The organism is Myxococcus sp. AM010 (assembly GCF_013372585.1).
Classification (GTDB): Bacteria; Myxococcota; Myxococcia; order Myxococcales; family Myxococcaceae; genus Myxococcus; species Myxococcus vastator.
Window position 1 is genome coordinate 57672 of sequence record NZ_JABXEO010000013.1, and the last position, 57671, is coordinate 115342.

27 protein-coding genes (2 of these 27 cut by a window edge) are annotated in these 57671 nt (G+C 71.1%); 6 read left to right on the top strand and 21 right to left on the bottom strand.

What is annotated here, in order from left to right; all coding sequences use genetic code 11:
* The 6 genes from HV826_RS09640 to HV826_RS09665 all read left to right on the top strand — a co-directional run.
* Positions 1-14341 carry the 3' portion of a type I polyketide synthase gene (locus HV826_RS09640; RefSeq protein WP_176416708.1) on the top strand. The gene continues 1205 nt to the left of window position 1, outside the view, so 14341 of the gene's 15546 nt are visible here — the last part of the coding sequence; its start codon lies off the left edge, out of view; its stop codon occupies positions 14339-14341.
* Positions 14338-20787 (top strand): type I polyketide synthase, encoded by a 6450-nt coding sequence (locus tag HV826_RS09645; RefSeq protein ID WP_176416709.1) that lies wholly within the window; start codon positions 14338-14340, stop codon positions 20785-20787. The genes HV826_RS09640 and HV826_RS09645 overlap by 4 nt, the downstream gene beginning before the upstream one ends.
* Complete coding sequence (locus HV826_RS09650) at positions 20784-25331, top strand: non-ribosomal peptide synthetase (RefSeq protein WP_176416710.1); 4548 nt, start codon at positions 20784-20786, stop codon at positions 25329-25331. Before HV826_RS09645 ends, HV826_RS09650 begins: the two co-directional genes overlap by 4 nt.
* Before the next feature lie 157 nt (positions 25332-25488).
* Positions 25489-26688 (top strand): extracellular solute-binding protein, encoded by a 1200-nt coding sequence (locus HV826_RS09655; RefSeq protein WP_176416711.1) that lies wholly within the window; start codon positions 25489-25491, stop codon positions 26686-26688.
* 74 nt (positions 26689-26762) lie between these two features.
* Positions 26763-28454 carry a sulfatase-like hydrolase/transferase gene (locus HV826_RS09660; protein WP_176416712.1) on the top strand — a complete coding sequence of 564 codons (1692 nt, stop codon included), beginning with the start codon at positions 26763-26765 and terminating at the stop codon, positions 28452-28454.
* Positions 28455-28543: 89 nt separating this feature from the next.
* On the top strand, positions 28544-29206 hold the full coding sequence (locus tag HV826_RS09665) for a glutathione S-transferase family protein (protein ID WP_176416713.1): 663 nt from the start codon (positions 28544-28546) through the stop codon (positions 29204-29206).
* Here HV826_RS09665 and HV826_RS09670 read toward each other — a convergent pair.
* The 21 genes from HV826_RS09670 to HV826_RS09770 form a co-directional block, all read right to left on the bottom strand.
* Entirely contained in the window at positions 29203-31176 is a 1974-nt protein-coding gene (locus HV826_RS09670) for an ATP-binding protein (RefSeq protein WP_176416714.1), read from the bottom strand. The genes HV826_RS09665 and HV826_RS09670 overlap by 4 nt on opposite strands.
* The gene (locus HV826_RS09675; RefSeq protein WP_255217130.1) at positions 31173-32354 is read right to left on the bottom strand and encodes a hypothetical protein; all 1182 of its coding nucleotides are present in this window, start codon (positions 32352-32354) and stop codon (positions 31173-31175) included. The genes HV826_RS09670 and HV826_RS09675 overlap by 4 nt, the downstream gene beginning before the upstream one ends.
* 603 nt (positions 32355-32957) lie before the next feature.
* On the bottom strand, positions 32958-37409 hold the full coding sequence (locus HV826_RS09680; protein WP_255217131.1) for a hypothetical protein: 4452 nt from the start codon (positions 37407-37409) through the stop codon (positions 32958-32960).
* Positions 37410-37475: 66 nt separating this feature from the next.
* Positions 37476-39329 carry a hypothetical protein gene (locus HV826_RS09685; RefSeq protein ID WP_176416716.1) on the bottom strand — a complete coding sequence of 618 codons (1854 nt, stop codon included), beginning with the start codon at positions 39327-39329 and terminating at the stop codon, positions 37476-37478.
* Positions 39330-39356: 27 nt separating this feature from the next.
* A complete protein-coding gene (locus HV826_RS09690) occupies positions 39357-40277 on the bottom strand; it encodes a hypothetical protein (protein WP_255207709.1) in 921 nt (306 codons plus the stop codon).
* Positions 40278-40282: 5 nt separating this feature from the next.
* Entirely contained in the window at positions 40283-42703 is a 2421-nt protein-coding gene (locus HV826_RS37850; RefSeq protein ID WP_176416718.1) for a phage tail protein, read from the bottom strand.
* Positions 42703-45045 (bottom strand): putative baseplate assembly protein, encoded by a 2343-nt coding sequence (locus tag HV826_RS09700; RefSeq protein ID WP_176416719.1) that lies wholly within the window; start codon positions 45043-45045, stop codon positions 42703-42705. Before HV826_RS09700 ends, HV826_RS37850 begins: the two co-directional genes overlap by 1 nt.
* A complete protein-coding gene (locus HV826_RS09705) occupies positions 45046-45447 on the bottom strand; it encodes a GPW/gp25 family protein (protein ID WP_176416720.1) in 402 nt (133 codons plus the stop codon). It abuts the gene before it with no gap.
* Between the two features lie 7 nt (positions 45448-45454).
* Positions 45455-46999 carry a hypothetical protein gene (locus tag HV826_RS09710; protein WP_217918557.1) on the bottom strand — a complete coding sequence of 515 codons (1545 nt, stop codon included), beginning with the start codon at positions 46997-46999 and terminating at the stop codon, positions 45455-45457.
* On the bottom strand, positions 46993-47691 hold the full coding sequence (locus tag HV826_RS09715; RefSeq protein WP_176416722.1) for a phage baseplate assembly protein V: 699 nt from the start codon (positions 47689-47691) through the stop codon (positions 46993-46995). The genes HV826_RS09710 and HV826_RS09715 overlap by 7 nt, the downstream gene beginning before the upstream one ends.
* The gene (locus tag HV826_RS09720; protein ID WP_176416723.1) at positions 47688-48764 is read right to left on the bottom strand and encodes a phage late control D family protein; all 1077 of its coding nucleotides are present in this window, start codon (positions 48762-48764) and stop codon (positions 47688-47690) included. The genes HV826_RS09715 and HV826_RS09720 overlap by 4 nt, the downstream gene beginning before the upstream one ends.
* A gap of 18 nt (positions 48765-48782) precedes the next feature.
* Positions 48783-48956: a hypothetical protein gene (locus tag HV826_RS09725; RefSeq protein ID WP_176416724.1), complete on the bottom strand. Its 174-nt coding sequence runs from the start codon at positions 48954-48956 to the stop codon at positions 48783-48785.
* Between the two features lie 3 nt (positions 48957-48959).
* Entirely contained in the window at positions 48960-50099 is a 1140-nt protein-coding gene (locus tag HV826_RS09730) for a hypothetical protein (RefSeq protein ID WP_176416725.1), read from the bottom strand.
* A 6-nt stretch (positions 50100-50105) separates the two neighbouring features.
* A complete protein-coding gene (locus HV826_RS09735; RefSeq protein ID WP_163778289.1) occupies positions 50106-50585 on the bottom strand; it encodes a phage tail protein in 480 nt (159 codons plus the stop codon).
* Positions 50582-52153, bottom strand: coding sequence for a phage tail sheath protein (locus HV826_RS09740; RefSeq protein WP_176416726.1), 1572 nt, complete (start codon positions 52151-52153; stop codon positions 50582-50584). Before HV826_RS09740 ends, HV826_RS09735 begins: the two co-directional genes overlap by 4 nt.
* A gap of 28 nt (positions 52154-52181) precedes the next feature.
* A complete protein-coding gene (locus HV826_RS09745; RefSeq protein ID WP_163786693.1) occupies positions 52182-52637 on the bottom strand; it encodes a phage tail protein in 456 nt (151 codons plus the stop codon).
* Positions 52638-52655: 18 nt separating this feature from the next.
* A complete protein-coding gene (locus HV826_RS38050; protein WP_368670885.1) occupies positions 52656-55028 on the bottom strand; it encodes a phage tail sheath family protein in 2373 nt (790 codons plus the stop codon).
* Positions 55029-55053: 25 nt separating this feature from the next.
* A complete protein-coding gene (locus tag HV826_RS09755) occupies positions 55054-55785 on the bottom strand; it encodes a hypothetical protein (RefSeq protein WP_176416728.1) in 732 nt (243 codons plus the stop codon).
* Complete coding sequence (locus tag HV826_RS09760) at positions 55782-56375, bottom strand: DUF4255 domain-containing protein (RefSeq protein WP_176416729.1); 594 nt, start codon at positions 56373-56375, stop codon at positions 55782-55784. The genes HV826_RS09755 and HV826_RS09760 overlap by 4 nt, the downstream gene beginning before the upstream one ends.
* A 150-nt stretch (positions 56376-56525) precedes the next feature.
* On the bottom strand, positions 56526-57515 hold the full coding sequence (locus HV826_RS09765; protein WP_176416730.1) for a pentapeptide repeat-containing protein: 990 nt from the start codon (positions 57513-57515) through the stop codon (positions 56526-56528).
* On the bottom strand, positions 57512-57671 hold the end of the coding sequence (locus HV826_RS09770; protein WP_176416731.1) for a hypothetical protein. 590 nt of this gene lie beyond the right edge of the window; only the last 160 of its 750 coding nucleotides appear in the window; the start codon falls outside the window, past its right edge — the gene reads right to left on this strand; its stop codon occupies positions 57512-57514. Before HV826_RS09770 ends, HV826_RS09765 begins: the two co-directional genes overlap by 4 nt.

The window sequence follows — 57671 nt, forward strand, 5'->3', positions numbered from 1 at the left end:
CCTGCACCTCAAGCAGGTGAACCCGCGCATCCAGATGGAGGGCAGCGCGCTCACCATCCCCACGCGGCTCACCCCGTGGGAGACGTCCGGACAGCCCCGCCGCGCGGGCGTCAGCTCGTTCGGCATCAGCGGCACCAACGCCCACGTCATCCTCGAAGAGGCACCCGCTCCGACGGCGAAGGAGGCGCTGCCACCCCGGCCGGAGCTGTTGCCCCTGTCCGCGCGCAGCCGTGAAGCCCTCCAGGCCCTCGCGGAGCGTCATGCGGAGCGCCTGGGCCGGGGTGGGGCGGTGCGCCTCTCCGACGTCTGCTACACGGCGTCGTCCCACCGCACCCATCACACCCACCGGCTGGCGGTACTGGCGGACGCTCCCGAGCGCACCGCGGAGCGGCTCCGGGCCTTCGCGCGAGGCGAGCTGCCCGAGGGCACCTGGACGGGCCGCAAGGCGTTCGGCGCGCGCCGGAAGGTCGTCTTCGTCTACCCGGGGCAGGGCGCGCAGCGGGCAGGCATGGGCCGGGCACTGATGGCGCAGGAGCCGGTGTTCCGGGACGCGCTCGTCCAGGTGGACCAGGCGCTGCGGCCCCATCTGGGCTGGAGTGTGCTCGACGAAATCGCCGCGGACGAGCAGCGCTCGCGCCTGGCGGAGATCGACATCAACCAGCCAGTCCTCTTCGCCGTCGAGGTGGCGCTGACGGCGCTGTGGCGCTCCTGGGGCATCGAGCCCGACGCGGTGATGGGCCACAGCATGGGCGAGGTCGTCGCCGCGCACGTGGCTGGCGCGCTGAGCCTGGAGGATGCCTGCCTCATCATCTGCCACCGCAGCAAGCTGATGCGGAGCCTGGGCGGCCGCGGCGCGACCATGGCGCTGGTCGAGCTGTCGGCGGAGGAGGCCGAGGAGGCCATCCGTCCCTGGAGCGGCAAGCTCTGGCTGGGCGGCCTGAATGGCCCCCGCGCGCAGGTGCTGTCGGGGGAGCCGGAGGCGGTCCAGGAGGCAGTCGCGGCCCTGGGGCAGCGCGGCGTCTTCACCCGCTGGGTGAAGATGGACGTGCCGTCGCATACGCCGTTGGTGGAGGTCATCAGCCGCGAGCTGGAGGGCCGCGTGGCGCGCATCTCCCCGCGTGCCGCGCAGGTGCCCGTCTGCTCCACCGTGACGGGTGGGTTCCTGGAGGGCGCGAAGCTGGACGCCGCCCACTGGGGCAACAACCTCCGCCTCCCGGTTCGCTTCGAGGCGGCTACACGGCAGCTTTTGGCGAGCGAGCACACCGTGTTCATCGAGGTGAGCCCGCACCCCGTGCTGCTCCCGGCCGTCGAGCAGACGCTGGGCGCCGTGGACACGGAGGGCGTGGTGCTGGCTTCCCTGCGGCGTGGAGAGGACGAGCGGCACTCACTCCTGTCCTCGTTGGGCGCCCTCTACGCTGTGGGCCACCGTGTCGCGTGGAGCCGGCTGTACCCGGGCAAGGGGCTGCTCGTGCCGCTGCCTGCGTACCCCTGGCAGCGCGAGCGCTTCTGGATGGAGCCGGTGTCCCGCGCGGCGCGGACGTCGAGGTCCACCACCGGGCATCCGCTCATCGGTGAGCGCATCGACCTGTCCGCGCAGGGGGATGTCACCCGGCTGTGGCAGGTGCAGCTGGGCCCGAAGCACTTCCCGCTGCTGTCGGAGCACCGCGTCCAGGGCGTGCCCGCCTTGCCCGCGGCGGCCATGGCCGACATGGCGCTGAGCGCGGCCAGCCAGACGCTGGGGGCACCCGTCTCCCTGGAAGAAGTGAGCTTCAGCGCGCTCATGGCCTTCCCGGAGGACGCGGAGCGGGTGCTCCAGTTGTGGCTCTCCGCGGAGCGTTCGGGGACCCACACGTTCCGGCTCTTCAGCGCGCCCGTGCTGCGGGAGGCGCCGACGGATGAGTTGAACTGGACGCTCCATGCGGAAGGCACCCTGCGCCCGGGCGACTCGACGTCTACGGAGCCCGCGGGCCTGGAGGCGCTGCGCGCGCGGCTGAGTACCCCGGTGTCCGTGGAGGCGCACTACCAGGGGCTGCGCGACATCGGCCTGGACTACGGCCCCAGCTACCGCGTCGTCACGGAGCTCTACCGCGCGGACGGTGAGGCGCTGGGCCGCGTGCAGCTCGCGGGCGAGCGGACAGCGGAAGACGCCCGGTACAACCTGCACCCCGCGTTGCTCGACGGTTGCTTCCAGGTCCTCGCGGCGGCGCTGGGCGGGGTGGACGGCGAAGGCGGCGTGTATGTCCCGTCGTCCTTCTCCCGGCTGCGCGCCCTGGCTCCGGCGGAGGCCGCGCTCTGGAGTCACGTTCGCATCGTCAACGGGGCTGCTCCGGGGGCGAGCGCCATCGAGTGCGATGTCACCCTCCTGGATGACGTGGGCCGGGTGGTGGCGGAGGTGCAGCGGCTGGTCTGCAAGAAGATCTCCGCGGCCAGTACGCCTGTCGATGAAGTGGACCGGTGGATGTACTCCGTCCAGTGGCAGCCGCAGCAGCGCGTGGCCCGGCAGGACGCTGGCGCCGCGCGTGGTGCGGGCCGGTGGCTCGTCTTCGCGGACGCGCGTGGCGTCGGACAGTCCCTGGTCCGGGGGCTCGCGGAGTACGCCGAGGCCTGCGTCGTGGTGGAGGCGGGGCCTGCCTACGCGCGGCTGTCCGAAGACCACTACCGCGTCAACCCGTCGCGCCTGGAGGACTTCCAGGCGCTCCTCCGAGACGCCTTCAGCGAGCAGTCGCCGTGCAAGGGCATGGTGCACCTGTACGGGCTCGACGTGGCGTCCAGCGTGGCGGAGCCAGACGACTTCGCGCAGGCCGTGACGCTGAGCGGGACCAGCGTGGTGTCCCTGCTCCAGGCGTGGGCCCAGCGGGGCTGGCGCGACGCACCGCGCCTGTGGCTGGTGACGTCGGGCTTGCACGTCCTCGCCCAGGACTCTGCGCCGGGCGCTCCGGGGGCCGCGCCGCTCGCGGGCCTCGCGGCCGTCATCACGCATGAGCATCCGGAGCTTCGCTGCGCCCATGTGGACCTGAGCGCGCAGCCGTCCCCCGAGGAAGTCACGTCGCTGGCCGGGGAGCTCCTGGCGGACGGCGCGGAGGACCGGGTCGCGCTGCGCGGGAGTCAGCGCCACGTCGCCCGGCTGGGGCGGAGTGTCGCGGGTGGCAAGGCGACCGAGCCACGTGAGCTCTCGGCGGAGGGCGCGTATCTCATCACCGGCGGTCTGGGCGGGCTCGGGCTGGAAGTGGCGAAGTGGCTCGTCCAGCGAGGCGCCCGGCACCTGGCGCTCACCGGACGGAGCGCGCCCAGCGACGAGGCGAACCGGACGCTGGAGGACCTCCGTGCAAGCGGCGCCGACGTGCGCGTCTACACGGCGGACGTCACCCGCGCCGATGAGGTGACGCGTCTTCTGGCTTCAATGGATGCGGAGCTGCCGCCGCTATGCGGCCTTGTCCACGCGGCGGGTGTCATCGCCGACGGGGTGCTGGCGCAGCTCGACGCCGAGCGGCTCCGCGCGGTGCTGGCTCCGAAGGTCCAGGGCGCCTGGAATCTGCATGCCCAGACGCTGGGCCGCCCGTTGGACTTCTTCGTGATGTTCTCCTCCGCGGCGTCGATGCTCGGCTCGCCAGGGCAGGGCAACTACGCGGCGGCCAACGCCTTCATGGACGTGCTCGCGCACCACCGGCGTGCGGCGGGGCTCCCCGCGTTGAGCGTCAACTGGGGCCCCTGGGCCGAGGTGGGCCTCGCCGCGGTGGCGACGAACCGGGGCGACCGCCTGGCCCTGCGCGGCGTGGGCAACATGCCACCCGCGCAAGCCCTGGACGCGCTGGGGCGCCTGTTGGCGAAGGACGCCGCCCAGGTGGCCGTGGTGCCGCTCGACCTGCGGCAATGGCGTGAGTTCTACCTGAGCGCGGCGCAGTCTCCCTTCCTCTCCGGGCTGATGCAGGAGCGGGTGAGCCCGCCGGCGTCACGCAGGGGCAGCGCGATGCAGCTGCTCGCGGCGGCGGAGCCTTCCCTGCGGCGGGGAGTGCTGGAGGGCTACCTGCGCGAGCAGCTCGGGCGCATCCTCCGCATGGAGCCGGCGCGCATCGACCCCGAGCAGCCGTTTGGAGACCTCGGGATGGACAGCCTCACGGGGCTGGAGCTGCGCAACCGGCTCGAGTCCGGGCTGAAGCTCACGCTGTCCGCGACGCTGGCCTATGCCTATCCCACGGTGCGGACGCTGACGGCGCACCTGTTGGGAAAGCTGGAGCCTGTCCTCGACGAGGGAGCCCGCGTCCCGGTGCGCCCGGTGGCGAAGGAGGCGCAGGCCGTTCCGGTGGCGGGCGCGACGGCGCAGGGCCCCGAGCTGCTCGCCATCGTCGGCATGGGCTGCCGCTTCCCGGGCGGCGCCAACGACCCGGAGGCGTACTGGCGGCTGCTGAGTGAAGGCGTGGACGCAGTCCGCGAGGTCCCCGCTGACCGCTGGAAGAGCAGCGCGGACGCGGCGGAGCACAAGGGCACGCGCTGGGGCGGCTTCCTGGACCGCGTGGATGGCTTCGACCCGGAGTTCTTCGGAATCGCGCCACGCGAGGCCGTGGCGATGGACCCGCAGCAGCGCCTGCTCCTCGAGGTCGCATGGGAGGCGCTGGAGGATGCGGGCCTGCCGAAGGCGCGCCTGTCGGGAACTCGGACAGGTGTCTTCGTCGGTGTCTGCGGCAATGACTACGCGATGCTCCAGGCGGAGCGCGACGTGGAGGGTGACGTCTACTCCGTCATCGGCTGCTCCAACAGCGTGATTGCCGGGCGGCTCTCGTACCTGCTGGACCTGCGGGGGCCGGCCCTGTCGGTGGACACGGCGTGCTCGTCTTCACTGGTGGCGCTGCACCTGGCTGGCCAGAGTCTGCGCAACCGCGAGTGCGACGCGGCGCTCGTGGGCGGCGTCAATCTGCTCCTGTCCCAGCGGCCCAGCTCCTGGCTCTCCAAGCTGACGGCGCTGTCTCCGGATGGGCGCTGCCGGACCTTCGACTCACGGGCGAATGGCTTCGTCCGGGGTGAAGGCTGCGGCGTCGTGGTGCTGAAGCGGCTCTCGGATGCGCTGGCCAGCGGTGACAACGTCCTGGGCGTGATTCGCGCCTCGGCGGTGAACCAGGACGGTGGCTCCACCGGCCTGACGACGCCCAACGTGCTGTCGCAGCAGGCCCTGATTCGCGAGGCCCTGACGGCGGCCCAGGTGTCGCCCAGGGACATTGGCTACATCGAAGCCCACGGAACCGGGACGCCACTCGGCGACCCGATAGAGGTGGAGGCGCTTCGGGAGACCTACGGCCACCGGCGCGAGGATGACTCGCGCTGCTTCCTCGGCTCCGCGAAGACGAACATCGGTCACCTGGAGGCGGCGGCCGGCATGGCGGGCCTCATCAAGGTGCTCCTCGCGCTCCGTCACGAGGCCATCCCGAAGCACCTGCACTTCAAGGCGCTCAACCCTCGCATCTCCATCGAGGACACGCCCTTCGCCATTCCGACGCAGCAACAGCCCTGGCCGGCCTCCCAGCGGCGCCGTTACGCGGCGGTGAGTTCCTTCGGCATCAGCGGGACGAACGCGCACGTGATTGTCGAAGAGGCGCCGGCGTCTTCGCCCGTGTCCGAGGCCACCCAGACGGCCGCGCGCCTGCTCACGCTGTCCGCGAGGAGCGATGGCGCCCTGCGCGCATTGGCCCGCTCGTACCACGCACTCCTGGCTCAACCCCGGGACGTGGCGCCGCGGCTCGAAGACCTCGCCTACACCGCGGCGCTGCGGCGCAATCCCCACGAACACCGGCTCGCGGTGGCTGGCCGCACGGCGGCGGAGTGGGGCGAACAGCTCCAGGCGTTCCTCGAAGACGGGGCGCCGCCGTACCTGACGACGGGCGTCGCGGAGGGGCGCCGGGAGCAGGTCGTCTTCATCTTCGGTGGCCAGGGCTCGCAGTGGCGGGGCATGGGGCGCGACCTCTTCGCGAGCAACGAAGCCTTCGCCGCCGCGCTGCGCGAGGTGGATGCGGCGCTGGCTCCGCACACCCAGAACTCCATCATCGACGCGCTGATGGCGGACGGCCCCGAGTCCCGTCTGGGGGAGACGGAGGTGGCCCAGCCCGCCATCTTCGCCATCCAGGTCGCGCTCGCGGCCGCATGGCGTGAGCTGGGCGTCGGCCCGGCCGCGGTCGTGGGGCACAGCGTGGGCGAGGTGGCCGCTGCGCACGTCGCCGGCGCGCTGAGCCTGGCCGAGGCCGCTCGGCTGGTGGCGCACCGCAGCCGCATCATGCAGAAGGCGACGGGCCAGGGTCGCATGGCCTCCGTCGAACTGTCGCCCCAAGAGGCCGAGCGCGAGCTGGCGCCCTACGTGGACCGGCTGTCGGTGGGGGCCATCAACGACGCCCGGAGTGTCGTTGTGTCGGGTGAGCCGGCGGCGCTCGGCGCGCTGCTCGAAAGCTTGCGTGCGCGAGGTGTCGCCACACGGGACCTGGGCGTCAACTACGCCTTCCACAGCCACCAGATGGCACCGCTCCAGGCCGAGCTGACCCAGGTCCTGAGTCACGTCGAGACGCGGCCGACGTCCATCCCGATGTTCTCGACGGTGAGCGGCGAGGCCGTCGACGGCACGTCCCTCGACGCGGCGTACTGGGCGAGCAACGTCCGCGAGCCGGTGCGGTTCTCGGCGGCGGTGGAAGCGTTGCTGGCGGACGGGCAGCGGCTCTTCGTCGAGCTGGGGCCCCAGCCCGCGCTCGGCCGGTACGTGTCGCAGGCGCTGGGACGCCGCGAGCTGGAAGGCGCTGTGGTGCCGTCGCTGCGCAAGGGGCGGGACGGCCAGACGGTGATGCTGGGCGCGCTGGGCGGGCTCTATGTGAAGGGCTACCCCGTGGAGTGGAGCCGGCTCTTCCCGGAGGGAGGCCGGGTCGCGGCGCTGCCGCTCTACCCATGGCAGCGCTTGCGGTACTGGATTGACGACGCTCCCGTGACGACGTTGACCCGGACCTCCGTGGCCCGGGGCGTGGACACGTCGAGCGCCCCGCGTCCGGATGACTGGGTCTACGACATCACCTGGCATGCGCGTGAGCGCGAGGCACCGTCGTCGCGCGCGCCCATGAACGAAGGGACCTGGCTCGTCTTCGGGGACCGCGAGGGCACAGGTGCCGCGCTGACGGCCCACCTGGAAGCCCAGGGCGAGTCGTGCTGGCTGGTCGTCCCCGGTGAGGTCGCGGTCGTCGAAGGCCAGAAGGTGCGGTCCATCCACCCGGACAACGCCGAGCACTACGCGCGGTTGCTCCAGGACGTGGGCCTGGTGAAGGCCGTGGTGCACCTGTGGGGCGCGGACAGCGTGTCCGGCGCGGAGCCCACGCTCGCGGAGGTGGAGTCCGCACAGAAGCGAGGCGTCCACACGGCGCTGCGGCTGGTGCAGGCACTGGTGAAGGCACCGTCCGCGAGCGGCGCCCGTTTGTGGCTGTGCACGCGGGGGGCCCAGCCGGTGGGCGACGTCACGAGCGGCTCGCCCATACACGCGCCGCTGTGGGGCCTGGGCCGTGTCCTGGCGCTGGAGCACCCGGAGGTCTGGGGCGGGCTGCTGGACCTGGACCCCGCCGCGCCGGAGGGCGAGGTGGAGGCGCTGTGGCGTGAGCTGTCCGGAGCGGATGGCGAGGACCAGGCGGCCTTCCGCGGTGGCACCCGCTACGTTGCTCGGCTGGTTCCCGCGGCGCCTGCCGCAGGCGGTGCCCGCCTCACGCTTCGCGCGGATGCGACGTACCTCGTCACGGGCGGATTGGGCGGATTGGGACTCCATGTGGCGCGCTGGCTCGTCTCCCAGGGGGCGCGTCACCTCGTGCTGCTGGGCCGGAAGGGACTGCCGGGCCGCGACGCGTGGGCCGCCATGCCCCGCGACAGTGACGTGGGCCGGCAGGTCGCCGCCATCGAGGCCATGGAAGCGGAGGGCGCCGTCGTCCACGCCCTCAGTTCCGATGTGGCGGATGCGGTACGCATGACGGAGGTCATCGACGCCGTCCAGCGTGGCCCGGCTCCGCTGAAGGGCGTCATCCACGCAGCGGGCGTGTCCACGCAGGTGTCGCTGGAGGCCATGGACGAGGCGGAGCTCGCCTCCATCCTGCGCCCGAAGGTGGCGGGGGGCTGGGTGCTGCACCAGGTCACGCAGGGGCTGGACCTGGACTTCACCGTCTATTTCTCTTCGGGCTCGGCGGTGTGGGGTTCGGCGCAGATGGCGCACTACGCCGCGGGCAACCAGTTCCTCGATGCGCTGGCGCACCATCGCCGCGCCCAGGGCCAGCACGCGCTGAGCATCAACTGGGGGCCGTGGGCGGCCGAGGGCATGGTCGCCGAGGAAGGGCTGCGCTGGTTCGAGCGCATCGGCGTGCGCGGTGTCACCGTGGAGAGCGGGCTCCAGTTGCTCGGAGCGCTGCTCGCAGCGGACGTGACGCAACGGAGCGTGGCGCGGATTGACTGGAGCCTCTTCAAGTCCGTGTACGAGGCGCGAGCGCCCAGGCCGCTCCTGGAGGCGCTCGGTGCGTCGTCCTCCGCGCCCACGCCGGTGGCGTCAGTGGACGGCAGCGAGGCACTGGCGCAGTTGCGCAACGCCACGCCAGCGCGGCGCAAGGAGCTGGTGACGTCGTGGGTGCGTGAGGAGGTGTCCCGGGTGCTGGGCTTCGCGTCCAGCGCGGCGGTGAAGCTGGAGCAGGGCTTCTTCGACACGGGGATGGATTCCATCACCGCCGTGGAGCTCCGGCGCCGGCTGGTGGCGCGCTTCGGTGTCCAGCTCCCGTCCACCATCGCCTTCGACCGTCCGACCGTCCTGGCCCTCGCCACGTATCTGCTGAAGGACGTGCTCCGGCTGGAGGTGGAGGCGACCGAGGAGACGGGCCGCGTCGTGAGCAACGCGACGGAGCCCATTGCCATCATCGGCATCGGCTGCCGCGTCCCGAGGGCCTCGGGCCCCGACGCCTTCTGGAAGCTGCTGGAGGGCGGCGTGGACGCCATCCGCGAGGTCCCCACCTCGCGCTGGAAGGTGGACGAGTACTACGACGCGCGGCCGGGCGTCCCTGGCAAGACATACACGCGCTGGGGCGGCTTCCTGGACGACGCGGATCAGTTCGACGCCCAGTTCTTCGGGATTGCGCCTCGCGAGGCCTCGAACATGGACCCACAGCAGCGGCTGCTGCTGGAGGTCGCCTGGGAGTCGTTGGAGCACGCGGGGCTCGCGCCCGCGCGGCTGGCCAACACCAAGACGGGGGTGTTCGTCGGCATCGGCAGCAACGAGTACGCGATGCTCAACGGCGTGGGCAGCGCGTCGGCGGCGGGCGACGCCTATATCGCCACCGGCAACGACGCGAGCTTCGCCGCGGGCCGGCTGGCCTACCTGCTCCGCTTCCAGGGGCCGGCGATGAGCCTCAACACGGCGTGCTCATCGTCACTGGTGGCCGTGCACCTCGCCTGCCAGGCCCTGCGTGGTGGCGAGGCCAACCTGGCGCTGGCGGGTGGCGTCAACATGACGCTCGCGCCGCACTCCACCATCTATCTGGCGCAGCTCCGGGCCCTGTCGGCGGACGGCCGGTGCAAGACGTTCGACGAAGCCGCCGACGGCTACGTGCGCAGCGAGGGCTGCGGCATGGTCGTCCTCAAGCGCCTGTCGGATGCGAAGCGGGATGGTGACGACATCCTCGCCGTCATCCGTGGCTCGGCCGTCAATCACGACGGCCCCAGCAGCGCGCTCACCGTGCCCAACGGGGATGCCCAGCAGCAGGTCCTCCGCGCCGCCCTGGCCAACGCGAACGTCGCGCCTTCCGACGTGGACTACATCGAGGCGCACGGCACGGGCACGTCGCTCGGTGACCCCATCGAGGTCCGCGCCGTGGCCAACGTGCTCGGCGAGGGCCGCGCGCCCCAGCAGCGGCTGATGATGGGCTCGGTGAAGACCAGCGTTGGCCACCTGGAGGCCGCGGCGGGCATCGCCGGGCTCATCAAGGTCGTCCTGGCGCACCGGCATGGCGTGATCCCGCCGCACCTGCACCTCAAGAAGCTCAACCCGCACATCGAGCTGAACGGCTTCCCGCTGGACATCCCGACGCAGGTCACCCCCTGGCCGGAGCGGACGCGTCCACGAATCGCCGGTATCAGCGCCTTCGGCTTGAGCGGCACCAACGCGCACATCCTCGTGGAGGAGGCGCCGCGGCCCGAGCCATTCAAGGCGCAGTCCGAGCGCGGCGCGCAGGTGCTCGCGCTCTCTGCGAAGACGAAGGGTGCGCTCGCGCAGCTCGTGGGCCGAGTCGGGGAGCACCTCGCCCAGCGGACGGAGCTGTCGCTCGCGGATGTCGCCCACGCGGCGAACACCCAGCGCACGTCCTTCTCCCACCGCATGGCGCTCGTCGTGGAGACGGCGGAGCAGGCCCGGGAGCGGCTGCAAGCCTTCGCCCGAGGGGACGAAGTGCCCCGGCTGGCCCAGCACCGCTTCGAGGGTGAAGCGCCCAAGGTCGTCTTCGTCTTCACGGGACAGGGCGCGCAGTACGCGGGCATGGGCCGTGAGCTGTACGAAACGGAGCCCGTCTTCCGCGCGGCCCTGGACCGGTGCAACGCGCTGCTCGAGGGCGAGTGGAGCCACTCCCTCCTCTCGGTGATGCACGGGACGGACGCGCGCATCGACGACACCGGGTACACGCAGCCGACGCTCTTCGCGCTGGAGTACGCCCTGGCGGAGCTGTGGCGCTCCTGGGGTGTCGAGCCCTGGGCGGTGCTGGGGCACAGCGTGGGTGAGTACGTGGCCGCGTGTGTGGCGGGCGTGCTGGAGCTCGAGGACGCGCTCCGGCTCATCACCCGGCGCGCGCGGCTCATGCAGGCGCTGCCTCGCGCCGGGGAGATGGTGGCCATCACCGCGAGCGAGGCGGTCGTCGCGCAGGCCCTGGCGCCGTACGCGGACCGCGTGTCGATTGCCGCGGTCAACGGACCCACGGACACCGTCATCGCGGGCGAGCGTGAGGCAGTGGAGGCCCTCTCCGCCGCGCTTCAGGCGCAGGGCTTCAAGGCTCGGCGGCTCACCGTGTCCCACGCGTTCCACTCGCCGCTGATGGAGCCGATGCTGGATGCGTTCGAGAAGGCGGCGGGAGCACTCGCCTTCCGGGCGCCGCGAATCCACCTGGTGTCCAACGTCACGGGGCAGGTGCTGGAGGAAGGCACGGTGCTCGACGCCGGGTACTTCCGCCGCCACGTCCGTGAGGCCGTGCGTTTCCACGACGGCCTCATGGCGCTGCGGGCCCTGGGCGGCACCGTCTTCGTGGAGGTCGGCCCGCATCCGACGCTCACGGGCATGGCGCTCAAGGGCCTGGGGGACGACGCGGGCACCTGGCTGCCGTCGCTGCGCAAGGGACAGCCCGAGCAGGCGCAGATTCTCTCCAGCCTGGCCGCGCTCTACACCCAGGGCGTGGACGTGGACTGGAGCGCGCTGAACGGCGAGCGCCGCCGGACCCGTGTCGCGCTGCCCGTCTACCCGTGGCAGCACCAGCGGCACTGGCTGGATGCCCCGAAGGCGTCCCGCACACCCTCGACGCTCACCACGGCGCAGGCGCTCGTCGGCCAGCGGGTGCGCTCGCCCTTGAGCAAGTCTCTGGTCTTCGAGGGCCGCTACAGCGCGCGGTCGCTCCCGTTCCTGGAGGACCACCGGCTCTACGGCACCATCGTCGTGCCCGGCTCGTGCCACATCGCGCGCATCATCGCGACGGCGGCGCAGTCGTTCGGCGCGGGGCCGTACACCATCGAGAAGTGCGTCTTCTCGCAGCCCATCGTGCTCGCGGACGATGAGGAGCAGCTCGTGCAGCTCGTGCTCGCGCCCAAGGGACAGGGGCGGTACGACTTCGAGCTCTACAGCCTCTCCGCCACCGCCGATGAGGAGACCGAGGGATGGCTGCTGAACGGCACGGGGACGCTGTTGAGCGGAGACGGGCCCGCGCGTCCCGCGCCCCTCTCGCGACAGGACATCGAGGCGCGCTGCGCGCGTCAGCTCGACGGCGGGCTCTACGAGCGCAACTGGGACATCGGCTTCAACCTGGGGCACGCGTTCCGCTGGATTGAGCGCATCCACAGCGGAGGCCGCGAGGCGCTGTGTCAGATGCGCCTTCCCACGGAGCAGGACGACCGGAGCCTGTACGTCCACCCGGGCCTGGTCGACTCCTTCCTGCAGGCGATGGGAACGGACCTCATCCGCGAGGACGCGATGCTGAGCACCGTCTACGTCCCCATCTCCGTGGAGCGCCTCCGCTTCCACGCGCAGCCCACCGGCCCCGTCTGGGCCTACGCCGTGCGCAGGGACGCGGAGGAAGCCGTCGGCGAGGTCATCACCGGCGACGTCCTCGTGGTCGACGCGGAGGGCCAGGTACTCATCGAGATTGAGGGGCTGAAGCACAAGCGAGCGCCGCGCGAGGCCCTGATGGCGGTGCTGCGCCACGGCCAGCGGGACTCCCTCTACGAGCTGGGCTGGAAGCCGCGGCCCGCGTCCGAGGCGACGCCCGAAGCTGGTTGCTGGATTGTGTTCGCTGACACCGCGGGCACCGCGGAGGCGCTCGCGGAGCGCATCCAGAAGCAGGGCGGTCGCCCGGTACTGGTCCATCCGGGAGCGGCGTTCGTTCGTCATGGCGAAGGCCGCTTCACGCTGGATGCGCAGCGGCCCGACGACTACGCGCGGCTGCTCCAGGAAGCGGTGCTTCCCGGCGAGCCCCTCGGCGGCATCGTCCACCTCTGGGCGCTGCGTGGGCCCGGTGGCGAGGAGGTGGAGGCCCTGCGAGCGGCGCACCAACTGGGGGCGGGCAGCGCGCTCTCCCTGGCCCAGGCGCTGGCGAACTCCGCCCTCACCGCGCGCATCTGGTGGGTGACGCGGGGCGCCCGCGCGCTCGACACGCGTCCCACGCCGCTGGCGATGGAGCAGGTCCCCCTCTGGGGCCTGGGCGCCGTCTTCTCGCAGGAGCACCCCGAGCTGTGTGGCGCGCTCATCGACCTGGACCCCTCCGCCCTGGGGGACGCGGCCGACGCCATCTGGCGCGAGCTGGGCGCCACCGACGGTGAGCGGCAGGTGGTGATTCGCGAAGGGCAGCGTCACGTGGCCCGCCTTCGCGAATCGCGGGACGTGACGCGGACGGAGCCGCTCCGCCTGAACCCGGAGGCGAGCTACCTGCTCACGGGCGGGCTCGGTGGATTGGGCCTCTCGTTGGCCGGGTGGATGGTGGAGCGGGGCGCCAGGAGCCTGGTGCTCCTCGGACGCGGCGGCCCCAGGCCCGAAGCGCAAGAGGCCATCCGCGCGCTGGAGACGGCGGGGGCGAAGGTGCTCGTGCTCCAGGCGGACGTGTCGAAGCAGGAAGACGTCCGGCGCGCCTTGGCGGAAGCGGAGTCGCTTGCGCCGCTGCGCGGCGTGGTCCACGCGGCGGGGGTGCTGGACGACGGCGTCCTCCTGCAACAGGACTGGAAGCGCTTCACCCGGGTGCTCGCGCCCAAGGTGGACGGCGCGTGGCACCTGCACACGTTGACGCAGGGCAAGCCGCTCGACTTCTTCGTCCTGTACTCGTCTGCGTCGTCGCTGCTGGGCGCGCCGGGGCAGGGAAGCTACGCGGCGGCCAATGCCTTCCTGGACGCGCTGGCGCATCACCGGCGTGCCCTGGGGCTCCCGGCGCTGAGCATCAACTGGGGCCCCTGGGCCCAGGTGGGCATGGCCGCGGAGCTCGCGTCCCGCTACCAGGCGCAGGGAGTGGAGGCCTTCACCCCGGCCGAGGCGCTGGAGGCTCTCGGCAAGGCTTTCTGCCGCGCGCAGCCGCAGCTCACCCTGTTGCAGGTGCAGTGGTCGCGCTACCTGGCGCAGTTTCCCCGGGACGCGGCGCCCACGCTGCTCGCCGACGTCGCGGGCCAGGTGCGTGCCGAGCCCGAGGCGGACGGCCCGTCGGCCTCCGAGCTGCGGCGCCGGCTCGACAGCGCGGAACCCCGCCAGCGCATGGCGCTGCTGCTGGAGCACGTCCTGGACGCCGCGGTGCGGGTGCTCGGGCTGGAGTCCTCAGCGCCACTGGAGCCACGGCAGCGGCTGTTCGAGGTGGGAATGGACTCGTTGATGGCGCTGGAGCTGCGCAACCGGCTGCAGAAGACGGTCGGTGCGTCGCTGCCTTCGACGCTCGTCTTCGACTACCCGACGGCGGAGGCCATCGCGGCCTACCTGCTGGGCGAAGTCTTCGGCCAGGAGCCGCAGCTGGCCGCGGAAGGGCAGGGGGAGGCCCAGGACACGGTGCTTCTCGACCGAATCATGGAGCTGTCACCGGATGAGCTCGCCGCTTCGCTCGAAGCGAAGCTCGCCGCACTGATGGAAGAAGGATCATGAGCAACTCGCCAAAGACAGCCGAGCCCTCCGCGTTGCAGCGCGCCGCGTTGCTCGTGGAGAAGATGCAGGCCCGCCTCGAGGTGGTGGAGCGCGCCCGGACCGAGCCCATCGCCGTCATCGGAATGGGTTGCCGTTTCCCCGGTGGCGCGGTTGATGGACCGTCGTACTGGCGGATCCTTCGAGACGGCGTGGACGCGCTCCGCGAGGTGCCCGAGTCCCGCTGGGACGTGCAGGCCTACTTCGACGCGACGCGCGGGATGCCGGGGAAGATGTACGGCACCCGCGGTGGCTTCCTCGATGACGTGGAGCACTTCGACGCCGAGTTCTTCGGCATCGCGCCCCGGGAAGCGGCGAGCCTGGACCCGCAGCAGCGCATCACCCTGGAGGTCGCGTGGGAGGCACTGGAGAACGCGGGCGTGGCGCCCGGTCAGCTCATGGGCAGCAAGACGGGCGTCTTCATGGGGGTGATGTCCAGCGACTACATGGCGCGCCTGCTCAAGGAGAATGACGCGACCCGCTTCGACGGGTACATGGCGACGGGCAACGGCTACAGCTTCGTCCCGGGGCGCATCTCCTACGTGCTGGGCCTGCAGGGGCCGTGCATGCCAATCGACACGGCGTGTTCGTCCTCGCTGGTGTCGCTCCACCTGGCCTGTGAGAGCCTCCGGCGCGGCGAGTCCAACCTCGCGCTCGCGGGCGGCGTCAATCTCATCCTGTCCCCTGAGACGACCGTCTGCCTCTGCAGCATGCAGGCGCTCGCGAGCGACGGTCGCTGCAAGACCTTTGACGCCGCGGCTGACGGGTATGTGCGAGGCGAGGGCTGCGGCATCCTCGTGCTCAAGCGCCTGTCGGACGCGCAGCGTGACGGCGACGACGTCCTCGCGCTGATTCGTGGCTCCGCCGTCAACCATGACGGGGCCAGCGGCGGCCTGACGGTGCCCAACGGACCGTCGCAGCAGGCCGTCGTGACGAAGGCGCTGGAGAACGCGCGCGTGTCGCCGGCCCTCGTGGGCTACATCGAAGCCCACGGCACGGGGACGCCGCTGGGTGACCCCATTGAGCTGCGGGCCCTGGGGGCCGTGCTGGGCAAGGGACGCCCGGAGGACCAGCCCTTCTTCATCGGCTCGGTGAAGACGAACATCGGCCACCTGGAGCCAGCCGCCGGAATCGCAGGTGTCATCAAGACGATTCTGTCGCTCCAGCACCGGGAGATTCCGCCGCACCTGCACTTCCATACGCCCAACCCCCATGTGGAGTGGGACCGCATCCCCGCGCGTGTCCCCGTCGAGCGGGTCCCCTGGCCGGCCCTCCAGGGGCGGCGCATCGCGGGCGTGAGCTCCTTCGGGTTGAGCGGCATCAACGCGCACGTGGTGTTGGAGGAGGCCCCCTCGACCACGTCCTCGCCCGTGCCCACGGAGGACGGGAAGGCGCAGCTCGTCGTCCTGTCCGCGAAGACGGCGCCTGCGCTGGCCGACCTGGCCAGGACGTGGAGCACCTTCCTGAGGGGCGAGGGCGTGGGGACGCTCGCGGACCTCAGCTACACGGCGGCCCTGTGCCGCACGCACCATGACCACCGGCTCGCGCTCGCGGCGAAGTCCTCACAGGAGTTGGTCGCGCAGCTCGACGCGTATGCCGCCGGAGAGAGTCACCCTGGCCTGTCCGTGGGACGCCGGAGCAACAGCCAGAAGGTCGTCTTCGTGTTCCCCGGGCAGGGCTCGCAGTGGCTCGGCATGGGACGGCGGCTGTACGCAGAGGATGCGACGTTCCGCGAGGCCATCGACCGGTGCCACGAGGCGCTGGGCCGCTATACGGACTGGTCGCTGCGCGAGCTGTTGACGAACCCCGAGCAGCAGCCGCGCTGGAATGACATCGACGTCATCCAACCGACGCTGTTCGCCTTGCAGGTGTCGCTCGCGGCGGTGTGGCGCTCACTGGGGCTGGAGCCGCACGCGGTGGTGGGGCACAGCATGGGCGAGGTCGCCGCGGCCCACGTCGCGGGTGCGCTGACGCTGGACGACGCCGCGCGCATCATCTGCGAGCGCAGCAAGCTGCTCCGGCGCGTGAGTGGCAAGGGCGCCATGGCGGTGGTGGACCTCTCGCGCGAGCAGGCGGAGGCGGAGCTGCGGGGCGCGGAGGACCGGATCGCCATCGCCGTCAGCAACGGCCCGAAGGCCACGGTGCTCTCGGGCGACCCGGCCGCGCTGAAGGAGGTGCTGGAGCGCCTGGAGCAGCGCGAGGTCTTCTGCCGCTGGGTGAAGGTGGACGTGGCGTCCCACAGTCCGCAGATGGACCCGCTCCGGCAGGATTTGCTCGAGCGGATGGCTGGCATCCGTCCCACGGGCAGCACGGTGCCGCTCTACTCGACGGTGACGGGTGCCCCCATTGACGGCCGGGAGCTGAGCGCCGCGTATTGGGTGCGCAACCTGCGACAGCCCGTGTTGTTCGCGGACGCGGTGCAGCGTCTCATCCAGGAGGGGAACGTCCTGTTCATCGAGCTGAGCCCCCATCCCATCCTGGTGCCCTTCGTGGATGCGATGCTGCGCGAAGGCGACGCCTCCGGCCGAGGCCTGGTCGTCCCGAGCCTCCTCCGGGAGCAGGAAGAGTGGCCGACGCTGCTCGCGTCCCTGGGCGCGCTGGCCACCCGAGTGGACCGCGTGGACTGGCTCCGACTGCATCCGGACAAGCGGCGGCGCGTTGCACTGCCCGCGTATCCCTGGCAGCGGGAACGGCACTGGCTGGAGCTGGGGCCCACGCGCGCGGCGCGAGGCCACTTCGCGCGCTCGGGGGGGCATCCGCTCCTGGGCACCTCCTTCACGACCTCCGTGCAGCAGGAGACCCGCTTCTGGGAATCCACCCTGAGCGCGAGCGAGCCCGCGTTCCTCGCGGACCATCGCGTGGCGGGCTCGGTGGTGGTTCCAGGCGCGGCCTACCTGGAGATGGCGCTGTCCGCGGCGCACGCGCTGTCGGGCGGCGCAGCGCATGAGCTGGTCGACACCTCCTTCAAGGAGGGCCTGCTCCTGCCCGAGGGCCAGGAGCGCACCGTCCAGTTGGCGCTGCACGGCGAGCAGGGCCGCACCCTCACGTTCCAGCTCTCGAGCCAGAAGGCGGAGACGGAGTCGAGCGCGCCAGCGGGGTGGATGACCCACGTCGTGGGCCAGCTCCGTCTCCTAGAGACAGGGCCGTCGCCGCGGGCGCCCGAGCCGTTGGAGGTCATCCGCGAGCGCTGCCCCGACGTGCTGACCCAAGCGGCGCACTACGAGACGCTGGCACGCAACGGCGTGGCCTACGGGCCCGCGTTCCAGGGCGTGCAGCAGGTCTGGCGGGGGCGAGGGGAGGCGATCGGCCACCTCCGCCTGCCGGAGTCGTTGGCCACGCGGGCCTCGGCGTATCGAGTCCATCCCGCGCTGCTCGACGCCTGCTTCCAACTGGTGTCCGCCGCGGTGCCTCCGGAGGACGTGCCACGGGACGCGGGGCCCGCTGTCCCGGTGGCGCTCGAAAACCTGCGGCTTCACGCCCTGCCCGAGGCGGAGGCCTTCTGCCACGTCCGGATGCGGACACCCGAGGGCACGCGCCGAGGCGTCTACGCGTTCGACCTGGTGCTGCGCGATGCGTCCGGCACGGTGCTGCTGGAGGCGCTGGGGCTGCGGGTTCAGCAGCTGGATGCTCCCGTGGCGGGCGCGGAGGGCAGGGACCTCTTCTTCGCCCAGGAGTGGCGCCATGCCCCCGCCGTCGAGCCGCTCCAGGCCTGGGGCGCCGAGGCGGGCGGGCGCTGGTTGCTCATCGCGGACGGCAGTGAGCTGGCGGACTCGGTGGAGTCACAGCTCCGCGCGCGCCAGGGCGAAGTCACCCGTATCGACCTGGGTGGCTCCAGGCCGGGCCGCCGCGCCGTGGATGTATCGTCGCCGATGGCCTTCGATGAGGTGCTGACGGAGACGTTCGGCACAGGGGCCGCCGCGCGCGGCGTGATTCACCTGACGGGCCTGGAGTCAGGCGACGTGGACCCGTTGATGGGCTGCGGCGGCGTGCTGCACCTCGTGCAGGGGCTCTCCCGGATGGGGCTGTCGAGTCCGCCTCGTTTGTGGATGGTCACGACGGGGCTCCACCATGGAGCGGACAGCCGCTCCGCCTCGGACGTCGTGCAGGCTCCGTTGTGGGGCCTGGGGCGCACGCTCGCGCAGGAGCACGCCGAGCTGAAGTGCACGCGGGTGGACGTGTCCGCGCGCATGAGCATCGAGGACGCCGCTGGCGCGCTGGTGCGCGAGCTGCTCGTGGCGGACGCGGAGGAGGAACTCTCCCTCCGCCCTGATGGGCGGCATGTCGGCCGCATCGTCCGTGGCGAGCCCGGCAGGGCCTCCCATGAAGCGGTCGTCCCCGCCGAGGGCCAACCCTTCCGGGTCGAGCGTGATGCGCAAGGGCGCCAGGAGTACCGGTCCGCGGTCCGCCGTCCGCCGGGGCCTGGAGAGGTCGAACTCGAAGTCGGCGTGGCGGCGCGTCCGGGCCTGGGCAGGTCGTCAAACCCGGAGCGCTGGGACGAAGCAGGTGCCACCGCGTGCAGTGGACGCATCGTGGCCGTGGGCGAGGGCGTGAAGGACGTCACCGTGGGCGAGGAGCGCCTCGCGCTGGTGACGTCGGGCCTCGGCTCGCATCTGTGCGTGCCCGCTGGGAACACCGCGCTGCGCCCGCCCTCGGCGTCGCACGAAGAGGCCGCGGCGCTGGCGGCGACCGTGCTGCCTGTCTGGTACGGCCTGTTCCACCTGGGACGCGTGGAGAAGCGAGACCGTGTGTTGGTCCTCGGGGCCACGAGCGGACTCGGGCGAACGGCCATCCAGTTGGCACGGCGCATGGGGGCGGAGGTCTTCGCCGAAGCCACGGCGGACGGCCAGCGGGTCTCCCTGCTGGAGCTCGGCGCCGCCCACGTCGTGGACCCCGCGGACGCTTCATTCGCCACAGCGCTGCTGGATACGACGGGAGGCCGAGGGGTGGACCTGGCCGTCATCGCGCCGGGCGCTGTCGGCCACGGTCCGAGCCTCGCCGTGCTGGCGGAGGGGGCTCGCGTCATCGACTTGCGAGGGACGTCTGAAGCGCCCTCGGCCGGGGCTGCGAACGTCGCGTGGTGCGTGGTCGACGTGCACACCTTCGCGCGCCGCAAGCCCGACCGGTTCGCCCGGCTGTGGCGCGAGGTGAAGGACGCCTTCGAGGCCGGGGGCCTGCCTTCAGCCATCGAAGAGGTGAGCACGCTCACCCTGAATCATCCCGGGGCGCGCGTGGTGGTGCCGGCCACGGGGGCTCGACGGCTCCGCGCGGATGGGACGTACCTGGTGACGGGCGGCCTGGGAGGACTGGGCTTCGCGGTGGCGAAGTGGATGGTGGAGCAGGGCGCGCGTCACCTCGTCCTCCTCGGGCGTGACACCACGTTGACGCCCGCGCAGCAGGCGGACGTGGCCACGCTCGAAGCGGAGGGGGCGCGCGTGCGGGTGATGGGCGCGGATGTGTCCGACCGCGCTCAGGTGGCCCGGGTGTTCGCGGAGATTGCCGAGGGGGGCACACCGCTGCGAGGCGTCATCCACGCGGCGGGTGTGCTGGATGACGGCGTCCTGTTGCAGCAGACGGTGGAGCGCTTCCGCCGGGTGATGGCGCCCAAGGTCCTCGGTGGCTGGAACCTGCATGTCTTGACGCGCGAGCTGCCGCTCGACTTCTTCGTGCTGTACTCGTCGGCGGCCTCGCTGTTTGGCGCACCAGGGCAGGGGAACTACGTGGCAGCCAATGCCTTCCTCGACGCGCTGGCCCATCACCGCCGGGTGCTGGGGCTGCCAGGCCTGAGCATCAACTGGGGGCCCTTCTCCGAGGTCGGCCTGGCCGCCGCGCAGTCGAACCGGGGAGTGCGCCTGGCGCAGCGGGGCTCCGACAGCCTGACGCCCGCGGAAGGCAACGCCATCCTGGGCCGGCTGTTGGATGGTGACGTGACGCAGATGGCCGTCATGCCGCTCGACCTCCACAAGTGGGTGGAGTTCTATCCGCGCGCGAAGTCCTCGCTCTGGCTGTCGGAGCTCGTCCCGGCCAACGCGGGGGAGGACGCGCGGGCCGCCAGGGATGTGGAGTTGCTTGAAGCCTTGCGGACGGCGACGCCTCGGGACGCGCGGGTGGCGCTGGAGAAGTTCGTTCGCGAGCAGCTGGGCCGGGTGCTCCGGCTCGACTCCGCGCGCATCGACGCGGAGGCGCCGCTGCAGGGCTTCGGGCTCGACTCGCTGATGGGGCTCGAGCTGCGCAACCGGTTGGCGTCGGGACTGGGGCTGTCGCTCCCGGCGTCACTGATTTGGAAGCACCCGACGCTGGATGCGCTCTGCGCGCATCTCCAGAGTGAGGTCATGGATCGCGCCCTGGCTGAGACGCTCGCAACCCAGGCAGAGGCGGTCGAAACCAACGACAACGAGGTCTTCGTCCTATGAGTGTACGGGAGCTGTTGGGCACCCTCGCGGCCAGGGGGGTTCGCCTGCGTGTCGACGGTGACAAGCTGGTGGTGGAGGCGGGAAAGGCCGTCCTCACGCCGGAGCTGCGGACCGAGCTGGCGGCGAACAAGGCCGACATCCTCGCGTTCCTGCGCAAGCACACCGCGCGCAACGAGGCGGGCAGCGGATCGGAGCAGCCCGTCACGAGGCCCCAGGTCATCCCACTGTCCAGCGGCCAGGAGCGGCTCTGGTTCCTGGACCGGCTGTCACCGGGCACCGCGCAGTACAACGTCCATCTGGGATTGCGGGTCCGCGGCGCGCTGGACCCGCTGGCGCTGCGCCGGAGCCTGGACGAGCTGGTCCGGCGGCACGAGGTCCTCCGGACGTCCTTCCCGGAGGTGGACGGAAGTCCAAGACAGTTCATCGCGTCGCCCGACGTGGGCGCGTCGCTGCGCGTCGTGGAGGTTCGAGGGCTGACGGAGGCGCAGCGCGACGAGGAGGTCCGACGGCGCTCGGAGGCCCTGGCCCAGCAGCCCTTCGACTTGTCCCAGGGGCCCCTGTTCCGCGTGACGCTGGTGTCCCTGGACGACGACGACTCCGCGCTCTTCGTGACGAAGCACCACATCATCACGGATGGCTGGTCGCTTGGCGTCTTCGTCCGGGAGCTGTCCGCGCTCTACGCGTTTTTCGTGAGGGGGCAGGCCGCGGCCTTGCCGCCCGTGTCCATGCAGTTCGCCGAGTCGGCCCTGCGTGAGCAGGCCTGGCTGGCGGGGCCTGCTGGTGCCCGGGAGCGGGCCTTCTGGGAGGAGCAGCTCCAGGGCCTGCCGCCGCTTCAGCTCCCCGTGGACCGTGGCGTGTCCAGCGCCACGAGCCACCGCGGCGCGACCGTGCCCGTGGCCTTCTCGCCCGCGTTGAGCGAGGCGCTGCGGGAGCTCGGCCAACGTGAAGGCTGCAGCCTCTTCATGGTGCTCTACGCCGCGTTCGCCGCGCTGCTGCACCGCTACTCAGGGCAGGTCGACTTCGGCGTGGGGACGGTGACCGCGAACCGCGGGAGCGTGCCACCGGACCTCATCGGCTTCATCGCCAACACGCTGGTGCTCCGGAGTGACGTGTCCGGGGACCCGGCCTTCTCGCAGTGGCTGGCCCGGGCGCGCAAGACGGTGCTCGACGCGCAGGACCACCAGGCGCTGCCCTTCAGCGAAGTGGTGAAGGCGGTCGGTGCATCGCGTGAGGGCGGGCTCAACCCGCTGGTGCGCGCCTGCTTCACGCTGGAGAACATCCCCGCGCCCACGCTGGATCTGCCCGGGACGCGCTGGTCCTTCCTGGGCGGAGCGCCCGACGGCAGCGTGGAAGGCGTCGCCAAGTTCGAGCTGTCGCTCATCCTGGCCTCCGGCGAACAGGGCCTGGCTGGCATGCTCGAATACTCGCGAGAGGTCTTCGACGCCTCGACGGCGGAGCGGATGGTGGGGCACCTCCAGGTGCTGCTGGAGGCCGTCGTCGCGAAGCCGGAGACGCCCCTGTCGAAGCTGCCCGTGCTGTCGGCGGAAGAGCGGACGCGGCTGCTCACGGCATGGAATGGTCCGGCGCTCGGCGTCCCGGCGCTGTGCATGCACGAGCTCATCCAGGCCCAGGTGGAGCGGACGCCGAACGCCGTGGCCGTGGTGAGCGGAGCGCGGACGCTGACCTACGCCGCGCTCAACCGCCGGGCGAACCAACTGGCCCATCACCTGCGGCGGCTGGGCGTGCGGCCCGAGGCGCGCGTGGGGCTCTGCGTCGAGCGGACGGAGGAGCTCGTCATCGGGCTGCTGGCCATCCTCAAGGCCGGCGGTGCCTATGTTCCACTGGACCCCGCCTACCCGAAGGAGCGGCTGGCGCTCATCCTGGAGGACGCCCAGGTGCCCGTGCTGCTCACGCAGCAGCGGCTGCTCCCGGAGCTTCCCGTCACCGAGGCGCGGGTGGTGTGCCTGGACGCGGATGCCGCCACCCTCGGCGCCGAGCCGGAGACGAACCCCGGGCGTGTCACTACGCCGGAGTCGCTCGCGTACCTCATCTACACCTCGGGCTCCACCGGCAAGCCCAAGGGCGTGATGATTGACCACCGGAACGCCGTGGCCTTCTTGCAGTGGGCCCAGAGCGTCTTCTCGCCGGAGTCGCTGGCGGGGACGCTGGCGTCGACGTCCATCTGCTTCGACCTGTCCGTCTTTGAAATCTTCACTCCCCTGTGCCGTGGGGCGAAGGTCATCGTCGCGAAGAACGCGCTGGAGTTGCCCGAGCTGCCCGCGGCGAAGGAGGTGACGCTCATCAACACCGTGCCCTCGGCCATGAGCGCGCTGCTGCGAGGGGGCGGGGTGCCGGCGTCGGTCACCACCGTCAACCTGGCGGGCGAGGCGCTGGCGGGGGCGCTGGTCGACGCCATCTACGCCCTGGGCCACGTGCGGGACGTCTTCAACCTCTACGGCCCGAGCGAGACGACGACCTACTCCACGTTCACCCGTGTGAACCGGGGCGAGACGCCGACCATTGGCCGGCCCGTGGGAAACACCCAGGTCTACGTGCTGGACGCGAACCGAGAGCCCATGCCAGTGGGGGTGCCGGGTGAGGTCTACATTGGTGGGCATGGTGTCGCGCGAGGCTACCTGGGCCGGATGGAGCTGACGGCGGAGCGGTTCGTCACGTCTCCCTTCGCGGGGGATGCGGGCGCGCACCTGTACCGGACGGGGGACCTGGCGCGGTGGCTGCCGGACGGGCAACTCGAATACCTGGGCCGCATGGATCACCAGGTGAAGCTCCGCGGCTTCCGTATCGAGCTGGGAGAGATTGGCGCTGCGCTGCAGGCGCACCCAGGCCTCCGCGATGCGGTCGTCGTCGTGCGAGAAGGCCCGGGCGCGGACAAGCAGTTGGTGGCGTATGTGGTGGGCCGCGACGGGAAGGCCCCCGAGCCGGGTGAGCTGCGCGACCACCTGAGGTCCCGGCTGCCCGAGTACATGGTGCCCTTCGTGTTCGTGAGCCTGGAGGCCCTGCCGCTCACGCCGAACGGAAAGGTGGACCGCGCCGCGCTCCCCGCGCCGGAGCGTGTGGGCTCCGGCGCGGCGAAGGCGCACGTCGCGCCGAGAACACCTGGGGAGGCCATGCTGGCGGACATCTGGTGTCAGGTCCTCGGGGTGGAGCAGGTGGGCGTGCACGACCACTTCTTCGAGCTTGGAGGCCACTCACTGCTGCTTTACCGGGTGCTGGTCCTCGCGCGGGCCGCGTCGGGCGCGGACATCCCGCTGAGGGCGCTGTTGCAGTCGCCGACGCTGGAGGAGATGGCGCGCACCATCGAGGCCGCGAAGACGGGCGCGCTGCCGGTCCACGACGTGGTGGCGGAGCTGGAGGTGGACGCCGTGCTGGAGGCCGGGCTGGTGCCGGGAACGGCGCTGCCGCCGACCTCCGGCCCCGCGCGCGCGGTGCTGCTGACGGGCGCCACGGGCTTCCTCGGCGCATTCCTGCTGGAGGCGCTCTGCCAGAAGACGCAGGCGCGCATCCATTGCCTGGTCCGCTCCAAGTCGGAGCAGGAGGGGCTGGCGCGGATCCGCAAGAACCTGGAGAGCTACTCGCTGTGGCGCGAAGACCTGGCGGAGCGAATCGTCCCCGTTCGGGGAGACATCGGCCAGCCCCTGCTGGGCCTGTCGGAAGTGGAGTTCCAGCGGCTGTCGGAGGCGGTGGACGCCGTCTATCACAACGGCGCGCTCGTCAACTTCATCTACCCCTACGAGTCGATGCGCGCAGCGAACGTGCTTGGTACGCGGGAGATACTGCGCTTGTGCATGCGCACGCGCATCAAGCCGCTGCACTATGTCTCCACGGTTTCGGTGCTGCCCGTGGGGCGCCAGCTGCCCTTCCGCGAGGATGAACCGCTGGGAGCCGCTGCGAGCCTGTCGGGCGGCTACGCCCAGAGCAAGTGGGTGGCGGAGAAGCTCGTGCGTGAGGCCTCGCACCGAGGACTTCCAGTGACGATTCACCGGCCGGGGCGGGTGACGGGGCACAGCCGGACGGGGGCGTGGAACACGGACGACCTGGTGTGCAGGACCCTCAAGGGCTGCGTCCAGTTGGGGAGTGCGCCCAGCGTGGACGCGCTGCTGGACGTGACGCCGGTGGACTACGTGAGCAGCGCCATCGTGGACCTGTCCCTGCGTCCCGAGTCCATTGGCCAGACGTTCCACCTGGTCAACCCGCAGTCCGTGCGAGCGGACGAGATGTGGAGCCACATGCGCGCTTTCGGCTACGGGCTGCGCGTGCTCCCCTATGACGAGTGGCTCGCCGAGCTCGGCCTCGCGGCGCCGGAAGACCGTGAGCTGGGAGACCTGCTCCTGTTCCTCCAGCAGGTGCCGCCCGAGGACCGGAGCGTGGGTGGACCGCGCATGGTGGTCTGCGACAGCGGCCACACGCTGAAGGCGTTGGGAGGAACAGGGACGTCGTGTCCGTCCGTGGATGCCACGTTGATCAAGACGTATCTCTCCTCGCTGGTGCAGCGCGGCTTCCTGGCCGCGCCCGGAGGGCGGTGAAGACCAGGGCATCGGCCTGACAGGTCGGTGCCCATCGGCTCCAAAGACAGACGCAGGCGTGGTGTCAAATCCTTGTCAGGTGGAGTGGTAGACTGAATGGCAAGGCCGCTCCCGCCTCCGTGCGGGGTGGCTTCCCTCATCTCGCCGGAGCCACACCATGCAATGGAGATTCCAGCCCTGCGTCCTCGCCCTGTTCCTGAGTGCCTGCCTGGAGCCCGAACCCGAGGCCCCGCGGCCGTTGAAGGTCGTGCTCTTCCCCTACATTCCAGACTCGGCGGGGGATGGCTTCGCCAGCCTCAAGCAGCGTCTGGAGGCGGACTTCGAGCGGGCGCATTCGGACATCGACGTGGATATCGTGTTCGACGCGAACCTGGACCTCTATGACCTGGATGACGGAGGCACCCTGAGCCAGCTCCTCGGCCAGGGCGCAGGGGCCGCGCAGGTGGTGGAGGTCGACACGCTCATCATGGGTGACCTCGTGTCGAAGGGCTGGGTGCAGCCCGTTGCCCTGGAGGCGGGCGTCGCGCATCCGGCGGCGGAAGAAGCCGTCTCCATCGCGGGCCAGCGCTACGGCGTGCCGACCTACCTGTGCAGCTACGTCGTCTACTCGAACAGCCCCCACCTGTCGTCGGCCACGGATGGCGATTCCCTGGTCCAGATTCTCACGGACGTGGCACCGGGTGTGCGCCCGCTTGCGGCCAACTACAGCGGAAGCTGGACGCTGCCCTCGTCCTACCTGGACGCCTGGGCCGACACGAACCCCACGGGCGTGTTGTCCCAGGCGCTGTCGCTGCCGCTGGACGCGCCAGCGCTGGATTCGTTCGAGGACGTGGTGAAGAGCTGTGAATTGGAGGCAGGCGTCAACCCATGCCTCGACGGCACCTATGCGGACAATGCCCTGGCGGAAGAGGCGTTCGCGGCAGGGCAGGCCAACGGCTTCATGGGCTACACGGAGCGGCTGTTCTTCGTCCGGAAGTCGAACCCGGGCATGGCGCTTCCAGAGGTCATCTCCGTTCCGCTGGGCACGGGCTCCGCGCCCGCGGTGTTCGTGGATGCGCTGGTGGTCAACGCGCGGTGCATGGGGACGTGTGCCGAGGACGCCCGCGCCTTCACCGACTTCATGAAGGACCCGGCCGTGCGCAGCCTCATCGCGTTCAGCGGGGACGCGCCGCAGGGCACGACGCCGCGTTATCTGCTGCAGGCCACCCAGGCGTTCTATCAGCAGGAGCCCGCGCGCTCCGACCCGATGTATCAGCAGTATGTGCAGTTCCTGAGCGGGGCCCGGCCCTATCCCAATCAGGGCTTCCCGCAGCACCGGAGGACGCTCCAGGCGGCGCTGGTGGACGCGCTGAATTAGAAAGAGATGCGGGTGCCGTCATGCGTCACGGCCTTCTGCGTTACAGTTTGCGTTCACCATCAGGAGGTCGTGACATGACGGTTGCTGGCAAGCGCCCCAACTTCCTCATCATCACCACGGACGAGGAGCGCTTCCCGCCTCCGTACGAGAACGAGGAGGCCCGGCGGTTTCGTGTCGAGAATGACCGGGTCGGCCAGGAGCTCCGCCAGCATGGCCTCGAGTTCCTCCGGCACCACACGGCCTCCACGGCCTGCGCGCCCAGCCGCACCACGCTCTACACGGGGCAATATCCATCGCTTCACGGGGTAAGTCAGACGCCCGGCATCGGGAAGTCCTCGTTCGACCCGGACATGTACTGGCTGGCGCCCAACACCGTCCCCACCCTGGGCGAGTACTTCCGGCAGGGCGGCTATCAGACGCATTACCGGGGCAAGTGGCACCTCTCTGACGAGGACATCCTGGTGCCGGGGACGCAGACGCCCCTCATGAGCAATGGCGTGAGCGGCGACGCCTACCCGGAGCGCATCGCCCTGTACGAGCAGGCCGGGCGTCTGGAGAAGTTCGGCTTCTCAGGGTGGGTTGGCCCAGAGCCGCATGGCTCGGCCCAGGCGAACGACGGCACGGTCCGTGACCCAGGCTTCGCCGACCAGGTATGCAGGCTGCTGAGCGACCTGGACCAGCAGGCCGCGAAGGGGGACGCGGCGCCGTGGCTCGTCGTGAGCTCCTTCGTCAATCCGCACGACATCGTCTTCTCGGGCGTGTCCTGGTTCACCGAGTTCAGCGACCTTCAGCAAGCGGGGAAGCTGCCGGACGTGGCGCCTTCACCGACGGCGGGCGAGTCGCTCGAAAGCAAGCCGCGCTGTCAGAAGGACTACGTCTACACGTATCCGCGCATGTATCTGCCGCAGCGGGACACCGCGTCGTACCGGCAGTTCTATTACTTCCTCATGGCGGAGGTGAGTAAACACATCCAGCGTGTCTATGCGCAGCTCAAGCAGACCTCCTTCTTCGAGAACACCATCGTCGTCCTCACGTCCGACCATGGTGAGATGCTCGGGGCTCACGGCGGCATGATGCAGAAGTGGTACAACGCCTATCAGGAGACGCTGCATGTGCCGTGCGTCATCTCCAATCCAGGGCTGTTTCCGGAGCCCCGGAGGACGGAGTTGGTGACGTCGCACGTGGACCTGGTGCCGACGCTGCTGGGGCTGGCCGGAATCGACGCGGAGGCTGCCCGGCGAGCGCTGGCGAGGGACCACTCGGAGGCGCAGCCGCTGGTGGGCAGGGACCTCTCCGGTCTGGTGCTGGGACGGGAGGCCGAGCGGCATGAGCCCATCTATTTCATGACCGACGACAACGTCGAGTCAGGGCTCCAGATGACCAACAACCTCACCGGCCAGGAGTTCGCGGGCGTCATCCAGCCCAAGCACATCGAGACGGTGGTCACCCGCCTCCCCGAGCTCACGGGCGACACGCTCTGGAAGTACAGCTGCTATTCGGACAACCCGCGCTTCTTCGCGGGCGCGCCGGGGAACACGGACGAGGTCGCCACGGCGCGGTTCATCCCCCGGGAGTACGAGTGCTACGACCTCACGGAGGACCCGCTGGAGACCCGGAACCGGTGCAGCGCGGCGGCGGCGCAGCCCCTGCCGCAAGACGTCCGTGATGCGCTCGACAAGGTCCTGAAGGAGCAGCGCGAGAAGAAGCGGCTGCTGCCCCAGAGCCTGAATCGAAGCGCGGCGACGAAGGGCCCGCTGCGGGACTGAGGTCACGCCGTTCGACGACGCGGTGGCCTTCGCACTTGGGGCGGCCTGACTCCTCGACAGTGGGCGGGAACGGCATCAACATTGCTGGAATGCTCACACTCTACGGCTTCGGCCGCGTCAACTCGAAGGTCGTCGGCCTCACGCGCGATTTGCGCGCCCTGTGGGCGCTCGAGGAGCTGGGCGTGCCCTACCGGGTGCAGGGGGTGGATCATCCCGCGGGGGAAACCAGGAGCGAGGAGTACCGGCGGCTGAACCCCTTCACGCAGGTGCCGGTGCTCGAGGACAACGGCTTCGTGCTCACCGAGACGGGCGCGATTTTGCTGTACCTGGCGGAGAAGACGGGCAGCTTGCTGCCCGCGGATCTCCAGGGCCGCGCCCAGGTGACGCGCTGGTGCTTCGCCGCGCTCAACACCCTGGAGCCGCCGCTGTTCCAGATCGTGATGATCGACCTGCTCGGCGCCGCCGACCCCACCGGCGCGCAGCGGCGTCCCGGGTTGGTGAAGTGGGCCGAGCACGCACTGACCGCGCTCGAGGACTGGCTTCGGGAGCGTCCATATCTCACCGGCGAGGCGTTCACCGTGGCGGACATCCTGATGACCACGGTGCTGCGCGAGGTGCGCAACGCGGGCGTGCTCGACGGCTTCCCCCGGGTCTCCGCCTACCGCGAGCGCTGTGAGGCACGGCCCGCCTGGCGGCGGACGCTGGACGCCTATGAGCAGCGCCTCGGCGCCCCGGCGGGCAGCGCGCGCTAGCGGCGCCCTGTGTCACGGGGGCCGCCAGCGGACCCCACGGGCGGGGGGCGGAGCTCGGAGGGGGGCTCGCGGCCCAGCTTCCGGTACTCATGCATGAGCGCCTCGATGATGTCCGGTGGGTGGATGGCGCGGCCCGCCTCACGCGCGATCAGCGCGGCCGTCAGCACCACGTTGCGAATCTGTCCTCCGGCCAGGTCCGCCGTCGCCGCCAGTCGGCTCAATTCCTTGGCGGGGAGCTCGTGCGCCATGCCCAGGTGCGTGGTCCAGAGCGCGCGCCGCTCGGCGGGTCCGGGCAGGGTGAAGTCGATGATGGCATCGAGGCGGCGCGTGAAGGCTGAATCAAACCGGCTCTTGCTGTTGCTGGTCAGGAGGGCCACGCCGTCGAACGCCTCGATTCGCTGGAGCAGGTAGTTCGTCTGTGCGTTGGCGAACCGGTCATTCGAGTCCTTCACGTCGGTGCGCTTGGCGAAGAGCGAGTCCGCCTCATCGAAGAGCAGCACCAGGTCGGCATGCTCGGCCCGCGCGAAGAGCTGCGAGAGGTTCTTCTCCGTCTCACCGATGTACTTGCTCGTCACCGACGCCAGGTCGACGCGGTAGAGCGGCAGGCCAAGCTTCGTGGCCAGCCAGCCCGCGGCGAGCGTCTTGCCCGTGCCCGACGCGCCCATGAAGAGCGCCCGGACCCCCGCGCGGTAGCGCACCGTCGCGGAGGGGCCCAGGCCGTCCACCAGATCGTCCCGCGCGCGGCACCGCGCCAGGAGCAGCTCCAGCTCTCGCTTCACCTGAGGCACCAGGACGATGGCGTCGTCGTGGATGGCGTCCATCAAGGGCTCCGCGAGCGTGCTCATGCCTTCGGACTCCGCCACCCACGCCGCGGCGAGCACGTCTTCGAGCTCGGGCCCCCGCCGCCCGTCCAGCTCCGCCTTCTGCCGCGCCAGCCGGCCCAGCTGGGCAATCCGTCCCGCGCCCTGGCGGTGCCGTCGGGCCAGCTCCTCCGCGAGCGCCGGTGCGCCCAATGAGGACTCCCACAGCGCTCGCCGCTCCTCACGGGGAGGTCGTGGAACGGACCAGCGCAGCACCGCGCGGTCCGCCGCGTCGAGCGTGCCCTCCGGACCGGTGAGGGCCAGCACGGGGCCGCCGTAGTACGGCAGGTTGGGAAGGACCTTCCGCTCGCCGGGCCCGAGCTCGTGGACATGGATGGGGAGCAGTCCTCGTTGAATCAAGAAGGGCCCCAATCCCGGCTGTGGCTCCGCTCCGAGGAAGAGGGGCTCGCGCCCGAGCGACATGGCGACCGCCGCCGCCACGGTGCGGGTCTCAGAGAGGGACGTGCCGCGCAGCACGAGCGACGACCGAGGCTTGTCCGCGAGAAAGCGCGCATACCGGTGCACGCCATCCCTGATGGACGGAGGCAGCGGTACTTCCAGGTGGTGGGCCGAGCCGAGCGTTGCCCCAGGCCAGGTGACGTCGTGGCCGGACAGCGCCAGGAAGAGCGGCAGCGGCATGGCCAGCGTTTGTTCACAGAGTGGCAGCTCCTCCCGGAGGCGCGTCAGCAGGCCGCTGCCCAGGGCCGCTCCGGCGGTGAGGAGGAGCAGGGCCTCCTGGCCCACGGAAGCGGCCGGCGCCAGCGCGCTGGACACCAGGCCCAGCGTTGGCCGGGACGCCCCCACGGGCGCTTGAAGGTACGCGACGGCCCGGCCCACCATCGGGTCCTGCTCGACGGCCGCGACCAGGACCACTGCGAGGAGCTCCACCAGCGAGAGCCCGAGCGCTTCGCCGAGCATCACGATTCCAGCATCCTCGGCGCCCGGACGTGTGAGGCGCTCCCGCGCCCGAGCGACCCAGTCCCGCCCTGTTGCGTCCAGGTGCTGTCGCAGGAAGCGCAGCTCAATGGCCTCTCCATCCCCTGAGTCCTCTTGTGTGAGGGCCAACGCCGCGAGGACCGTGGTGCGAAGGGGCAGGGAGGACGTCGTCATGCTCCGGCCTCGTCGTATTGATAGTGGTACTGGATGACGCGGGCGAGCCAGGGCACCCAGCCCGGGTTGACGTCGAGCCCCGCGCGGCGGATGCGGATATCCACCTGCGAGGCCGCGAAGACGATGTCCAGATGCGTGCGGGTCGCGACGAGGCGGCCGGGACGGAGGACGAGCGCTCTGAGCCCCATGTGTGCCAGCCGTCGCGTGACGCCGCCCACCGCGAGCAGGGCCGCGCGCAGCATGAGGGTGGCGTCATCCCAGGGGAGTCGATGCGCCAGGGGCGTCGTCGTGAGGCCTTGGTCGAACGGTGGCGGCAGCGCTTCCCCGTGAGCTGTCGAGGCGAGCGGTATCCGGGTCCGTGCGTCGAAGGCAACGCGGCGTCCCGTGGGTTCGCGGACGAGACGGAGCGGTGCTCGCGCGCCGATGCCTGCCTGGAAGCGCACGGGGAGGATGAAGGGGTTGGGCTCGGGCAACGGCGCCGCGGCCTCCTGGAGCACGCGGAGCAATGGGTCCGTCGAGGGAACCCCCAGGCGCTCGGCGACGTGCCGGAGGAAGCGCTCCGGGACTCCAAGGTCGGCGAGGGCGGGATGGACCGCCAGGAACTCCCCCAGGCCCAGTGCGTTCAGCATGGGCACGAGGAAGAGCAGTCCCCCAGCGACCGTGGGGAGCGCTTCCTCCGTCGCGTAGAACAGAGGCGTGTCTTGAGGCGTGGTTCCGGTGTCTCCGGGCGCCTCGTCGGCGTCCACGGGCGCGGGGCGTGTCATCTGCCGCGGAGCCGCTGACTCACCCGCCGGGGTCGCGGAGGTTCCCTCCAGGGGCTTCGTCACGTCGGCGGAAGAAGGCGCATCGGAGAGCGCTCGCGAGGATGGCGGCGACGACGCGACGATTCCCGAGACCACGCCCGTGGCGGCGGGGACAGTGGGCGCGTCCGGCTTCGGAGGGGGGCGTTGGGGCGGCTCCCCTGGCGTGGGCAGGTGTGCCGCAGGGGAAGCCTGGCGCGCCCCCAGCACCCGCCATGCCCGCGACGGAAGATCGGGCGCGGCGACCCGGGAGGGCATGCGCGTGCAGAGCGCCACCGCGGCCAGCCACAAGGCACGGGCGTCGCCAGCTCCCCAGGCGCGTGTCCAGTGCGCGAGCGTGCTCCGGAGCGGCTCGGGGACCTGCTCCGTCGCGCCCACGTCGTCCAGGGGCGGCCTCGGCGCCGGGCGGGACGGCAGGTGTCCCCACCAGGCTCGGGCAAGCGCGGGTCCATCCTGCCATCGCAGTGCGCCCAGCAGGGGGGGCCAGCGCGCCGAGCGCGTGCAATTCGGAGACGAGCGTCACCGCGGCGGCATGGCCAGGCCCCGTCCGCAAGGCGCCGGCGAGCGCGAGGCGGAGCGCGTCGTCTCGGGGCGTCCCTGGGCGCAGTCCAGGGACGGCCAACCGCCAGAACCAGGCGTCCAGGGGCAGCCCTTGGGCAAGCCGGGTGGCCAGCAGCACGAAGGGCTCCAGCTCATCCCGGAAGTAGACCGCCTGCGCGGTGGCGGCGGACCGCGACCGCGCAGGCACCGCCAGCAGCGCCACCTCACGCACGCGTTGCTCCACGACGAGCGAGAGCGTGGCCGGGCTGCGGTCCGCGTGAATTGTCCCGAGCGACAGCCGGCGGATGACCAGTACGCGGCCCCCGGGTGCATCCGGAAGCGAGGCGGTGCGCAGCGCATCCTCCAGGAGGACGGCCCCTCGCTGGACGAGCGCGTGGCTGGCCGCCGCGAGCTTCACCTGGCGCACTCGCCGTTCCGAGGTCACCGGAGCAGTGTCCGCCGCGGCGTCGGGAGCAGGCCGCCTCGCTGCTCGGGCTCGGAGAACTTCGCCACCGTCTTCTCAGCGAGGTTCACGCTGGCCGCGCTCGTGGAGAAGACGCGCGCGCGGGCCGTGCCGGTGCCCAGGTCCTCCACCACGGCCTGGACCGTGTGAACGCCGGAGGCGAGCAGCACATGGGTGCCCACGCGGATGCGCGAAGGGTCCACTTGCAGGTCCAGCACCGTTCCCACCCTGGCGGGGGCTGGCTTCGGCAGGTGCCCGGCGACGATTTCTCCCACGGGCGCGTGGCTCGCGAGCAGCAGCGCCGAGCGCACCAGGTCGTTCATCAGCGTCACGGCCTCGGTGCGTGACGGGTTCATCTGCGCGAAGAGCCAGTCCACCAACTCCTGAAGCTGGCGCCGGCTCGTGACCTCCAGCGTGTTCCACTGGGGCAGCCGGGCCAGGTCCCTCAGGTCCCACGGCGCGTCATACTCACTGAGCATCGACGCCCATTCCATCCGGACGCGTGGAGTCACCTCGCCGAAGAGGAAGTAGAGGTACGTGGCCACCTTGGCGATGTTCTCCAACTCGCGGGCCGCGGCCTGCGCGACGTCTGGCCGCCCGTGCGCGGTGTCCATCAGGTCGCCGAACGAGGTGATGGGCAGCGCCAGCGTCACCAGCTCCGCCCAGCCGCGATGGACGAGGCTGGCCAACTCCAGCGTCGCGGTGACGACGCGGGCCTGGGACACAATCTGGCTCTGCGCGGTGAAGACACGACTCACACCTTCACCCGAGCGGCTGGGCGCGCGGGCTATCTGCGGGAGGGCGGGCGGCACGCGCACCGTGGCGCGCTGCCGAGCCCCTTCCAGTGTCCGGTGGACGAGGTCCAGCCGGTCCAGGCGCTGGAACAGCAGTGGCCCCTGCGCGAACCAGTCCAGCGGGGCGTCGCGAAGGAGCTGGATGAGCGCCCAGAGCTCCGGAGGCGCGGCGCGTGTCTCGGCGAGCGCCGCGGGCAGCTCCGACTCGTAGATGCCGGTGTCCAACGCGCGGACGGGCGTGGCTCGGTCCAGGACCTGCTCCCGGGGCCGGTGGTAGACGAGGAAGCGGACGTGCTCGCGTAGCACCAGGGTGCGTCGTTCGTTGATGCGCTGCAGCCGGGCCTGCTCCTCGGCCAGGAGCGCGCGCGCCACCATGACGTCCTGGCGCGACTCGGAGACCTCCGTGCCAATCACCGTCAGGCGCTCGCCGCCCCGCGCCTCATGGGCCTGGAGCACGCTCACCAGGCGCCCGCCTTCCTCCAGGGCCTCCCGGTATTGCATGACACGGTCCTCGAGGTTCCTCAGCACGGCCAGGACGTCTTCGAGCTGGGCCACGGACATGGAGAAGTAGGTGGCCTCTTCCGCTCGCGTGGGCACCTTGGGCGCCACGTAGTCGGTGAACACCTGGCTCCAATCCTCCGCGGTCAGGGCACGCAGCTCGCTCAACGGAACGCCGATGCGTGGCTCCGGGGGGGGCGGCGGCTCTCCGTCCACCGGTGGCACGCGCGACCTCCGCCACGGGGGGGCCTTCACGTTGGGGACCTGCACGGACTCGAGGTTGAACTCCATGCCGGAGAGCAGCGTGAACAGCTTGCCGAGCACCTCGCGCTTGATGGCCATCGCCGAGTGAAGCGTGCCGATGACGGGCGACACCTTGAGGAGCCGGTCCCGCAGGTTGGTGGGGTCCAGGTAGCGGACCGTGGACCAGCTCACCTTGCGCTTCGCGCTCAAGACTCCGATGAACTTCTCCACGTCCGTCAGCGTGGCGACGCGCGTCTCGGCCTGCGCGACGTCGGTCAGCACGGGGGACGCCGTCATCACGGCGGAGGCGGTGCTGCCCAGCATGAGCTGGCGGACGCGATGGATTTCCGACTGGACCTGAAGGAAGGCCGCGTCCACGGCCTCGTCGACTCGCTGGATCCGGTTGGACAGGTCGCGCATCAGCCCACGCAGGCCCAGGGTTCGCTGGGCGGTGTGGAGGGGCGAGCGCACCGGCCGATGCCATAGGAGGTTCTCACGCGCCCTGACAATCACATCCAGATGTTCGCCGCGGCGGATGGCCGCGGGCGCGGAGCGCGCCACCTCGGTGCCCAGCGTCTTCCAGGGCGTCCAGGTGGTGCCATCGAACCGGGCGTACAGGATGCGCCCGTTGACCGCGCGGGACAGGACATCCAGCACGCCCTTGCCCGGCGCGGACAGCGCGGCGGTGAGCGAGTGGCCGCCGCCCAGGTCCTTCCACTCGCTCCACACCAGCCCGTTGAAGCGCCGGTGCAACAGGGAGCTGCCCGAGAGCGCGACCAGGTCCACGGTGCCGTCATCCGGTGAGGCGCAGGCCTTGAACCAGCGGACCTCCCGTCCCAGCGAGTGGTTCGTCCAGACCTCCGCGCCGTGCGTGGGGTCCGGGGAGACGGTGACCTGCTGGAGGTTGCGCTGGGCGTCCAGGAGGAAGGCCATGAGCAGGCCCCGTGACACCACCGCGGAGATGGGCTCGCCCTTGAACGCCAGCGGCGTCTCAAGGGGTCTCGGCCGGATGACGCGCGAGGCGGTGACGGTCATCCACCAGAGTGAGAGGACCTGTCCTCGGAGGGCCTGGTAGAAGACGTCCGTGCGTCCCTCGGAGGGAGACACCGCGGCGGCATCTCCCATGACGCCGGTCGTCAGCACGCGAGGGCTGCTCCAGGGCTGATTGCTGACGCGGGTGTCCAGGTAGGTGTTGTGCAGGTTGCCCTGGTCGTCCCGGAAGTAGACGTCCAGCCGCCCGCGCGGCCACATCGCCGCGACGGGCACCGAGCGTGACCTGACCCTGCCCTGAATCACTTGCGTCACCTTGCTCCACGCCCGGCCGTCGAAGGTCCGGTAGCCCAGCGTCCAGAATGGTCCCCGGAACAAGACATGCGCCCGCTCCTCGGTGGAGATGACCAGGGGCGCGGAGGTGAGCTGTCCCGCGAACTCCAGCCGGGGCGTCGGGTCTCCCTGGGGCCGAGGCAGCAAGTCGGAGCGCGCGTCGACGGCCAACTCCCAGGACGGCTCGAAGTGGTTCTGGAGGTAGGCCTCGGCCGAGGGCACCGTCTCTCCCGACGTTCCGTAGTCTTCTTCGGTGGGGTTCGTCGGATCGGCGGCGGGGATGTAGCGCGCCTCGTCCGGGTCGGCCTCCGGGTCCACCAGGGGATAGTGTTTGCCGGTGGCGCCGTACAGGTTGTCCTTGAGGGTGCTCATCCGGGCGCGCACGACGAGGCGCCGCTTCAGCCATCCGCCCAGGCGCTGAAGACCTTCTTCGATGGCGGCGAGGAAGGCGGGGTCCAGCGGTGCGTCATGCAGCAGCCCCGGCTCATAGACGGCGCCCGGCACGGGCACGAGGATGCGAACGCGCTCCTCGCGGGTGATGTCCAGCGGCTCCAGGGCCGCGCTGGCCATCGCCACCGTGTCGAGCTGCTCCAGGGGAATGGGGACCGCCTCCAGCTCGAACCGGTCGGGGAAGAAGCGCCGCGTCCACGCGCGGTAGTCCACGGCGTCCGGTGGCAGCACGCCCACGGGCGGCAGGCGGCGGAAATAGAGGATGGCCTTGTCCTGGGCGAGCCGCTCCGGGGGAAGCTCCGCCAGGTGGTCGTTGAACTGGAGGATGCGCGCCTGCCACAGCACGGGCGAGCCACGGGACTTCAGCAACGGCGTGCGCGCGCGTGGCAGTCCACCCGCTCGCGCCACCGCATGCCGGTCGACGAACAACGCCTCAGGCCCGTCTGGCCCCTGCCCGAAGCCCAGCAGCCCCAGTGGAACGCCCGCGTGCTCCCAGGGGGCGAGCACTCCACTCCGGCGACGGCGCTCCCGCTCGAAGAGGCTGTACACCAGCCGGCTGCGCCAGCGCAGGGAGGAGTCCTGTGGCATGTCCCAGCCCTGGGGCCAGCCCCAGAGCACCAGCGCCGCGCCCTCCGTGCGCACCGCGTCCTCGAAGGCCTGGGACTCCGGGTCCACCTCGCAGGCGTCGGTCTGCGAGGCCGGTGGCGGCAGCACGGACGTGGTGGGGACCAGCACCAGCACCGCGGCCTTGGGAAACAGCAGCGGGTCCACGGGGGGCTCCTCGTTGGCGAGCGCCTCCAGGGAGAACGTGGAGGGGTCCCGGTGCCCTGGGAAGAGGGGAAGCTCTCCCAGCGGGGCGCGGAGCTGCCGGCGGACGATGACGTCCTCACCTGTCACGGCGATGCCGTTGCCGGGCCGGACATGGAGGAAGGTCCGTGGGCCCTCCCGCTCCAGATGGACCTCCAGCCCGGCGACGATGCCCGGCGTGAGGTGCTGGCCCAGCAGCGCGAGCCTCCCCGCGCGATGCTCCTGTTCCAGCGCGAGCGCGTCCGCCGACACGGCGCGTCCCGTGAAGAAGTGGGCCCTCCTCCGCCACTCGGCGTCCACGCCGAAGGGCGCCATGCGTGGCTCTACGCGGAGCACATGTTCGTTGGCCAGCGGATCCGCAATCGGCTTGGTAATCATCTCTCAGCCCCGCAGCGTCAGGAACGCCTCGTCGAGCGACACGCCTTCATCCAGCAGCTTCTTCAACTCCGTCACGAACGTGGCGTAGGACGCGGCGGTGAGCGTCATCACGTAGGCCCCGATGTCGGGCATCCGGTAGGACGCGGCCAGGGTGGCCAGCGGCACGTCCAGGAGGCTGGGTTCCGCCTCCAGCCGCGCCAGGCCCTGCTTGACGGTGGCGGGGAACCGGTTGAGCGCGGCCATGTACTCCTTGTGCTGAATGCGCTCCAGCCGCAGCGTGGCGGAGGCCATGCCCGCGAACTGCCACCGCGTGGCTCCGTGGGCGAGCGTGTTGAGCAGGGGCACGAGCTGGCCAATGGCCATGGCGGTGCCGCGCTGGGGCAGGGCGGAGAACTCGTCATAGAGCTCCGCCTGCCGGAGCTTCTTCACGAGCTCCTCGAAGTGCTGCTCGCCGTCGTGGTCCTCCGGCTCGGGCAGCGGCTGGCCCGCCGCGGAGTGGTGGTGCGGCAGGCTGCGTCGGCAGGCATACCAGAGGGTCCGCGAGCCGGAGAGCAGCTCGCTCCACGCCGCGTCCACCAGGTCTGTCACGGGCGCCTCGGGCGCGGGCTGGACCTGCCAGCGGCGCGTGAGGTCCAGCAGGGCATGCGCGGGCAGCCGCCGCGCCACCTGTCCCACCGCCGCCGCCCGCAGCTTGAGCGGCGCGGCGCGCAGCACCTCGCGCAGGCCCTCCAGCCGCTGCGCCATGCCATGGCGCGCCACGGGCACCATCACCAGGACGGACACCGACTCCAGGGCCTCGCCTGTCCGCGTGAGGTCGATGGGGGGCAGTTGCAGGGACTCGTCGAGGATGGCGCCGAGCTCGTCCTCGGCCACCACCGTCAGCTCGACGTCCACTTCGGGCGGGAAGTAGAACTCCGTGAGGCTGCCCGCCTCGATGGCCGCCGCGGGCAGGGTCCCCGCGGCGGGCAGCGTGAAGAAGTGCTCGCTCGCGAGGAACCGCTCACTCTGGCCCGCGGCGCGACGCGCCTGGAGCACCTCCTTCAGGTGCTGCTGATATTGCAGCGCGTGTGCTTCACGCAGCTCGCGTGGGGCCACGCCGAAGCCCACCACGCTGCGCTGTTCGGCGCCCACCTCCCGTCGCACCAGGAAGGTGTCCAGCCAGCGGAGGGTGCCTCGGTCTAGCGCCAGCATCGCCAGCGGCAGCGCGTCCACGGGGAGGCTCCGCATCCCCGCTCCGGCGAAGACTTCATGGGCCGCGCGGCCGCGGCGCGTCTCGAAGTTGCCGCCGCCCACCGGGTCTGGGTAGGGGATGAGCGTCAGCGCCACCGCCTCGATGATGTCGCCGTCCTGCGTGGTCCGCGCGGCGCCCAGCGACGTGGGGTACGAGGCCACCGGGTTCGCCGTGTACTCCACCGGGCGCAGCACCAGCACGTACACCCCGGAGCGGCTCCGCGCCAGCTCGCGCGGCACGGGGGCGAGCCCGAAGGCCGCGTCCAGCCGCTGAATCTCCGGGATGTCGTCCAGGCGGAGGCCCGTCAAGTCACGAGGGACGACGACCAATTCGCCGCCGGGTGTCAGCCCATGGCCCAGGCGGACGCTGAGCGTCGTGCGGTCCTGGCTGGGCGTGACGCTCAGCCCGTGCATCACCCCGGTGCCATTGGCCCGCGAGAGGTCGGCCTGCCGCGTGAGGAAGTAGTTCTGCTCCCGCGTGAGGTCCTTCGCGGTGAGGAAGCGCCCGTCGAAGAAGAAGGAGCGCACGCGCCGGTCGTCGTGCACCATGGCCCGGGCGGTCTCCAGCGCTTGTGCCGTCTCCCAGGTGAGCTTCTCCCGGGCGGGTCCACTGGTTGGGTTGAACACGGTTATCCCCCTTCGAGAGAGTCAGGCCTAGAAGACGCCCATCCACCGGGCGAGCGCGGCGGTAGAGAGGCTGAAGGGCCTCAAATCGTTGTCGACGTAGACAGCCCCCTGCCGCGTGGGCCGCACCTCCGTGCCGCGCACGTCCTCCACGTCCGTTGCGCCAATGACGATGCGGGCGAGGAAGACCCACGCGGGATCCCTCATCTTCAAGTCAGGCTGGGTCGGGTCCGTCAGCAGCGAGGCGGGGATGAAGGTGTCGCTCCACAGCTTCGCCAGCTCCTGTTCGCGGCTGCCTCTCCAGGCGTTGAAGATGGCCTGCCGGAGCTTGAGGCGCCGCTGCACCGGGTCTGGCTCGTCCACGGGGTCCGGGAAGGGGCTCCTGGGGACCTCCGGAGGGGGATACGCCGTGGAGCGCGGCACCAGCCGCAGCTCGTAGCCGTCGCGAACGCGCGAGGCGACCACGGCGTCCATGGCGTCGAAGGGCCCCGCTGCGAAGGCAGGCGTCTTGCCGCGCTCGCACTGGAGGAAACGCAGGAACAGGTCCGCCACCACCCCCGTGGGTGGATAGCCCGCGGCATCGGGGCTCAGCCGGTACTCGGCGGGCGTGAAGACGCCGAAGTCGGCCAGCGCCAGCGGCTCCTGCCAGTACCAGCGGTCCAGCTTGAGGCACGCGTCCGTGGGCACTTCCACCAACCGGCCGAAGGGGTCCAACGCGAGCCCGGCGGACACCCGGAGCTCCTCATGCTCCGGTTCGGTGCCCTCGAAGTGACTGACATGGAGCCCGGCCACCGTCCCGACGCCATGGAGGTACGCCAGGGCCCGGGTGAGTCGGCCTCGGTGATAGGTCTGCTCGGCGGTGAAGTCTCCCGCGTCCAGGAGCACGCCGGTGGCGTAGTGGAGCCGGTCTCGCGTCTCCGCGTCGAGCAAGGCGTCATTCGGGGGCGACATGGTCATCAACCTCCTTCCAATCTGGGGTCCAGGCTCGACGGACGTTCAATGACGTCCGCGAGCCCCAGCACGCTGTGGCCCACTCGCACCGAGGTGGGCGCGGGAGCGGGCCCGACGTAGGTGTCCACGCCCACCAGCGACGCGACTCCGACGAGCAGCGGGCGGCTCGCGGTGATGACGGAGACCAACACGTGCGCGGGGGCCTCCTGCTCCGCCACCTTCCGGATGAGGCCCAGGGTCCGCGTGTCCGTGCCCTGGTGCACCAGCACCGTGAGCCGGTGTGCCAGTCGCTCCAGGAGCTGCTCCACCGCCTCCGCCTCCGCCTGGCTCCGCAGCGTTTCGTCCCCGAAGACGGCCAGGAACTCCTTGCGCGTCTCATCCCCGAGGAAGAGCGTGTCGCCCACGTAGGAGTTCCCGCTCCGGGCCAGGCCCGGCAGCAACGGGTCCTCCGCGTCCGCGAGGTCCGCGCCCAGGATGGTGGCCAGCGTGCGCCGAAGCCGGAAGTCCTCCACCACCACCACCGCGCCTCGGTTCACCGCGCCGTCCGTGACCAGGTCCAGCGCCAGGCGCAGCCCGTCAACGCAGCCGCGCCGCCGGGCGAGCGCGGGCGCGGCCCGAAGCATCGCGCGCCGCTGGCGCTCGCCCACGACGGGGTCGAAGGAGAGGCCGACCCAGCTCGCGAGCCACTCCAGCGAATCACCCGGCACGTGCCCCGGGTCGGTGAGCACGTGCGCATGGGCGATGCGGTCCTCGATGGGCGTCAGCACCCCTTCGACGATGCCGAGGAAACGCTCCAGGAAGTCCGCGGGGGTCGCCCTGCCGGCGGTGTCCGCGTCCTCGCCGAAGAGCTCCTCGCGATAGAGGGACGGCAGGTAGTTGTCCACGTAGGAGAAGCGCGATGCATACGCGCGCAGCGCTCCCACTTCGGGCGTCCGGCGCCCGTCGCCGAACAGCTCCACCCGCACCCACAGGTACCGTCCGGAGAGCGCACGCACCTTCGTGTGGGCGCGCTGGATGAGGACGGTGAACAGGCCACTCTCGCCCGGGGCCGGCGGTGCGGGCAGCATTCCCGGTTGGAACGGCACCTCCGACGGCAGCGGTACCCAGCTCCCGTGCGGGACGTCCGGGTGGACAGGGGCTTCCGGGATGAGGCCCAAGCGATGCTCGTGCCAGCGCGAAGAGTCGCTGGGCGGCGCCAGGGGCTCGTCGGTGGCGGCGAGCCAGACGCGCACGCCGGTGCGGGGGGGCAGCAGCGCCTCCACATACAGGCGGTGCCACACCGTGCGCCCGTCGCCCGAGTCGAAGGGCCGGTTCGGCGGGTTGGCGGCGCGGCCCCGCTCGGCGCACCGGGGCAGCGACAGGGCTTGAAGCGGCACGGGCGCCAGGTCGGCCAGTCCCGGGGTGACGGCGTGGTGCGGCGGCTGCGCCCCCTGGAGGAAGGGCCCACCGTCATGGCCGGGCAGTGGGAAGTAGTCTCCCTGGGGAATCGCCTCTGACGCACCGGCCGGGAGCGCGTAGGCCACCGCCTCCACCTTGCCGTCGTTGAGCAGCGACAGCACCGCGGCGCGGCCGTCCGGAAGGATGGCGAGGCTGAAGGGCCGCAGCACGCCCGGGAGCGCGACGGGCGTGGAGAAGCGGCCCGTGTAGAAGCGCAGCCGCGCATACGCCTCGTCTGGGGGCACACCCGCGAGCGCCGGGTCCATGACCCAGCTCAGCACCGCCAGCCGCCCCTCGGCGTCACATGCGAGCGCCACCGGCACTTCGCCGGGCCACGCGAGCGTCTCCAGCAACCGGGTCCGAGGCGGGTCCGGGTTCTCCTCCGTGGGACGGAACAAGCCGGCGCCGGAGGGAATGGACAGGAGGTCCGGGAGCGGCTGCCCATCCACCCGGCCGAGCACGGCGGGAGGTGCGTCGGGCGCGAAGGAAGGCGGACCGCTCAGGACGTAGGCGCCACCCCGCGGGTCCGCGGCGATGCGGTGCGCGGCGATACCTTCGGCCGGGAACACCTCGGCGGACCACACCTTGCGCAGGTGGAGCGTCACCACGCGCTGGGCCACCGCGAGGTAGAGGACGCCGCCAGCTCCAGGCGACAGGTCCGTCACCGCGCCGGACAACCCGACCTGCGCGGGTTCGAAGCGCAGGGTGGTGCCAGCGCCCCCGCCCGCCGCGCGCACCTGTCCAGCCACGTCGTCCCACCAAGCCCACGTGCCGAAGGCGTCCACCGCGCCCGGTACGCGAGCGAGCCTGGGCTCGAGCACCGCGAGGTCCAGCACTTCATCGAAGGTGCGGGTCTCTCCCAGACTCCCCAGCCGCAGCGTCCTGCGCTTCGCGTCGTAGCGGCACACCTCGCTCTCTGAGACCGAGCTCTCCGTGGCCCAGTCCTGCGTGTCCGCCAGCATGTAGAACCGGAGGCGGTTGGCGTCCATCAGCAGACCTCGGGGACCATGGGCACCGCCACGCCCGCCTGCGAGGAGTCCATGCCGCCGCTTCCCTCATCGCCGATGCCGTGGAGCATTGTCGGCACCTCCCCGTCGGCGTTCACCGCCACCTTGAGCAACTCCGGGAGCTGCCAGTCCGAGATGGACAGCTCCACCGGCGTCGTCGCGGTGCTGCCCTTGAGCTGGAGCCAGCTCGGGTTGACGGGGCCCTCGGCCTGACGGACGGACGGAGCAGGGGGCTCCACCGTGAAGCGCGCCACGTCGGCCGTGGCTCCGGGGCGACGCGCATCTCTCAGCACGCGCGTCACCGTTCCCCAGGCGAAGAGGCTCACCCCGGCGATGCTGGCCACCCCGGGGACCTGCGCCACCGCCACATAGAGCTCCCGGTCCTGGACGTCCCGGCCCAGCGGCCAGCCCTCGCCAGTGGGGCCTCCCGCCGGCAGCGGGAAGATGAAGCGGCGCACGGCCTGCCGCACCGCCTGCACCACCGTCTCCCTGCCAAAGCCCTCACGCACGGTGATGCCCACGCCGAGCCCCAATGGGACGTACTCGCAGCCAATCACGTAGAGCTCGGTGGTGAGCGGCCGGCGCGCGTCCAGGTAGGCGTGGACGGCTTCCAGCAGCGGCCGGTCCGCCCGCGGGTAGGGCGGTTCGAGCCGCGTGGCCGTGGGCAACACCATGACGGAGACGACACCGGGGACGCCGTCTCGCCGTCGCCTCGGCTCGAAGCGGGGCAGCACCTCCACGCGGCCCAGCTGCACGCCGGGGGTGCTCGCCGCGAGCCGTCGGTAGTCCTCCTCCGTCACGGCCCGGTCCACGTGGCGCAGCAGCGCGGGGATGCGGCGCTCGGCCTCCGCCAGCGTCTCCGCGTCCCGGCCCCCCAGCGTGGGCTCCGGCTGCTGCACCCGCAGCCCCGGTGCGGGGCTTCCATCGACCCGGAAGGCGCTGAGGTCCTTCAGGCTGCCAGGCGGGAGATTGCCCGCGGCGCCGCCGCCGCTGCGCATCCGGGCCACCAGCACCTGGGCACCCGCGGGAGGCACGCGTCCACGCACGCCGTCTCCAAACCGGGCGGTGCCCGCCTCTGAGTCCAGGGCGTAGACGGGCTCGTCGCGCCGGGCCAGCGCGAGGTCTTCGATGAGCCGCCACTCGCGGTAGCCCGCCCCTGGCTCTTCGATGAAGAGCTGGAAGGTCGCTCGCTCCACGGAGCCGGAGGGCAGGCGAAACTCCTGCTCCGCGGTGCCGTCACTCTGTCCAATCAGGCGTCCGCCTGTCGTCTCGCGCTGGTCCACTTCGACCGCGTTGATGTCCACCCAGCCCAGCGCGAAGCGCTCCGGCTTGCCGCTGGGGCGCAGGCGCAGCCAGGTCACCAATCGCGCCGCGACTCTTGGGTCATCCAGGCGGGGTGGCCGGTCGCCCAGGCCGGCGCGCGTGTCCGCCCGCACGTCGTTGACCGGCGCGCCCAGGTCGGAGGGCAACAGCAGCCGCGCGACGCCCCGACGGGACAGCTCCTGCGTCGAGTCCGCCATGACGGTGAGCCGGTGGTAGACCGGCGACCCGTCCGCGGCGGGCGTGCCCGTCACCTCCCAGACGTGTGGCAGTCGGCCGCGCGCCCCGAGCAGCTCGGACAGGGCGGGCACCTCCATGACGGGGGAGACGCCCACGCTCAGCACGCGCGGCCCCTGTCCGTTCCCCTTCGTCAAGTCCTCGCGCAGGGCCACCACGTGTTCCGCCTTGGGGGCGAGCAGCGCGAGCCACAGGCTGCCGTCCACCGTCTCCGTCACCAGGTCCAGCCCGCGCGGGTCCGCGGCGCCGAGCGGGAACACGGGCGTCGACGCGTAGAAGCCGTGCTGGGCCTTGGGGTCCAGGCCATAGACCTGCGCGAGCCGGGGCAGCATCGACGCGTGCTGCTGGCGCTCCGTCTCCGTGAGCGGGCGCTTGCGGTATGCCTCCGCGGTGAGGTGCACCACGGTCAGCTCATCCAGCGTTTCGAAGGGCACGGGCTTGCGCAGCGAGGCGAAGGCCCGCAGCGACACGGACGGCTGGAGCACCTCGGTGTCGAAGTGCACGCTCACCACGCCGGTGGCGGCCTCGGCGGGACGCAGGCTCGCGCCCAGCAGCCGGAGGAAGGCCAGTCGCTGGCGCTCGGGGATGAGGTTGGCGCGGTAGAGGATGGAGTCCGCCAGCCAGGCGAAGAGCTCCAGCAGGGTGCGCCCCGGGTCGCCCACGCGGGCATGGGTCCACTCCGGGGTGTGGCCTGGGATTCGGGAGAGCAGCTCTTCGACGAGGTCCGGGAAGCTCCTGTCGTCGAGCCGGGGAGGAATGATGGGCATCTAGCCTCCGAGGTCCATGGCGAGCCCGAGCTGCTGCACGTCACCCGTGCGGCGCAGGCGGTAGACGATTTCCACGCGGACCTGGGCGGGCAGGTCCGCCAGCTCCAGCACGTCCACGCGGATGAGCTCCAGGCGCGGCTCCCACTCGGTGAGCGCGCGCTGCACCAGCTCCTGGATGCGCCGGCGGGTGGACACGGTGTTGGGCTGCCCCATCATCCGCTCCAGCCCGGCGCCGAAGCCCTGTCGCATGAGCTGCTCGCCGGGGCGCGTGCGGAGGATGACCTCGATGGATTGACGCACGCTGGCTTCCAGCGAAGGAAACGCCAGCTCGCCGCGCTCGTCCGGCACGAGCCGCAGCGGGAAGCCCACGGGAGGGCGCCTGTCGGGAGGCTTCGGGAGCATGGCGCGGTCAGTCCTCGAACCGCTCGCGCAGCGAGGCGGGGATGGGGATGCAGAACTTGATGAGGGCAATCCAGAAGAAGACGATGTTCAGCAGCGACAGGAAGAGGTTGAGAACGATGAAGGCGCAGAGGGTGATGATGGGAATGTTGAACCCACACAGCCACCCGATGCCCGGACCCGCGGGCGGACTGGCCGAGCCTTCGAGGAAGTCCTTCGGCGAGTTCTTGTTCAGCAGCTCGTTCAGCCCCGGCGGCACCTGGAAGGTGACGTTGGGCTTGAAGGCGCTCAGGTCCTTGAGCGACGGAAGGGTGATGAGGACGGGCGGCAGCTTTCCGCGCTCGTGCCAGGCGGCGATGGTGAAGGGGGCGCTCTCCTCGCTCCAGACGATGGCGGGTGGGCAGCCGTCCTCGCGGTGGACCCGGATGAAGGCCCTGGCCACGTAGCGCGAACCACGCCGCTCGAAGCGCCGCTCGGGGGGGATGAGGTCCCGCATCCGTGGCGCGGTGGCGGCCTTCGCTGCCTGGAGGACCTGGGCGGCATCCGAGGTGTTGGGTTGCGTCCACGAGCGGGGCAACACCACCGTGCCCGTCTTCCCCTGGACCAGGACTTCCGCCAGCCCGGCGAGCACCGTGCCCGCGGGCCGCCTCTGGCCGTTGCCATGGTCGAGCTGCACGCGGTTCATCGCCGTCATGAGCGCGGGCGTTTGGAAGGCGTCGAACACCGCGACCAGTCCGCGCAGGAAGTCGATGAACAGGGACAGCTTGTCGTGCGTCGCCTGCGGCAGTCTGCGCTGGGCCACGTCCTGGTAGGTGACCGACAGGCCTTCGAGCCCTGTCCAGTCCACCATCTTTCCCGCGGCGAAGTAGGGGGACAGCAGGCTCCGCACCTGCGCGTCGTCGAAGGCGGGCCCTGGGTTGGACGTGCGCTCCGGTGCTTCGCCGCTCGCCACCTGGAGCAGGCCGTACAGCACGGTGCGCTTCGCCGCGGCGCACGCGTCGGGCGGTGCGATGAAGAGAGAGGTCACGCTCTCCTGGTCCCGGCTGGTGGCCCGCATGAGGCGCAGCAGCTCGCGCCGGACGTCCGCGGGGCCGGGGCCCGCGGGCCCTTCACGCCGTCCAGGGTCGGGGTCGCGCTCCTGTTCCTCACCTTCGAGCGCGACCCAGCCGGCGACCTTGCCGTCCCGCCGCACCCAGGCCTCGCGCGTGTTGCCTGCGCCCACACGTCGGATGACGAGCCCCGCGCTTTCGATTCGGGTCGCCTCGACCCGAGGCTCACCGAACACGTCGCAGCAGGCCTCCAGCAGGGCCACGTTGAACACGCCGTGAACGGGCTGGAGCAGCTTGAGCCCCTGGGCGGTGAGCGTCCCATCGGAGATGAGGGTGCCCGCCAGCGCCTTGCGACCTTCCTCGGACCTGAGCTCGCCGAAGATGGCTTGAACGAACTCCTGGTCCTGCCGCTCGATGAACGCGGGGGCGCCGCGCTGGGCCGCCCGCGGGGCTCCGGTGGCGCCGTCGAAGATGAGTCCGCGCAGCTTGACGGGGTGGCTCACCATACGTTGCCCGCCCCTGGCGTGTACGTCACGCCCATCACCGAGTTGGTCTGCAGCACGTCGCACTTCACGACGCCGGTGAAGGACGACATCGCGGCGTTGACCGTGACCTGACCGGCGCTGACCTCCACCTCGCTGGCGGTGACGGACACCTTGGTCGCGGCCCGGACGGTGACGCCCTGCGAGGCGAGCGTGACGGTGTTGCCTGCTGCTTCCAGCGTGAGCTCGCCCCCGCTGGACTGGTTCAGCGTGGCGCTCACGCCTCCGGGGACTTCCAGGGTGATTTGCGCGGTGCCCTCGCTCGCTTCGACGATGGCGATGCGGCTGCCGTTCCGGGCCTTGATGACGTAACGGTCCACGCGCTTTCCTCCGGGCGTCTCCGGCGGACGGGCGCTCCCGTTCCACAGGCCTCCCACGACGAGCGGCTGGCGCGGGTCGCCGCCGGCGAAGACCACGGCCACCTCGTCATCCTTGTCCGGGAGGAAGAGCGCGCCCCAGCCACTGCCGGAGAACGGCACGGCGACCCGCGCCCACAAGGCCACGTCCGCATCGGCCAGGCCCTCGGGCGCGGTGAGCAGGCGGACTTGAACGCGCGCCAGGTGCTCGGGGTCCTCCACGGACACGACCTTCGCCAGATAGGTGCCGAGCATGGCGCCCAGCAGGCGGCGCTCCAGTGCGTGTGCGGTGTCGGTCATGGCGCTCCCAGGAAGGCGCACTCGGCCTCGAAGTCCGTCTCGTAGCCGTGGAGGGCGTCGTAGCGGTGGCTGGCGCGGACCACGTAGTAGGTGTTGTCGAAGCGGGCGCTCAGGCCGCTGAGCCTCACGTGGGTCCCCACGCGGAGCGCGGGGGTGCCCACCGCGGTGGCGTCGACGCGGACGAAGCGCCGGGCGCGCGCATCGAAGGCGGCCCTGGCGATGGCGGTGGCCTCGTCGCTGGTGGACACGGGCAGCGAGCCAAGGTGCTCTGTCCGAGGTCCCAGCGTCTGCTGGAGCAGCTCCGCGCCGGTCCGCCCTTCGCCCGGTCCGGGACGCGAGCCGGCGCTCTGGCCGGAGACCCCGGCGCCCTGGATGGCGTTCCATCCGGTGCAAGTGACCTGGGTGGCCTGATGCGCCAGGTCCGCCGTGACGCGCACCCGGCGCAGCTCCGCGTAGAGGTTCAGCTCCAGGGTGCCCCGGCGCACCGCGCTCCGTGGCGAGACGTGGAGCGCGTCACCCGTCACCTGCAGGTCCACATCCCGCGTGGACAGCAGCCGCCGCGCGAAGGCCAGGTCGCTCTCGTTCCATTGGACCTGGAGGCCCAGGGACGCTTGAAGGCCTGTGATGACGGGCGTCAGCCCCAGGTCCCGGGCGAGCTTCTCCGCCAGCTCGGCCAGGGTGAGGTCGCTGTGGACCAGCGTGCGCCGCGCGAGCCTTGCCTTCTGCAAGGCGTCCTCGGCGAGCACGACGAACTCGGGCGCGGAGTCTTGCGAGAACACGGCTTCGATTCCGGTGATGACGCCGCGAAAAATCTCCTGTGGGGCGCTCTCGGGGCCGGTGTAGATGCCGATGGGTGCCCCGAGCCTGAGCAGTTGCTCGTCCTCGAAGACCTGCTCGGCCTGGGTGTCGGCGTAGCGCGCGACGGCCTCGAAGCGCAGCTCGAGCGAGCACAGGCCGCCTTCGGCTTCCTCGACCCGCATGCTGCTGACCAGACCGGTGACGCGTGCGTCGGCCTTGCCGAAGATGCGCACCGTGGGGCGGTGATGTTCTGGCTGTGCCGTGGCGTCAGTCATGGGGAGCGGGGAGCGGACTCAGTCGGCGAAGAGCCGGGCCTTGCGTTGCGTGAGGAGCCGGATGGCGCGGGCAATCGATGTCGGATCCACGGGAGGCGGCGTGAGCGCTGGCTCCGCGGTCGGGCGCTGGCTCGCGTCGGGCGTGGAGCCCGAGACGACGGCCCCCTGGACCTCGTCGAAGACGATGGACATGACTCAATCTCCCTCGAAGCGGAGGCGGCCCCGGGGCGGCAGGGTCGCGCCGAAGCGGGGCCTGGTGACCCGGGCGCGTCCTCCGAGCTCGAAGACGCCGTCTCCGGTGGTTTCGTAGGTGGAGGTGTCCACATGCCCGGTGGCGCGCACGGTCTCCAGTCGGACGGAGGTGCGTGGAGGACCGGCGCGCAGTCCCGCGAACGCGCCTGCAGTGGCGGAGAGGCCCGCGGAGGACTGCGCGCCAGACCAGGCGTTCGCGGTCCAGCCCGAGGCGGATGCCCCCGTGGTCGCGGGGAAGTTGGCGCCCGCGGAGAAGGACGCTCCCGCGGAGAAGATCGGGCTTGATGCGGATGTGCTGGCTCCGAATGCGGCTGAGCCTCCCGCCATGGCCCCCGCGTTGAACGAGGCGCTGCCTCCAAACGAGGCGCCTGCTGAAAAGGCGCCACCGGCGGAAACGCCCGCACCCGCTGAGAAGGCTCCGCCGGCTGAGAAGCCACCGCCAACGCCCAGCCCCGCACCCACGCCGATTCCACCCCCCAGGCCCGCGCTCAGGGCTCCGCCTGTCGCGAACGCGGTGGGCGGGGCCAGCGGGACGGACGGGTCGACGGTCATCACGTCCTGGCTGGGGAAGCGCGGATTGTCTTCACTGTTCTGCTCCGCGACGGCGCGCGAGATGGGCTGGTTGCGCGCAGCGGCCATCTGCCGCGAACGCTCGCCTTCGGCTCCCCTGGAGAAGACGCGTTGCTGCCGCGTCATGCCCACCGAGACGGTCGAGCGCAGGGGGACGCCATCCGATGCGAAGAAGTCGATGGTCTCCCGATAGGTGTCCACCAGGCCGGTGAATTCGAAGGCGCCCCACCGGAAGGTGACGTCCGGTGGAATCTGGCTCTTGGCGCCCATGAACTGCGCAATGCGTATCGTGTGGTCGCAGACGTTGGCGCCCGTGCCGGTGGTGTCGAAGACCAGCTCCATCGTGAGCTTCGCGCTGCTCTCCGAGACGAACTGCTGGTTCTCCTGGCCCTGGGCGTCCTGGAGCTTGTTGGTGACGGTGTACTGGAGCGAGCTCGGGTTGAAGTGCACCAGCACCTCTTCGCCGTTGCTCTCGTTGATGAAGCTCGCGCTCTCGGGAGTCGTGTCTGGCATGGCGCGCTAGTCCTCCAGGGAGAGTCCTTCGTGAACGAGGTGCAGCTCTTCGATACCGACGTCCGTCGCGCGGGCGTTGAAGTCGGCCGCCTTGAACTTCACCGGCATGGCGCGCTCCAGCTTGTAGGTGAGCACCGTCTGCGTTCCCCCGTCCTCGGACGGGGCCTTGAGGCGGATTCGCACGGTGCACCGGTACCCGTAGTCGCCGCCCGTCACCCTCATGAACCAGCGAGCCAGCCGCTCGCCCGACGAGAGGCCTCGCTTGAGCACCACGGTGCCAAAGCTCACCGGCCCGGCGCGCTGCACGGCGCCCAGGTTGTGGCCGCCCACGCGAATGGCCTTCGGCTCCATGGTGGCTTCCAGCCCCGTGCACTCGGAGAACGCCCCGTCCACGGGCGCCTCTTCCGGGCCACCGCCCGACAGCGGCTCGGGCTGGAAGGTGAGCTCGAAGCGGAAGGTGTGCAGTGGCCAGAGGTCTCCGCTCATGCGGCTTCCTCCTGCTGGAGCGACACGTCACCCTCCAACGCGGAGAGGAGGACCTGCACCCGCTCGATTGCCGCCGCGGGAGCCAGCTCCACCAGCGCGATGAGCCGCCCGTTGTCGAGGTCGTCCTGCGTCATGGTCGTCCGGTCACACCGCACGGAGAACGCCTCGCGCGGCGTCGCTCCTCGCAGCGCGCCCTCCGCGAAGAACCGGCCGAGCACGGACTCCATCCGGTAGCGCAGCGCCAACCAGGTGTCCTCGTTCGAAGGTGAGAACGTCAGGTCCGCGCCGAGCTGCCTCGCCGCTCGCAGCACCGAGGAGATGAGCCGGCTCACCGGCGCCTGACGGTGGCTGACCCCCTGGCTGGACGTCACGTCGGACAACACCTGCATCCCGCGGGGCGTGGGCCCCAGCAGCGTGACGCGCTCGCCCAGCGCGCGGAGCGGCGAACCCTGCTCGCGTGGTTCCTGGTCCAGGCGTGTTGGGATTGGGAAGACCTCCCGTACCTCCGCGAGCCCCAGTCCCAGGGCGCTTCGGAAGGTGCCGCGAAGCAGTGCGTTGCGTGCCAGCGCCCCCGTCAGCGTCCCGTCAGGGGCCGCCAGCCGCTCCGGAAACCCCTCCGAGGATGCGGTCCGCAGCCACGGATAGGCGAGCTGGATGAACGCGCTCTGGAACGGGGTGAGCACTCCGCTGGCATGGAGGAACGCGCCCAGGTCCTGCGTCGCGGCGCGCTTGCCCGCGGGCGCATCGAAGACCAGGCTTGCCGAGGGCAGCGGCAGCGCCGCGACCAGGTGCGTCTCCCGCAGTCGCCTGTCGCGGAGGAGCTCGGCCAGCACGGCGAGGAAGGCCGCCCAGTCCAGGTAGGCCGTGAGTCCGCAGCGCGGCGCTGAGCGCTCCGGCGTATTCCATTCGGACCCGGTGGCCGCGCCATGCGTGGCGCATTCCACGAACCCCGGGGCACCGGCGGGTGGCAGGCGGGGGATGGGCAGTGGCTCGGGCGCATCCGCCACCAGCTCGGGCGTATCGGGAAGGCAGAGGAAGGACACATCCTGCAGGCCGAACAGGTGGGCCGCGCCGTGCCACGTCGCGCGGTCCACGGCGGACGCGGGGTGCTCCATGCCGGGAGGCGCCGGCAGCCGGCTGCCCGGAAGCAGCAGGTTCAGCCGCCCGAGCCGCGTGGCGCGCTCCGCCCCTGGCGTGAGCGGGTCCGCCATGCGCACCACGTAGCACTTGCGCCCGCCCTGGACGAAGAAGGCCTGCACCGCCGCTCCCAGGGCGGTGAACTCGTCGGGGGGGAGGCCGGCGCGGGCTCGCCAGTCGAAGACGCGCTCGAAGGCGGCGAAGCTCTCGAAGGGCAGGGGGACGTCGGTGAGCGGGTCCTGCGCATCGTTGGGGTCCACGCGGAGCGTGGGGGCGGTCATCCACCCTTGCTCGAACAGGTAGCGCGACAGCGCGGCGGGAACGGGCGCGCCCGGGCGGCGGCGGACGAAGCCCACGAAGAGGGCCACGTCCATCCGCTCCGGCGCGGTGGGCGCCACGCGCTCTGTGACTTCGAAGGTCAGTCGCCGCATGGCCTGGGAGCTCTCCCGGTCGCTCCGCTCAGTCCACGTCCGGGAAGCCCATCCGCACCGTCTCCGCGGCCAGGACGAGCTCTTCCATGGCCACGTCCCCGCCACCCTTGGCGGCCAGCGTGGGGCCGGTGAACTTCAGCGGCGTGACGTTCACCAGCTTCCACGACTGCACGGGGTTGCGCGCCTCGTCGAGCAAGCGGATGGTGACGGCGGCCTTGCGGCCCAGCGGACCGTTGCGGCGGACGTCCTCCACCCACGTCCAGATGGCCCTCGAGTCGACGACGCCGCGCTTGAGGGTGACGTCGCCCGTCTTGAAGGCGCCGGGCACCTTGCGCACGTGGTTCTCCGGGTCGTTGCCGTCGCGGTACTCGGAGAGGGTGACCTCGGTGCTCAGGCCGGACACGTCGGAGAACCCACCGAAGGACGTGCCGTCGAAGCTGATCTCGAAATTGAAGGCGCCGTAGGGCGTGGGGCGGGTAGGCATGGCGGCGGGTCCTTTGCGTTAGGTCCGGGCATCCGCCGTCTTCTGGCCGATGCGGAAGATGACGAACTCAGCGGGCTTCACCACCGCCACGCCGATGAGGCAGACGAGCCGGCCGTTATCGAGGTCGTTCTGGTCCATGGTGGTGCGGTCACACCGCACGAAGAACGCCTGCTTCGGGTCGGTGCCCAGCAACGCGCCGGTGCGCCACTGGTTCTCCAGGAAGCTGCCAATCGTCTCGCGGATATTGGCCCACAGGCGCTCGCCGTTGGGCTCGAACACGGCCCACTGCGTGCCGTCGTCCACGGAGCGCTCCAGGAAGTTGAAGTAGCGCCGCACGTTCACGTACTTCCACTCCGGGGCGGAGCTGACGGTGCGCGCGCCCCACACGCGGTAGCCGCGTCCCGGGAAGAAGCGCAGGCAGTTGACGCCCTGGGGGTTGAGCGTCTCCTGCTGCGCGAAGTGGATGTCCTGCTCGAAGCGCAGCGCGCCACGGACCACTTCATTCGCGGGCGCCTTGAACACGCCGCGCTCGATGTCGCTGCGGGCGTAGATGCCGCACAGGAAGGCGGACGGCGGCAGCGCGATTTCACGAGGCACATCGGCCGCCTCGGGCCCGGCCAGCGGGTTGGCGACGACGACCCAGGGGTAGTAGAGCGCGGCCTTGGTCGAGTCCACCTGCGCGCGAAGCGCCACCGCGTCCTGCGGCCCGTATCCGCGCGGCGTGTCCAGCACCGCGATGCGATAGGCACGGCGTCGCTCCGCGGCGCTGATGAGCCCCAGCCGCACCGCCTGCGCGGAGGCATACGCCGAGGAGCCCGGCGCGGCGATGATGGAGATGTCCTCCACGCCGCCCAGTCGCTCGAACGCGTCCTCGTACGAGGCCGCGCCCGGCTCGCTCCCGTCGGAGCCGCCGGTGAGCATGAAGGGGCCCGCGGCCAGCGCCGCGCGCAGCGCGAACGCGGACACGCCGGTGCCCGCCTCGAACGCGTACATCCGCTCCATCTGCTCGGAGAGCGTGGCGGGCGAAGCGGTGAGCACATGGCCCAGGTAGCGGGGATGGGCGCGGTCCACGCCCAGCCCGTCGTACAGCCGCTCCTGCCCGTCCCCATCCTGCGTGGTGACGGTGAGCGTGACGAACTGGCTGTCCCCGGGCAGTTGCTGGAACTGCGACGCGGTGTCGTTCGGCAGCGGCAACGTGTCACTGCCGTTGGACCAGGTGTCGTTCGCCTGCTTCAGCCACCAGGTCACCCCCGCCGTGCCGTCCGTGCCGGGCTCCTCGGTGGCCGCGTCCAGGCCCAGGGCGCTGGAGCTCACCGAGGCCACCTCCAACGAGTGGCTGGCACCGGGGAGCGGGTGGCTGATGACGAGCACGTCGCCCTCGACGGACGCCGTGGCGTTGGCGCCCAGGAGCGCCTGGAGGTCCGCGAGGGACACCGCGCCCAGGTCGCTCACGTTGCTCTGCGGGTCCGCCGCGTTGTCGACCGTCTGGGCGTCGAGCTTGAGCTGCGGGTTGGCCGAGACCTGGATGAGCGCCCCGGTGCCGCGGACATCGGTGCCCAGGATGAGCCGGCCGGCGGGCGCGGCGTCATCGGCGCCGCTGAGCCGGGCGTAACCACCACGAAGCTGCCGGTTGAGCGCGTCCACGACCTCCGCGGGTGTCAGCGGCGCATCGGTGGGCAGCGTGAGGGTCTGCGCCTGTCCGCCGAGCGTGACGGTGAGCGTCTGGTTGGCTTCAAGGAAGGTCGTCGTGGGGTCGAGCTCCGCCGTCGCGGCTGCTTCCGCGTTGCGCCCGGAGAAGGTGAGGGTGACGTCGGTGTCCCCGTCGAACGTCAGCGTGAGGGTGGTGCCATCGGGAAGGTCGAAGGGCGGGGGCAGGGTGCCCACGATGCGCGCGGCCGAGGCGGCGGTCTGATTCAGCCGGACCAGGCTGCCCGTGGGGGCGCGCCGCATGGCGCCGACCGTGGCCGGCGCGAGCACCTCCCGGACGCGGATGCTCCCGTTGCCCGCGCGGCCGGGGAACCTCGCGGTGAAGCGTGCGCGCAGGTTCGCGTCCGCGTTGGGAATGACATCCGCGCCAGCGGTGGCGTTGGCCGGCATCCCCGAGAAGACGCGCGCCACGTAGAGGCGGGAGCCGCCCTCGTTGAAGTAAGCGCGGACCGAGTGCGCCAGGTAGTTGGTCGTCTCCGGGGTGCCGGTGAGATCCAGGTCCGTGAGGCCACCGAAGAGCCGGACGAACTCGGGGAAGCTCGTCACCAGCGACGGGGTGCCGGCAACGGGGCCCTTGCGTGCAGGGCCCGCGAAGCCACTGGTGCTGGTGCTGACGCCCTCGATGGACCTGGCTCGGAAACTCGTCTCTTCGACGTAGACACCGGGTGCGAGATATTCAGGCACGCGAGCCCCCACTTTCTCGTTGCGTTCAGAGCTCGACCCAATCGAGCTTGATGGTGGTGGTGACCTCTTCGCCGGCGGCGACGTCGAGGGTGCTGCTCAAGGGGTGGAAGTCCTGGGCGAGCGCGTCGGGGTCGGGCGGCTGTGTCGACGCCGCCCAGGCCGCGGCCAGGCTGAAGGTGAAGTGGATGGGGGCCTCGGGGTTGCTCCAGTCCGCGATGGGAATGCCGGGCACGAGAATGAGCGCGTCACCCCGCTCGTTCGACAGGCCCCAGCGCGTGATTTCCGGGTCGGCCAGGGCGAGCGACACCAGCGCGCCGGGCAAGGGCCTGTCGTGGACGTCCACGACACGGAGCCGCACCACGGCGCTGCGCGCGGACGGGCGCATCAGCGGAGACGGGTAGAGCGTGACGTCCACCGGCCGAAAGACGGAGTCTGGCGGGAGCGGCTGGCCCGTGGGCGGAGCCGTCGCGTCTCGTGGCAACTCGAGCGTGAAGCTCCGGGCCAGATAGCGGCGCGTGGGGTCGCTCGCCACCAGCGGGAAGGCGGCCGGGGCGGGGAGCGGGTCTGGCAGCTCGAAGCTCGCCGCGTAGTCGGAGAAGCCCGGCGCGTCCGTCACCACGAGCAGCCCGCGGACGTTGCGCGCGAAGCGCAGGCCCTGCCCCACGACGGTGATGGGCTCCGTGAGGGGGCGTTGCGTCTCCGCGTCGAGGAAGCGGATGGCGGCCAGGGCGCGGCTCTCGGTGCGCTCGAGCATCATGGCCTGGGCACCTCATTCGTGAATTCGAAGCGCCGCGCCACCACGGGCCGTCCAGCGGGCTTGCCCTGCACGTCGATGCAGACGACCCGGGCGACGTACGTGACGGAAGGGCGATAGGGGCGTCGCAAGGCGTCCCACATCCGCAAGAGGTCTTCTTGAGGGATCTCCGCCGGGATGATTTGCACCAGCTCGTCCGGGCGCCAGACGCCCACGGGGGACAGGTCCGAGGCGCTCAGCGCGTTGTGTGTGTGAAGCTGCAACATGACCCAGGCCATGATGCGGTGCTCGTCGTCGACGTTCTCAGCCCAGACCGTGATCAGGTAATGCAAGTCCAGCGCGAGCGGCGGAGGCGCCTCCGCGCGTGGCTCATTGCGCAGGTGCTCATTGACGGCGACGCGGTAGAGAAAGAGGGTGACGCCTGGGACTTCGACCGGCGGGGCGTTGCTCTCACTTCCTGCCATCTTCCCGCTGGGGACGAGCTCGAAGCGGCACGTGGGCAGCCCCTCCGGCTCGTGAGACAGCTCATAGGCATGTCTCAGATAGGAGACCAGCGAGTCGCCGACTGAATAGATGGCGGAAAAGCCAGCCACGTTGCTCCCCCAACCGCACCGCGTGGATAACGATTGATGAACGCCGTATCGACTTGCAGTGCGTGTATGGTGTCGGGGCTAGGACGGATAGTCAAGTCGCCTCATGCGATGGGTGAAGTGGCTGGGACCTGTTGAGACGGTGGGAGCTGTCTACCGAGGTGCCTGAAGCCGGGAGAGCAGCGCGCGGACGACGTCTTCGGCGTTCTCGTCAAGCCCCTCGAGCAAGGCCTTCCATTCCTCTGGCGGCTCATCGCCACCCTGTTCCAGGGCGGAGAGCAGCGGTTGGAGGCGTGCGGTCAGGTCCGGGAGTTCTACGCCGCGGGCGCCGAGGTCCTGCTGCAACGAGCCGAGGAGTTGTAACAACTCGGCGGGTGTCTCAGGGCCCCGTGTGGCCGCGCCATGCACGCTGCCTGGCGCGGAGCGCAGCGCGTGCTCCATCAGGTCTCCGAGCCAGGTGGCCATCGCTGGAGCGTCGAAGTTCTCGGGAGCGCTGGGCTGGGCGCGTGGCGGGGTGGCGTCCTCCGCATCGAAGCGGGCGCCGGTGTGGTCGCACCCGGTCCACTGCACGCCGTCCACGATGGCGCCTCGGAAGTCCGCGTGGCGGAGGCTCCCGCCTGACACGTTGGCACCTGTCAGGTCGGCGCCGCGAAAGTCCGCCTCGTCCAGCCGCACGTCCAGCAGTGACGCGCCCGTGAGGTCCGCGCCTCGTAGTTCCACGCCGACGCCTTCCGCGCCGTCGAGCACGGCGTCGCGGAGGATGGCGCGTGAGAACGATGTCTCCGAGAGCCGGGCTTTGCGCAGGTCGGCATGGGACAGGTCCGCGCCGCGCGCAGAGCTGTCCTCGAGGCGGGCCTCGGAGAGCCGCGCCCGTCGCAGGTCGGCGCCATCCAGCCGGCACTGCCGGAGCGTCGCGCCTTCCAGCACGGCGCCTTCGAGCCCCGCGCGCTCCAGCGAACAGGCGGAGAGCCGGGCGCCGCGCAGGCTGGCGCCGTGGAGGCGGGCCTGGCCCAGGTCCAAGCCGTCTCCACGCAGGCCGTCGAGTGGGGCACCCGTGAGGTCCGCGCCGTGAAGCTGAAGGTTCCGCGCGCGAGCCTTTTTTTGGAGGAGGGCGTGGAGGATGTCTCGCGCGCTGGGGGTCATGCCTGTCTCCGGCTCATGAGTCCGAGCGCGAGGAGCTTCTCGTGGAGCCGGACGATGAGCGCCGCGGCGCCATCATCGCCAGGCGCCGCGGTGTCGAGCGCTTCGACGAAGACGTTCGCGACTTCCCTCGCTGCTTCAGGCGTCAGCGAGGGGGGA

What these genes read in the sequence shown, in the direction of transcription:
- HV826_RS09710 (WP_217918557.1), bottom strand. Translation starts at nt 46,999, where the DNA reads ATGGTGAGCCACCCCGTCAAGCTGCGCGGACTCATCTTCGACGGCGCC.
- HV826_RS09725 (WP_176416724.1), bottom strand. Translation starts at nt 48,956, where the DNA reads ATGTCCATCGTCTTCGACGAGGTCCAGGGGGCCGTCGTCTCGGGCTCC.
- HV826_RS37850 (WP_176416718.1), bottom strand. Translation starts at nt 42,703, where the DNA reads ATGGACGCCAACCGCCTCCGGTTCTACATGCTGGCGGACACGCAGGAC.
- HV826_RS09700 (WP_176416719.1), bottom strand. Translation starts at nt 45,045, where the DNA reads ATGCCCATCATTCCTCCCCGGCTCGACGACAGGAGCTTCCCGGACCTC.
- HV826_RS09660 (WP_176416712.1), top strand. Translation starts at nt 26,763, where the DNA reads ATGACGGTTGCTGGCAAGCGCCCCAACTTCCTCATCATCACCACGGAC.
- HV826_RS09735 (WP_163778289.1), bottom strand. Translation starts at nt 50,585, where the DNA reads ATGAGCGGAGACCTCTGGCCACTGCACACCTTCCGCTTCGAGCTCACC.
- HV826_RS09680 (WP_255217131.1), bottom strand. Translation starts at nt 37,409, where the DNA reads ATGGCGCCCTTCGGCGTGGACGCCGAGTGGCGGAGGAGGGCCCACTTC.
- HV826_RS09765 (WP_176416730.1), bottom strand. Translation starts at nt 57,515, where the DNA reads ATGACCCCCAGCGCGCGAGACATCCTCCACGCCCTCCTCCAAAAAAAG.
- HV826_RS09665 (WP_176416713.1), top strand. Translation starts at nt 28,544, where the DNA reads ATGCTCACACTCTACGGCTTCGGCCGCGTCAACTCGAAGGTCGTCGGC.
- HV826_RS09730 (WP_176416725.1), bottom strand. Translation starts at nt 50,099, where the DNA reads ATGCCAGACACGACTCCCGAGAGCGCGAGCTTCATCAACGAGAGCAAC.
- HV826_RS09745 (WP_163786693.1), bottom strand. Translation starts at nt 52,637, where the DNA reads ATGCCTACCCGCCCCACGCCCTACGGCGCCTTCAATTTCGAGATCAGC.
- HV826_RS09715 (WP_176416722.1), bottom strand. Translation starts at nt 47,691, where the DNA reads ATGACCGACACCGCACACGCACTGGAGCGCCGCCTGCTGGGCGCCATG.
- HV826_RS09655 (WP_176416711.1), top strand. Translation starts at nt 25,489, where the DNA reads ATGCAATGGAGATTCCAGCCCTGCGTCCTCGCCCTGTTCCTGAGTGCC.
- HV826_RS09670 (WP_176416714.1), bottom strand. Translation starts at nt 31,176, where the DNA reads ATGACGACGTCCTCCCTGCCCCTTCGCACCACGGTCCTCGCGGCGTTG.
- HV826_RS09705 (WP_176416720.1), bottom strand. Translation starts at nt 45,447, where the DNA reads ATGCTCCCGAAGCCTCCCGACAGGCGCCCTCCCGTGGGCTTCCCGCTG.
- HV826_RS09645 (WP_176416709.1), top strand. Translation starts at nt 14,338, where the DNA reads ATGAGCAACTCGCCAAAGACAGCCGAGCCCTCCGCGTTGCAGCGCGCC.
- HV826_RS09720 (WP_176416723.1), bottom strand. Translation starts at nt 48,764, where the DNA reads ATGACTGACGCCACGGCACAGCCAGAACATCACCGCCCCACGGTGCGC.
- HV826_RS09740 (WP_176416726.1), bottom strand. Translation starts at nt 52,153, where the DNA reads ATGCGGCGACTGACCTTCGAAGTCACAGAGCGCGTGGCGCCCACCGCG.
- HV826_RS09690 (WP_255207709.1), bottom strand. Translation starts at nt 40,277, where the DNA reads ATGTCGCCCCCGAATGACGCCTTGCTCGACGCGGAGACGCGAGACCGG.
- HV826_RS09650 (WP_176416710.1), top strand. Translation starts at nt 20,784, where the DNA reads ATGAGTGTACGGGAGCTGTTGGGCACCCTCGCGGCCAGGGGGGTTCGC.
- HV826_RS09755 (WP_176416728.1), bottom strand. Translation starts at nt 55,785, where the DNA reads ATGATGCTCGAGCGCACCGAGAGCCGCGCCCTGGCCGCCATCCGCTTC.